Here is a 56,621-nt window from a genome sequence, read left to right on the forward strand (position 1 = left end):
CCCCGGACCTGTCCAGCGTGGAGGCCGTCACCGACTTCCTGCGCACCGTGGGCGGCGCGCTGCTAGGAGCCGCGGGCGCGCTGCGCCGGGCGAGCCCCGAGGACCCGCTCTCCTACCGCCTCAACCGCATGGGCCTGTGGCTGCACCTGACCCAGCCGCCCGCCGCGGATGGCAATGGCCGCACCCAGATTCACCCCCTGCCGGACCTGCTGCGCACCAAGCTGGAGACCCTGGAGCAGAACCAGCGCTGGGGTGAGTTGCTCGACGAGTCCGAGTCCGCCCTGGCCCGCCACCGCTTCGCCCTGACGCTCCACCGGTACAGCGCCACCGCCCTGGAGGGACTGGGCGCCGCGTACGCCGGGGCTCGCGCCGCGCTGGCGCAGGAGCTGGCCATCCAGCTGCGCCGGCTGACCGGCGTGGAGACGCTCCGCTCCACCCTGGACACCCCGCTCACGGACGACGCCACCCAGGCCTGGCTGCGCGACCACGTCCTGCGCGTGAGCGCGCCCACATCCGCCCCTTCCGCCGCGGTGTCGGTGTCCACGACCCTGGCCCTGGGCCCCCTGGCGCTGGGCGCGTCTGTCCATGCCGACAGCGCGGCGTTGGAAGCCGAAGCCCGCACGTTGCTGGAGGAAGGCCGCGTTCACGAAGCCGTCACCCGGTTGCAGGCCGCCGTCACCGCCGCCAGCACCGGCCGCGCCCGCTTCATCTCCCGGCTGGAGCTGGCGCGGTTGTGTGCCAATGCGGGCCAGTTGCCGCTCGCGCGCGCCGTCTATGACGCCCTGGACGAAGAGGTCTCCGCCCACGCGCTCGACACCTGGGAGCCGGCGCTCGCCGCCGCGTGCCTGGAGGGGTGGCTGCAAACCCGAACCGACGTGGAAAAGGCGTCTGGACCGGTGGCAGTGAAATTTCGAAACCGGTATCGTCGTCTAGCGTTGCTGGACTCTTCCGCCACGCTGCGCGTCGGCGCGTGAAGGACACCCGTCGTACCGCGGCGAAGCGCTCCCTCATGCGACGCCCGCGTCTTCTACGCAGTTCTCAAGGAGAAAGCCGCAGATGAGCAAAGAGAGTTCCGTCGCCCCTACCGAGCGCGTCAACATCGTCTACAAGCCCGCCACCGGCAACGCGCAGGAGCAGGTGGAGCTGCCGCTGAAGGTGCTGATGCTGGGGGACTTCACGGGCCAGGAAGACGCCCGTCCGCTGGAGCAGCGCGCGCCCATCAACGTGGACAAGGCCAACTTCAACGAGGTCATGGCCCAGCAGAACCTCAAGGTCACCCTGACCGCCGCCGACAAGCTTTCGGCCGACCCGAACGCCACGATGAACGTGTCGCTCCAGTTCAAGAACCTGAATGACTTTTCGCCCGAGAGCGTCGTCAACCAGGTGCCGGAGCTGAAGAAGCTGCTCGAGCTGCGCAGCGCGCTCAACGCCCTCAAGGGCCCCCTGGGCAACCTGCCGGCGTTCCGCAAGAAGCTCCAGGCCCTGCTCGCCGACGAGGACGGACGCAAGGCACTCATCAAGGAACTGGGTCTGACCGAAGAGAGCAAGTAGCCCTTCCAGGGGGAACCGAATCACCATGGCCAACGAGACCCAGACCCAGAAGTCCACGGGCGTCGCCGATGACGCCTCGCTGTCCCTGCTCGACGAAATCCTGTCCGAGGCCAAGCTGAAGCCGAAGGACGAGGGTTACGACGTCGCCAAGCGCGGCGTGCAGGCCTTCATCACCGAGATGCTGGCGCCCAACCGCTCCGAGGAGCGCGTGGACAAGGCGCTCGTCGACGCGATGATCGCCGAAATCGACAAGCGCCTGTCCTCCCAGGTCAACGAAATCCTCCACGCGACGGAGTTCCAGAAGCTGGAGTCCTCGTGGCGCTCGCTGAAGTTCATGGTGGACCGCACCGACTTCCGCGAGAACACCCGCGTGGAGATGCTCAACGCCTCCAAGGAAGACCTGCAGAAGGACTTCGAGGACGCGCCCGAGGTCACCAAGAGCGGCCTGTACAAGCTGGTGTACTCCAACGAGTACGGCGTCTTCGGTGGCAAGCCCTACGGCATCATCTCCGCCAACTACGACTTCAACGTCGGCCCGCAGGACATGGAGCTGCTTCGCAAGTGCGCCTCCGTGGCCGCCATGGCCCACGCGCCCTTCATCGGCAACGCCGCGCCGGAGGTGTTCGGCGAGGAGAGCTTCCTCAAGCTGCCTGACCTGAAGGACCTCAAGTCCCTCTTCGAGGGCCCGCAGTACGCCCGGTGGCATTCGTTCCGTGAGAGCGAGGACGCCCGCTACGTGGGCCTGGCGCTGCCGCGCTTCCTGCTGCGCCTGCCCTACGGTGAGAAGACGGTGCCGGTGAAGGCCTTCAACTTCACCGAGGACGTCGTGGGCCACCACGAGCGCTACCTGTGGGGTCACGCCTCCGTGGCGCTCACCAGCCGCGTGGCGGACTCGTTCGCCAAGTTCCGCTGGAGCCCGAACATCATCGGTCCCCAGTCCGGCGGCGCGGTGGAGAACCTGCCGCTGCACCAGTACGAGGCCATGGGGGAAATCCAGACCAAGATTCCCACCGAGGTCATGCTCACCGAGCGGCGCGAGTTCGAGCTCTCCGAGGAGGGCTTCATCGGGCTCGTCTTCCGCAAGGACTCCGACAACGCGGCCTTCTTCAGCGCCAACTCCACGCAGAAGCCCAAGTTCTTCGGCAACACCCCGGAGGGAAAGGCGGCGGAGACCAACTACCGCCTGGGCACGCAGCTTCCCTACATGTTCATCATGACCCGCCTGGCGCACTACATCAAAGTGCTCCAGCGCGAGCAGATTGGGAGCTGGAAGGAGAAGTCGGACCTGGAGCGCGAGCTCAACCACTGGCTCAGCCAGTACATCTCCGACATGGATGACCCGGCGCCCGCCGTGCGCTCGCGCCGCCCCCTGCGCGCCGCGCGCGTGGTGGTGGAGGACGTGGACGGTCAGCCGGGCTGGTACCGCTGCGGCCTGCAGGTGCGCCCCCACTTCAAGTACATGGGTGCGTCGTTCACCTTGTCCCTCGTGGGCAAGTTGGACAAGGAGTAGAGCCCGTTTCACCCAGCGTCGGTCATTTCAGCTAGTTTAGGGGCTCCAACAAGCCCAGGCTCAAGGTGAGCCTGGGTCCACCAGCGCGCGGACGCGCGCAAAGCGACGAGGTTGAAGTCATGGCTGAATCAGTACACCTGTACCTGAAGGCGAACGGCAGCGACATCAAGGGCGACAGCACGCAGACCAGCCTGGGCCGCGCGGACTCCATCGAGTGCGTCGCGTACAGCCAGAAGGTCTTCACCGCTCGCGAGGCCGGCTCTGGTCTGGCGACGGGCCGCCGCCAGTACGAGGGCATCGAAATCACCAAGCGCATCGACAAGGCGTCGCCGCTGCTGATGAAGGCCCTCTGCGAGAACCAGGTCATTGACGCGACCTTCAAGTTCTTCCGTCCGAACCCGACGGGCGACGGCACCACCGAGCAGTTCTACACGGTGTCCGTCAAGAAGGCCCGCATCAACGCCATCCAGCAGACGGTGCCGAACTCCTTCGTGCCGGCGAGCACCAACCTGCCCCCGATGGAGACCCTCCAGCTGGTGTTCCACACCATCAACTGGACCATCACCCAGGGCGGCGTCACGCACGAGGACACCTGGGACACCCAGCGTTGATGTTCCGTCCCTCCACCGGCCGTCCGTGCAGCGGGCTACGCGGGCGGTCGGGGGTTGGGGTACTCGCGCTGTTGAAGGAAATCCATGGGCTCCCGAGGCTTGTTGTCGCGCATCGCTGAAGGCAACGGCACGCTCGCCCCGCCTGGCGACGTCGTTGAGTCCATCGCCGAGCACCTGCGCAACCTCCTCAACACGCGCAAGGGGGAGTCCGTAGCCTCACCGGGCTACGGCATCCTGGACCTGAACGACATCGTCCATTCCTACCCGTCGGCGATACCGCGGATGACGCAGTCCATCCGGCAGGCCATCCAGGACTTCGAGCCGCGCCTGAAGAGCGTGGTGGTGCACTACACCGCGGATCCGGTGGACCCGACGGCGCTGCGCTTCGACATCACCGCCCAGTTGGCCACGCAGAATCGGCGAGGCATGGTGCGTTTCCACACCCAGGTGCACCCGGGCGGACGCGTGGACCTGTGGTGAGCCGGGTGAATCCAGGGGTGCGTGGCGGAGGGCGAGGATGTTCAGCAAGTATTACCTGAGCGAGCTGTCGTACCTGCGGGAGATGGGACGGGCCTTCGGGCTGGCCAACCCCTCTGTCGCGGGCCTGCTGGTGGAGCGCGGCGCGGACCCGGACGTGGAGCGGCTGCTGGAAGGCTTCGCGTTCCTCGCGGCCCGCATCCGCGAGCGCGTGGACGACGACGTGCCGGAGCTGGTGCACGGGCTCACCGAGCTGCTGCTGCCGCACTACCTGCGCCCGCTGCCGGCCTCCACCATCGTCGAGTTCACCCCGCACCTGCGCGCGCTGCGCGGCCGCTCGCGGCTGGCCGCCGGGGCGGAGGTGGCGTCCCAGCCGATTGACGGCACCAGTTGCGTCTTCCGCACCACCACGGACGTGGACCTGCTGCCGGTGCAGCTCACCGACGCGCTCCTGGACCGCTCGTCCATCACCGCGCCGGTGCTGCGGCTCTATTTCCAGACGACGGAACAGGGCCGCGCGGAGGTGTTCCGCGAGCAGGGCCTGCGCCTGTTCATCCACGCCGACCTGTCCGCCGCGTCGGTGGTGCTGCTGTGGCTCTTGCGCTACTGCCGCCAGGTGCGCGTGCGCGGCGCGGCGGGACAGGGCGACGGCCTCAAGCTGCCGGTGAACGCCATCCAACCGGTGGGCTTCCACCGGGACTTCAAGCTGCTGCCCTGGCCTCGCGCCAGCGAGGGCTACCGGCACCTCCAGGAGTACCTGACGCTGCCGGAGAAGTTCCTGTTCTTCGAGGTGCGCGGGCTGGACGCCGCCGCCGGGATGAAGGAGGACCGCTTCGAGCTCGCCTTCCACCTGGAGCGGCCGCCGCCCCTGGATGCGCGCATCCACCGGGAGATGTTCCGGCTGCACTGCGCCCCCGCGGTGAACCTCTTCAGCGTGCCGGCGGACCCCATCCTCCACCGCACGCTGGACCGAGAGCACCTGCTGCGCGCGTCCGACCTGCCCCCCAACCACGCCGAGGTGTACTCGGTGGACTCGGTGACGGGCCTGAAGGCCGGGCGCAACGAGCGGCGCGTCTACCGGCCCTTCCACGAGTTCACCCACACCGCGGGCGGGGACGCCGAGCAGTCCTTCTACCGGCTGCGCCGGCTGCCTTCGCCGCTGGACGAAGGCATCGACACGTACATCACCCTGGAGACGCCGCGGAACATCGCGCCGGAGGTCACCGCGGAGGAAGCGCTGTCCATGGACCTGACGTGCACCAACCGCTCGCTGCCCTCGCGGCTGCAGGTGGGTGACTTGACGGCCTCCACGTCCGCCAGTCCCACGCAGGCGAAGTTCCGGAACATCTCCCCGGTGAGCCGGCCCGCGCGCGCGCCGCTGGGCAGCGAGCTGCACTGGCGGCTGCTGTCGCACCTGGCCGTCAACCAGCACTCGCTGGCGGACGCGGCCGCGCTGCGGCGGCTGATGGACCTGTACAACTTCCATTCGCTCACCGACAACCTGGCGGCGCGCGCCAGCCGCCTGCGCATCAACGCCATCCGCGCGGTGGAGACGAAGCCGGTGACGCGCTTCCTGGAGGGCGCGCCGCTGCGGGGCCACCGCACCCGGGTGGACCTGGACGAAGAGAACTTCATGGGCGTGGGAGATTCGTTTCTCTTCGGCTCCGTGCTGGAGGAGCTGCTCGCCTCCCACGTCACCATCAACTCCTTCAACGAGCTGAGCATCCGGCTTCACCCCTCGCAGACGGAGTTCGCGTGGCTTCCGAGGAACGGCTCCCAGACGCTTTTGTAGAGACGGCCCAGAAGCTGGCCGAGCTGGCGCCTCGGGTGGGCTTCTTCCCCCTGGTGGCGTTCCTGGAGCGGCTGACGTCGCAGGCCACCCGCGTGGGCGGCGCGGGGCCCGTCAACGAGGAGATGATTCGCTTCCGGCACGACCCGTCCCTGGGGTTCCCCTCGGGCGACGTGTCGTCCGTGACGCTGCACCAGGTGCCGGTGCGGGCGGAGGACCCGTATTCGAAGCGGCCGCTCTTCGAGGTGGTGACACGCTTCCTGGGCCTGACGGGCGCGGTGAGCCCCCTGCCCCACTACCTGGCCGAGGAGGTCGCGCAGGAGGACCCGGACCACCCGGTGCGGCGCGAGTTCCTGGACCTCTTCCACCACCGGCTGCTGTCGCTGCTGTACCGCATCGAGTCGAAGTACCGCGTCACCAGCGAGACGGACACGTCCTTCTCGGACCAGTGGTCCCGGCGCCTGCTGGCGCTGGGCGGGTTCGACACCTACGAGAAGCCCCTGGAGGGCACGCTGCCGACGTGGCGCCTGCTGCGCATCGCCCCGCTGCTGGCCAGCCGGGCCAGGACGTCCGAGCAGTTGGAGGTCGCGCTCGAGGACGTGCTGGGCGACGACCTGGAGGGCGCGCGGGTGGCGGTGCGCCAGTTCGTGGGCCGCTGGGTGGACATCGACGCCCGGGCGAGGCTGGGCCACTCCAACCACCAGCTGGGACGCAACATGCTGCTGGGCGGCAAGGCCTTCGACCGGACGGGGAAGATTCAAATCCACATCCGGCCGCTGCCCCCGCGCGCCTACAAGCGGCTGATGCAGGAAGGGGACCTGCTACCGCTGGTGCGCGAGGTGGTGGCCCTCTTCGTGAGGGACCCCCTGGAGTACGATTTGGAGCTGGGGCTCACCGAAGGGGTGCAGCACCAGTTCCGGCTCTCCAGCCGGGAGCCGAGTCAGCTCGGGCGGGACACCTGGCTGGGTCTGAGCCAGCAGACGCAGATGAGTGTCCCCGTGGTGAAATGAGTCGTTAGAGCAGGCGGGCGCGCGGCGCGGGGATTTACGCCGCCAGGGGGCGCCCGATATACCGTCCACCACCGCTGTCATTTTTGGGGGCTCCCATTCGCGTCGATCCGAAAGCGCTCGTCCGTCGCCTGACGCCCACGTCTACCCGTCTGCTCGAGGCCGCCGTGGCCCGGGCCAGCGCGGGACGGTTCTATGAAATCGTCCCGGAGCACATGCTGGTGCAGATGCTGGAGCCGGAGGACTCCGACGTCGCGCGCATCCTCCAGCAGTTCGGCGTGGACCGCCGGCACGTGCTGGCCAGCATGGAGCGCGCCCTCCAGGGCCTGCGCGCGGGCAGCTCCGGCCGGCCCGTCTTCTCCGAGACGCTGTTCCAGTGGTTCGAGGAAGCGTGGCTCCTGGCCTCCGTGGAGCAGGGCGCCACGCGGCTGCGCTCGGGCCTGCTGTTCGCCCAGTTCGTCAGCCGGCGCGCGCGCTACACTGCGGAGCTGTTCCCCGAGCTGGACGCCATCAGCCGCGATGAGCTGATGAGCTCGCTGGACGTGGTGCTGCGGCCCTCGCCCGAGAATGTCGAGGTCGCCTCCGCGGATGCCGCGGCCAGTGGCGCCGCGGGGGGCGCGGCCGGCGGCTCGGGCGGCCGTGGAGATGAAGCCCTCAAGCGCTTCGCCACGTCCTTCACGGGCCGGGTGCGCGAGGGGAAGATTGACCCCATCTTCGGCCGGCACCGCGAAATCCGGCAGATGGTGGACATCCTCTCCCGCCGCCGGAAGAACAACCCCATCCTGGTGGGCGAGCCCGGCGTGGGCAAGACGGCGCTGGTGGAGGGCCTGGCCTGGGCCATTGTCCGGGGCGAGGTGCCCGACGCGCTGAAGAACGTGGAGCTGCTGGGGTTGGATTTGGGCCTGCTCCAGGCGGGCGCGGGCGTGCGCGGCGAGTTCGAGAACCGCCTCAAGGCCGTCATCTCCGAGGTGAAGGCCTCCCCCACCCCCATCATCCTGTTCATCGACGAGGCGCACACCATCATCGGCGCGGGCGGCTCGCAGGGCGGCACGGACGCGTCCAACCTGCTCAAGCCGGCGCTGGCGCGCGGTGAGCTGCGCACGCTCGCGGCCACCACCTGGGCCGAGTACAAGAAGTACTTCGAGAAGGACGCCGCGCTGGAGCGGCGCTTCCAGCCAGTGAAGGTGGAGGAGCCCAGCGAGGAGGACGCGGAGCTGATGCTGCGCGGCCTGCGCCCCACGTATGAAGCGGCCCACGGCGTCATCATCCGCGACGAGGCCGTCACCGCCGCGGTGCGCCTGTCCAGCCGGTACATCTCCGGCCGGCAGCTCCCGGACAAGGCGGTGGACCTGCTGGACACGTCCGCGGCCCGCGTGAAGATTGAGCTGTCCACCCGGCCCGAGGAGCTGGTGCAGCTGGACCAGGAGATCGCGGCGCTGGAGCGCGAGCGCGACACGCGCAAGCGCGACCTCGCCGAGGGCACGGGCGGCCCGGACGAGCAGACGTCCCTGGAGGCCGCCGAGGCGAAGCTGAGCGCCACGGTGGATGCCCGCGCCACGCTGCACGCGCGCTGGGAGACCGAGCGCACGGCCGTCGCGGCGCTGATGGAGGCCCGCAAGGCCCTGCGCGAGGCCGCGCCGGACACGGATTCGGCGCCCCTGAAGGCGGCGGTGGACGAAGCGGCGGCGAAGCTGGCGGCCACGCGCGGCGAGGTGCCGCTGGTGCACGCGGACGTGGACGCGGACATCGTCGCGCGGGTGGTGGCGGGCTGGACGGGCGTGCCCGTGGGGAAGATGCGCAGCGACCTGCTGGAGTCGGTGCTCAACCTGGAGGACAAGCTCCGGGGCCGGGTGCGGGGCCAGGAGGCGGCGCTGACGAAGGTGGCGGAGATCATCCGCATCTCCCAGGCCGGCATCCGCAACCCGGACACGCCCATTGGCGTCATGCTCTTCGTGGGCCCCAGCGGCGTGGGCAAGACGGAGACGGCGCTGGCGCTGGCGGAAGCGCTCTACGGCGGCGAGCGCTTCATGACGACGCTCAACATGAGCGAGTTCCAGGAGAAGCACACGGTGAGCCGGCTCATCGGCTCGCCGCCGGGCTACGTGGGCTACGGCGAGGGCGGCCTGCTGACGGAGGCGGTGCGCCAGCGCCCCTACTCCGTCGTGCTGCTGGACGAGTGCGAGAAGGCCGACCTGGAGGTGATGAACCTCTTCTACCAGGTGTTCGACAAGGGCTCGCTGACGGACGGCGAGGGCCGCGCGGTGGACTTCAAGAACACCGTGCTCATCCTCACCAGCAACCTGGCCTCGGACCTGGTGATGCGGATGTTCGAGGACGGCGCGCAGCCCACCTCCGAGGAAGTCCTGTCGGTGATTCGCCCCGCGCTCAGCCAGCACTTCAAGCCGGCGCTGCTGGCGCGCATGACGGTCGTCCCCTTCGGCCCGGTGCAGCGCGACGTGATGCGCCAGATTGCGGAGATGAAGCTGGCCAAGCTGGTGAGCCGGCTGCGCACGGCGCACAACGTGGAGACGACGCTGGCGCCGGAGCTGCTGGACGAGCTGGCGCGGCGCTGCACGGAGTCGGAGATGGGGGCGCGCAACATGGAGCAGATTCTCCAGGGCTCGCTGATGCCGGCGCTGTCCCGCGAGTTGCTGCAGCACCTGGTGAGCGGCGCGGTGCCTCCCAAGCTGCATGTGGCCCTGACCGAGGGAGGCGACTGGGACCTCCGGTTCGCCGAGGCCTGAGAGAACCCATGAAACGAACGCTTCAGGCCTCCGCCGTCGCGCTGTCCCTGCTGGCCGGCTGCGCCACCGTCCCCAAGCCGTCGATGTGCTTCGCCGAGGCGGGCCCCAACGCGCGCTCCTTCCCCACGCCGGACACCTGGTTCGCGCTGCTGCTCCACGGCTACGACAAGGACACGGGCGCCAACCCGCGCCCCAGCGTGGACTGCGCCGGTGCCCCGGTGTGGTGGCAGGACCCGGCCGCGGACGAGTGCGTGGAGGCCGGCCCGGACTCGCAGGCCCTGCCGCCGGCGGAGAAGCTCTCCGAGGAGGACCTCGTCCTGGAGACGCTCCAGGCGGGCCAGCGGCTGGTCTGGGTGCAGACGCGGCGCTTCACCAACGGCGAGGCCCTGGGCCCGGTGGCGCTGGTGGAGACCACCGAGCAGGGCTTCCGGGTGGAGGCACTGGGCGCGCTGCGCGCCATGGCGAAGAACACCCGGCTGCGCCTGGAGCAGGTGAAGGGCACGCAAATCCTCGTCGCGGAAGGTGACGCGTGCACCTCCGGCGACGAGGAGGTCTGCCGCCGGCACGCGCGCATCATGCCGCTGCGCACCAACCGATTTTTCAGCGAGTCCGTCTCCAGCGCGAGTCGCGCCTGCCTGGGCGCCGCGTGGTTCCCCCTGTCCCGGGAGATGACCTTCGAGCTGCCCAACGGGCTGCGCCGCAAGTTCGAGCTGACGTCCACCCTCACCTTCGCGGAGGACGGCATCAGCGTGCAGGAGCAGGTGCAGGTGAGCGACTCCGACCCGGCCCAGCCGGACGTGGCCCCGCGCCTCTACCGCCGCGCGCAGGACACGCGGGCCCTGGAGCTGGCGAACAACGCGCTGGTAGGCAACAAGGCGTCACTGTGGTCGCGCATGGTGGAGCAGCAGGTGCGCATTGGTGCTCGCGCGGTGCCAGAGCCCCCCATCTGGGCCATGCCCGCGAAGAAGGCCCCCACGGACGCCGCGGCTCCGGAGGCGGCCAGCCCACCCGCCAAGGCGGCTGCCAGGAAGCCCGCGGGCGACACCGCCAAGTCCAGCGGCCCGTGATTCCAGGGCCGCATGGCCCCGCCACCGGCCCCCGTGAGTCTTCGGTTTTCCGAAGCACTCATGGGGGCTTTTCCTATTTGCGCCAAAAGCGTCACGACGACAGAGATAGAGGCGTGGGCCCATGGTGGGCCCCGGAAGGAGCGTCCTGGATGCGAGTCGAAATCCGAGCCCGGAACATCCCCCTCACGGAGACCCTTCGAACCTACGCCGAGCGTCGCGTGCGCTTCGCCCTGGACCGGCTGTCCGACAGGGTGAAGGAAGTCGTCGTGCGGCTGGAGGATGCCAACGGCCCCAAGGGCGGCGTGGACCAGGTGTGCCGCGTGGCGCTCCGGCTGGAGCACGGGCGGGAGCTGGCCATCGAGTCCTCGGATACGAACCTGCTGGCGGCCATCGACAGGACGCTGGAGCGCGCCAGCAACGCCGTCACGCGGGCGGTGGGCCGCGCGCAGCGCCAGGACGGCGCCCGGCTGCGTGACGCGGCCTGGCAGCCCGACGAGGCCGCCGCGCTGACCTGATGTGACGCGGGCCCGGCCGCCCTTCCCGGGCGGCCGGGGCCTGTCCCGAAGTGAAAGGATGCACATGCAGGGCGGCACGGGCGTACTGGAGCGGCTGAAGTCCACCTGGGCCCGTGCCCGGGAGCGGTGGTGGGTGCGCTGGGGCGTGGACCTGGCCGTGTTCGCCCTCCTCTTCGCGGCGGTGGCCGCGTGGCAGGCGAGGAACCTCCCCGGAGCGGGGACGCAAGCGCCCGCCTTCACCCTCCAGACGCTGACGGGAGACACCGTGCGGCTGGACGCGCTGCGCGGCAAGCCGGTGGTGCTGGCCTTCTGGGCCCCCTGGTGCGGCGTCTGCGGAATGGAGTCCTCCAACCTCTCGCAGCTGCGCAAGCTCGCGGGGGACTCCGCGCACGTGGTGTCCGTCGCCGTGGCCTACGAAGACGAGGAGGCCGTGCGGCGCTTCGCCCGGGAGCACGCGGTGGACTACCCGGTGCTCCTCGGGGACGACGGCATTCAAGCCGCCTTCCGCGTGAACACCTTCCCCACCGTGTTCTTCCTCTCCTCGGAGGGGCGCGTGGAGCGCACGGCGGTGGGCTACACCACCCTGGCCGGACTGTCCTGGCGGCTGGTGCTGTAGCCCTGGCTCACGCCGCGCCTAGAGGCGGATGAGCTCCACGTCATCCATGTGGATGAAGTTGGCGGAGTTGCCCGCCGTGGCGCGGGTGTGGAAGCCCAGCTCCAGGTAGCCTCCGGTGACGGAGATGGGCGGCGTCTCCACCATCGTCCAGCCGCCATACGTCCCCAGGTTGGTATAGACGGGCGCGCACCCGCCACACGTCTTCGCCTGGAGGCGCGACAGCTCGAACGCGCCGCTCTTTCGCACCCACGCGCGGACCTTGTACGTGCCCGACGCGAGCCCCGACACCGGCTGGTACGTCCAGACCTCGAAGGGCGTGCCGCTCGTCCAGTGCGTCAGGTGGTAGGCGCCGGTGCGGCCCCCGTTGTACGTCTCGCTGAAGTCCGCGGCCTCGGTGCCGTTGGGGCTCCAGGTGGCCCAGCCCGTCATGCCGTTCTCGAAGCTGGCGTTGGTGACGGACGCGGGCGGCGGCGTGCTCCCCGCCTGGTACCAGCGCACCCACTCCACCTCCATCGTCTTCGTCTGGCCCCAGGGAAGGCCAATCGCGTCCGGGTGCGGGTGGCCGTACCAGTTTCCGCCCAGGGCGAGGTTGAGGAGGATGTAGTGGTTCTGCTGGAAGGCGGGCTCGTTGTGGTTGAAGACGTTCCCCTGAAGCTGGCCGTCCAGGCGGAAAATCATCTGGTTCGCCGTCCACTCCACTTCATACGTGTGGAAGCCGTCCGCGATGCTGTAGCCGCGGTTGGCGCCCGTGCCCCAGCTCTGCTGCCCGCCATTGGCGAACCAGTGCGCGGCGGACTTCATCCACGAGGCCTCGTTGGAGTGCCATTCGAGGATGTCGATTTCGCCGCTCCGGGGCCACCCGACGTTGGAGATGTTCGCGCCCAGCGTCCAGAACGCGGGCCACATGCCATAGCCGGACGGCACCTTGATGCTCGCCACCAGCTTGCCGTAGCGGCGCTCCACCTTGCCCTTCGAGTGGATGCGGCCCGAGTAGTACGAACGCGGCCCGTAACCCGCGCAGCGCGAGTCAAAGGGCGCGTCCGCCGTCCGCTGCGCGGTGAGGATGAGCTTGCCGCCCGCGACGGTGACGTTCTGCGCGCGGGGATACTCCAGCTCCCCCGTGCCGAAGTTGCAGTTGTTGGTGACGGGGTCGAAGTTGCTCGTCAGCACCGTCCAGTGTGCGGCGTTGAGGCTGCTCCCCGTGAAGTCGTCCTGCCACGCCAGGTTCCAGCCCGCCCCTGGGTCATAGGCCCGCTCGCCCTGCTCCTGCGTCACCAGGGGAACGGCTTCCACGTCGGACAGCTCCGACTCCGGGGAACAGCCGCCAACCAACGCCAGGCTGCTCGCGGCCCACAACATCGAACGCAATGCGTGTCGTTTGTGCATGTCTCACTCCAGGGGGTTCCCCCTGGGACATAGCCCTCCTCCTCCGCGACGCAAACGGCTTTAGCTGAAATATTAGATTTTCCAGACTTTCCAACTAAATGGAGTAGTCCCCCACGAAGACGGTGGCGGACCGGACGTCGGCGCGCACGGAGTCCCCCTCCACCACGCCCAGCGCGTCGAACTCCGAGCGCGGCACCTCCACCGTGACTTCGTCGCCGCTGGGCAGGCGGAGAAACACCTTCACGTAGCCGCCCACCGGCTTGAGCCGCTCGACGCGGCCGGTGGCGGTGGACGCGCTCGCCGCGCCCGCGAGCGCCTTCGCCAGCTTGATGTCATGGGGGCGGACAAAGGCCTGCACCGCTTCGCCCTCGCGCGCCGCGGCGGGCGCGGCCACGGACAGCGCCCCCATGGCCGCCCTGCCCGCCTGGACATGGCCATGCAGCACGCTGGCGCCTCCAATGAACGAGGCGACGAAGGGAGACGCGGGCCTGTCATAGATGTCCGCGGGCGAGCCCGCCTGGGCCACGCGTCCCTCGCTCAGCACCACCACGTGCTGGGAAATCTCCAGGGCCTCCTGCTGGTCGTGCGTCACCAGCAGCGTCGTCAGCCGCGTGCGCTCGTGGAGGGCATGGAGCCACTCCCGGAGCTCCTCGCGCACCCGCGTGTCCAGCGCGCCGAAGGGCTCGTCCAGCAGCAGCACGCGGGGGCGGATGGCCAGGGCGCGCGCGAAGGCCACGCGCTGCCGCTGCCCGCCGGAGAGCTGGCCAGGATAGCGGCCGCCCAGGTGCTCCAGTTGCACCATGCGGAGCATCTCCTCCACACGGGCGTCGCGCTCCGCCTTGGGGACGCGCCGGACCTCCAGGCCAAAGGCCACGTTCTGCCGGACGGTGAGGTGCTTGAAGAGCGCGTAGCTCTGGAAGACCACCCCCACGCCGCGCTGCTGCACGGGCATCCGCGTGCAGTCCACGCCGTCGATGAGGACACGGCCCTCGTCGGGAATCTCCAGCCCGGCGATGAGCCGCAGCAACGTGGACTTGCCCGCGCCGGACGGGCCCAGCAGCGAGGTGATGGCCCCCTCGGGGGCCTGGAAGGACACCCTGGACACGGCGGGACTGCCCCCCTGCGTGAACCGGCGGGCGAGTTGCTCGACGACGATGCTCATGACGGATGACTCCTCCACTCCACGAACTTCTTCACCACCAACGTCACGATCGCGAGCAGCGTCAGCAGCGACGCCACGGCGAACGCGCCGGCCAGGTCGTACTCGTTGTAGAGAATCTCCGCGTGCAGCGGCAGCGTCGTCGTCACGCCGCGCACGTGGCCGGACACCACGGACACGGCGCCGAACTCACCCATTGCGCGCGCGTTGCAGAGGATGACGCCGTACAACACGCCCCACTTCACCTTCGGCAGCGTGACGCACAGGAAGGTGCGCCAGCCGCTCGCGCCCAGCGTCAGCGCCGCCTCCTCCTCGTCGCTGCCCTGGGCCTCCATCACTGGCAGCAGCTCACGCGCGACGTAGGGGAAGGTGACGAACACCGTGGCCAGGACGATGCCGGGCACGGCGAAGATGACGCGCACGTCATGATCCAGCAGCCACGGCCCCAGCCAGCCCTGCCGGCCGAAGAGCAGCACGAAGATGAGCCCCGCGATGACGGGTGACACGCTGAAGGGCAGGTCGATGAGCGTCATCAACAACGAGCGCCCCCGGAACTGGAACCGCGCGATGAGCCACGACGCGGCCAGTCCGAAGGCGAGGTTGAAGGGCACGGCGATGGCCGCGGACAGCAGCGTCAGCCGCATGGCCGCCAGCGCCGTCGGGTGCGTCAGGGCGGAGACGTAGGCCTCCCAGCCCTTCTGGAAGGCGAAGGTGAAGACGGCCACCAGCGGGACGATGAGGAAGACGCCCAGCAGCAGCACCGCCGCGCCAATGAGCCCCCAACGGACGAACGCCGGGCCGCTCAGGCTGCGCGCGTTTCGGCGCAGGACAAGGGTGGACGGAGGCATGGCGCTCACGCTCCCGGCCGGGCTTCCAGCCGGCGCTGGCTCCAGCGATGGAGCAGGTTGACGGCCAGCAGCAGTGAGAACGACGCCCCCAGCATGACGATGGCGATGGCCGTCGCCCCCGCGTAGTCGTACTGCTCCAGCCGGGTGATGATGAGCAGCGGGACAATCTCCGTGCGCATCGGCATGTTGCCGGAGATGAAGACGACGGAGCCGTACTCCCCCAGCGCGCGGGCGAAGGCCAGCGTGAAGCCGCTGAGCAGCGCGGGGAAGAGCGCGGGCAAGAGGACGCGCCGGAAGACCGCCCACGGAGAGGCGCCCAGCGTGGCCGCGGCCTCCTCCACATCCACGTCGATGTCCTCCAGCACGGGCTGCACGGTGCGCACCACGAAGGGCAACCCGATGAACGTCAGCGCGACGGCCACGCCCACGGACGTGTAGGCCACCTTGAGGCCCAGCGCTTCCAGGTACTGGCCGTACCAGCCCTGCGCGGAGAACAGCGTCGTGAGCGTGAGCCCGGCCACGGCGGTGGGCAGCGCGAAGGGCAGGTCCACCAGGGACTCCAGCACGTCGCGGCCGGGGAAGCGGTAGCGCACCAGCACCCAGGCCACCAGCAGGCCGAAGACGACGTTGGCGAGCGCGGCGGCCAGCGAGGCCCCGAAGCTGAGCCGGTACGCGGCGAGCGCGCGCGGCGTCGTCACGATGCCCCAGAACTCCTCCCAGCTCAGGGAGAAGGTCCGCAGGAAGAGGCTGGAGAGCGGGATGAGGACGATGAGGCCCAGGTAGAACCAGCTGAAGCCCAGTGACAGACGGAACCCCGGGAGCACCCGGTGGCGAGCAGGACGGGACATGGCGAGGAGTCCTCAGTCCGCGCGGGGCGCGTAGATACGGTCGAAGAGGCCGTCGTCGGCGAAGTGCGTCGCGTGCGCCCGCCGCCAGTCCCCCGTGACCTCCGCCAGCGTGAGGCGCTTCAGGCCGGGGAAGTCAGACGCATGCTTCGCGGCCACGGCCTCCGAGCGCGGCCGGAAGTGGTGCCGCGCGGCGATCTCCTGGCCCTCGTCCGAAGAGAGGAACGCCAGGTACGCCTCCGCCACGGCCCGGGTGCCCCTGCGGTCCACGTTGTGGTCCACCACGGCGACGGGCGGCTCGGCGAGGATGCTCACCGAGGGCATGACGACCTCGAACCGCGCCTGCCCCAGCTCATGCGTGAGGAGGAAGGCCTCGTTCTCCCACGCGAGGAGCACGTCCCCCAGGCCCCGCTCGGCGAAGGTGGTGGTGGCGCCCCTCGCGCCCGAGTCGAGCACCGGCACGTTGCGGAACAGCTTCTCCATGTACGCCTGGGCCCGGGCCTCGCTGCCGCCCTCGCGCATCAGCGCCTGTCCCCACGCGGCCAGGTAGTTCCACCGCGCGCCGCCCGACGTCTTCGGGTTCGGCGTGATGACGGTGACGTCCTCGCGCACCAGGTCGTCCCAGTCGCGGATGGCCTTGGGATTGCCCTGGCGCACCACGAAGACGATGGTGGACGTGTACGGCGCGCTGTTGTGCGGCAGCCGCGCCTGCCAGTCCGCCGGAAGCAGCCGCGCCTTCTCGTGCAGCATGTCCACGTCGTGCGCGAGCGCCAGCGTCACCACGTCCGCCCGCAGCCCTTCGATGACGGACCGGGCCTGCTTGCCGGAGCCCCCATGTGACTGCTGGATGGACACCTGCTGGCCACGCGTGGCCGCCCAGTGCTTCGCGAAGGCGGCGTTGAGGTCCTCGTAGAGCTCCCGCGTGGGGTCATAGGAGACGTTGAGCAACGTCACCGTCCCGTCGGATGGCGCGTCACCAGCGGAGCGCGAACAGCCCGCCACCGACAGCAGCAGGGCCAACGGCATCCAGTTCCTGGCACGCAACAGCGCGTGACGTTCCATGCGGGACCTCGGGGTGAAGCAAGGGGCCACGCGAGAAAGTCAAAAGCCCACTCCCTCGCGGGCAGTGGGCTTTCCGAAACAACTCAGCCAGGGCACTCAGGCCACTGGCGGACGGACGCCCACCGCGGATGCCGGACAGCAGCAACACGTCTGGTGGGTCGAGCGCGTCATCAGTCTCCACACGATGCCGTGGTGCCCGCGGCGCTGTCAACGCGACCGGCCGAAATCTCCAGGGACTCCAATAAATACTAGAATACCAGGAACTCCCCTCTCCTTTCCCCCAGGAGCCCCATGCCCCCTCGAACTCGCCCCGCGCTCGCGCTGCTCGCGGCGCCGCTGCTGACACTCCCCCTGCTGTCCGCCACCGAGGCCACGGCGGCGGCGCGGCCGTCGCTGGTGAACACGCGCATCACCCACGTCTACGGCGCCAATGGCCATGCCTCCACCGTGGACGGGCGCATCTTCATTGGCAACGTGCGGGAGGACCATGCCAATGAACAGACGACCTGGCAGGCGCGGGTGTTCCGCCCCGAAGCGCTCACCTATGACAGCGAGGGCAAGCCCCAGTTCGCGAACACCTTCTCCCCGGGACGCAGCACCTTCGTCCGCAATGGAGAGAATGCCCTGACCTTCTGTTTCCCCAACCCGGCGGCGCCGTACACGCTGTCCGGCGGCGTGGCCGTGTACACGCCGTTCGTCTTCGATTCGCGGATGTACAACGGGGCCAACGTCTTCCGGCGGCGGCCCATCGACGTGCGCGTCTCGCAGCCCTTCACGGCGCAGGCGGACATCGCGTCGTTCACCACCGGCAACCTGGAGCCGCTCACCACCGTCAGCGGCGCGAGCATCCGAGGCATCGAGCCGTCGATGACGTCCGACGGCCGGCTCTTCATCTACCAGGGCGGCCCGCAGAACAACGGCACCATCGACTACCTCATGTATTCGTACAACCCGACGCCGTGCGCGGCCTCGGGTTGGAGCGACCCGCGCCCGCTGTCGATGCTGTTCAATGACCCGAACCCGGGCCTCAAGCGCTACCCCCTGGCGTGGCAGCCGCTGAAGGCCGCCACCGGTGAGGCCTTCGGCACCACCACCACCGCGAGCACGCTCATCCGCGGCGCCTACGCGTGGGTGGACCACGAGGGCCGCAACGTCCTCTTCACGGCGGTGCGCTACACGGACGGCGCGCGACGCGAAGCCGTCAGCCTGATTGGCGCGGACACGCACTTCACCGCGTACCACATCGACGGCGCCATCAACACGGACCGCAGTGACCTGGCGCACCTCTTCTACTCCAGCCCCATGTGGAACCTGGAGCAGGAGCGCCACCCGGCGCAGAACTTCCCCGTGGGCTCCAGCAACGAGGACCACTACCTGCCCGCAACCAAGACGCACGACGTCTTTCCCCTCTTCGGCAGCAACACCCAGGACTACAACGAGGTCGACGTCGGCGACTTGAGCAGTCCCTTCCAGGTGCTGTTCCTGCCCATGAATGAGCTGATCACCCGGGGAGGCGAATACGACCTGACGAGGACGCCGGACCTGTCGGGCCGCTTCTTCACGGGCACCCTCACCGACACCGCGCGCATCTCCCCCGACAACGCGACGACCCAGCCGCCCTCCGGTTCACTCTGGGAGCCCCACGGCAAGGGCAAAGCGCTGGTGCTCCCGGGGGGCGGCGCGCTCACGGTGAACCTCACGGACACGAGCGGCGCCCTTCCCGGCGTGGGCGGCTTCGTGCGCGGCTTCTCGGTGCAGCTCGCCGTGCGCCCCGACGCGGCCATCAACCAGGGCTGCACCGGCAATCCCTACCGCTACCTCCTGCAGAAGCCCGGCGGGCTGGACCTCATCTACGAGTCCGACCACACCGTCCAGGCCTCGTTCGTCATCAACGGCCAGCGCGTGCGCCTGGGCCGCAGCCCCGCGCTCCCTCGCGGCGTCTGGACGCACCTGGCCTATACGTGGGACGGCGTCACGGGCGCCTTCCACGAATACATCAACGGCGTGTCCACCGAGCGCGCGCTCCCCGTCGCCGCGGGCACCTTGCGACTGGGCACCGGCACGCTGTCCGTGGGCGCGGGCGTCGCGCTGGACACGCAGACCTGCCCCGCCAACGGCGAGGGCTCCTTCCGAGGCGCCATCGACGAGGTCCGGCTGTTCAGCAACGCGCGCTCGAACCGGACCGTCTGCATGTCCTCGCACGGCGCCGATTGCAAGGAGGCCGCCATCCAGGGAGACCCCACGGAGGGACAGTTCGGCATGAGCCAGCAGCACCCGGACTGCGACAGCCAGAGCGCCCTGGGCTCCACGGCGTGCACCGTGTCCATGCACCGCGTCTGCGCCCAGCGTGGGGCCAGCCACGCGCTCGACAACAGCCGGAACATCCTGGAGACGATTCAGCAGCTCGTCGGCAACCGTCCGCCCATCTCCCTCATGGGCGTGCCCGCCAGCGCGGATGCCACCACGGTGAACGTGGCGTGCGGCCCCATCCAGCACCAGGGCCTGGCCGTCACCTTCGAGGAGCTCGCGCGCAAGCACGACGGCTGCGCGGATGACCGGGCCGCGCAGTCCACGGCGTGCAGCGCGGCCTCCAGGCGTTGGTGCAGCGACCGGGGCTGGACGTCGGGCCAGTTCTTCGAGCTCACCACGCGGCCCTGGGTGGCCTGCTTCAACTCGGGCCTCATCCAGAACGTCCCCCGGGAGCAGCTGGGGCCCGCCGCCACGGCGGGCAACCTGACCTCCGCCGCGGCCCGGCTGGAGTTCAGCGCCTGGTGCCAGCAGCGCGGCTATGGCGCGGGCATCGTCCAGGAGCTGCCTTCGAGCACGACGGCGGAGGTGCACTGCTTCCACCCCGCCGCGACGGTGCCCTGGCGCTTCAACCCCTGACAACTCCGACGGACTGTCAGCCCGGACCCGCGTCGTGAGCGGGTCCGGTCAGCTCCCGAGGGCTCATGCCGTCACGCACGGCACTGTTTCCACCCGAGCCCTCACCCATGAACTTCCGTTTTCAATGCTGGTTGCAGCGGCACGTCAGCGGCCGGGTGACGCTCACGCCGCTGGCGCTGCGCCGGCTCGCGGTGCACGCGGACTCGCTGGAAGCCGCCACCGAGGAGCTGACGCTCGCGCTGGACGACCAGCTCTCCCGCGTCCACCCGCGCCGCGTGCCGGAGTTCATCACCCCCACCGGGGGGACGCTTCAAACGGTGGAGCTGCCCGCGATTCCCGTCTGGGGCGCCGAGGAGAATCACTTCGCGCCGCTGACGCTGTCCGCCGTGGTGGCCCCCACGCTCAATGCCTTCCTGGGCCTCCACGCGCCACGCCTCGACAGCCACCACTGGTTCCAGGGAGAGGCCCTTCCCCCTGAAGCCCAGGAGCTGTTGGGGGACCGCTTGGAGGGAATGTCCGACGCGGAGCGCCTCGCCCTGCGCCCGGATGGCGCGGAGTCCCTGCTGGAAATCGAAGTGCGGGCCAGCCCCGTGGCCCTGTCGGACCTCACGCCTCGCGAGCTGCACCGGGACCTCCGTCCACCGCCGCGCCCCCCGGACGCGCCCGCCGACCCGGAGGGCGACGCGCGAGAGGACGACGAGGACGAAGACGCGGAGGCGCTGGACCTGGACAGCTGGGAGCCACGTCGCCACACCGCGCATCGGGCCCCGGGTGAGCCATCCGCGAAGCCGCCGCCCACGCCCACCCTGGACAGCGTCGGCGTGGCCTGGCACCGGCTGGCGCAGGAAGGGCAGCTCGACGCGGCCTACGAGCAGGATGCGCTGGTCGCCCTGCTCCGGACCCGGCTCGCGGCCAAGGACGCCGAACCCGTGGTCCTGGTGGGGCCTTCGGGCGTGGGCAAGACGTCGGTGCTCCACGCGCTCGCCCAGTCGCTGCGCGCGCCCACCGCCACCGACGCCGAGCGCGCCCGCCCGTTCTACTTCCTCGACGGGAGCCGGCTCATCGCGGGCGAGGGCTTCTTCGGAGACTGGCAGCAGCAGGTGCTGCGCGCCTTCCGTGAGGCCACCGAGGCCCGGGCCCTGCTGTCCCTGGGCCATGCCGCGGAGCTCCTCGACGCGGGCAAGAGCGCCCACAGCGACCAGAACGTGGCCCAGCTGCTGCTCCCGCTCCTGGCGGCGCGTGATGTCGCCGTCGTGGCGGAGGCCACGGAGGAGACCTGGGCCCAGGTGGAGCAGCGCAACACCAGCTTCGCCCGGCTCTTCTCGGTGGTGCGAGTCGCGGAGCCCACGGCCGACGCGCTTGGCCGCATCATCGCCAGGGTGGCGGAGGACGACGCGGCGGCCACCACGATGCAGGTGCACCCCGACGCGCTCGACGAGGCGCGCTTCCTGTGCCGCCGCTTCCTGCCCTACGGCGCCCAGGTGGGCAACACCGTGGCCTTCGTCCGCCGGCTGCTGGCGTCGTGTGCCCAGGCGTCGCGCATCGCCGTCACCCGGCTGGAGGCCATTCGCCAGTTCGCCTCGGAGTCCGGCATCCCCGAGCACCTGCTCCGGGACGACCAGCCGCTGGAGTCCGCCCACGTGCGCGACTTCCTGGCCTCGCGGGTGATGGGCCAGGACGCCGCCGTGGAGCGCGCGGCCTCGGTGGTCTCCGTCCTCAAGGCCGGCATGTCCGACACGCGGCGCCCGCTGGGGGTGCTGCTCTTCGTGGGCCCCACGGGCGTGGGCAAGACGGAGCTGTCCAAGGCGCTGGCGGAGCTGCTCTTCGGTGCGAAGGAGCGCATGGTCCGCCTGGACATGGGTGAGTACGCCGGTCCGGACGCCCTGCTGCGGTTGATGGGGGACGGAGAGACGCCGGGCTACCTCACCTCGGAGGTGCGCCGGCAGCCCTTCTGCGTGGTGCTGCTGGACGAGGTGGAGAAGGCCCACCCCGCCGTTCACGATGCGCTGCTGGGCGTCCTGGGCGAAGGCCGCCTCACCGATGCCTCCGGGCGCTTCACGGACTTCCGCAACGCCCTCATCATCCTCACCAGCAACCTGGGCGCGGACACCCTGCGCGCCCGCGTGGGCTTCGATGCGGCGGGCGGCGCTCCTGACCTGACCTCCCTGCGCGCGCACTACGTCTCCGAGGCGCAGCGCTTCTTCCGGCCGGAGATGTTCAACCGCCTGGACGACGTGGTCGTCTTCTCGCCGCTGTCCGCTCCGCTGCTGCGCCGGCTGGTGGTCCGCGAGCTCGAGGCCGTGTGCCGCCGTCCAGGCCTGTCGCTCCACGATGCCCTGCTGGAGGTCACCCCCGCCGCCCAGGACTGGCTGGCCCTGCGCGGCTTCGACGCGCGGTATGGCGCCCGCCCCTTGAAGCGCGCGCTGGAGCGCGAGCTGGTGGTCCCCGTGGCGGACTGGCTCGCGGCGCATCCCCGCATGGGGCCGGCGAGCCTCACGGTGGACGCGGGAGCCACGGGGCTCGAATTGCGCGCCGAGCCCCTGGACGCCGCCGCCGAGGGCGGGGGACGGGAGGCCATCGAGCGGATCCTCGAGGAAGCCGCCACCGTGCGCGCGGAGGTCCAGCGCTGGAGCCGCTGCGCGCCCATGAACTCCCTGCGCCGAGTCCTGGCCGTCTTCGACAAGGTCTCCCGGCACACCGCGTACTGGGAGGAGCGGGCCCTGGCCGAAGAGAACTCACGCAAGTCGTCGGAGGCGCGAGCGCTGGAACAGGCGCTTCGGGCGTGCGCCCAGCAGGCGGAGACCATCGAGGACCTGCTCTTCGAGGCCCACCTGTCCCGGGCCGTGGAGCAGGTGGAGTCCCTGGGCCGCGAGGTGCACCAGGTGAAGGCGGCCTTCGCGCGCCTCCGGCAGCGCATCTACGCCTCGCTCTTTCCCCCGTCCCATGGCGCGACCCTCCTCCTGGTGCCAGGACGCGGCGCGTGGAGACAGGCGCGCATGCTCGCCGCGGCCTATGAGGGGTGGGCCCAGAAGGCCTCCCTGGCGAAGTGGCGAGGCCTGCTCACCGTCCCCGAACGCAAGCCCGGCGAGAAGGCGACTCGCGCCCCTCCGCCGCCCCAATGGCGGAAGGTCGACGATGATGACTTCGACAAGCGCGTCGTGCAGCCGGTCGCCTATGCGCTGCAAGTCAAGGGCGGCCCCCACGCCCTGCTGCTCGCGGGCGAGCACGGTCTGCATCGCTTCATCGAAGGCAGTCAGATTTCGATGGTGCATGCGTTCTTCGAGCCGCGGGCCCTCTCGCTGTTCGACCTCTCCTCCCAGGAGGCGCTGCAGAAGCGACTGCCGAAGAACGCGGTCCGTCAGGTGCGCCTGTCGGGCAGCGGCTCCGGCCAGGGGGCGCTGACCGACCTGCGCACCGGGGTGCAGCAGCGCTTCGGTCCGGAGGGAGTTGATTTGGAGCCCCTGCTGAACCCCTGGATGCAGTGGCACGTCTTCAATAGCCGGGACGAGGACTGACGACATGGACCTGAAGCTTCCCTTCGTGGTGGCCCCGCTCAGCGGCCGGCTCGTCGAGGCCTGGGTGCCCGCCTTCTTCCCGGCGCTGCACAAGGTGGGGCCCAGCCTCTCCATGCTGCGAGACGAGCTCGCGCTCGGCGTCATGGAGCGCTTCGAGCGCGAGTCGCCCTCCCAGGTGGCGCAGTACCAGCTCCCGCCCCACTTCGCCCTGAAGCACGTCACCGTCGATGCGGAAGGCAGGGACCGGGAGAAGAACCGGCGCGTCGTCCTCCAGGGCACCATGTCCGTGCTGCTGGAGAAGTGGCCCCGTGACACCTTCTGGGTCGTCACCCCCACCCGGCTCCCCGCCGCGCGCTTCGCGCTGAACCAGCCCGCGGACCTGCCCCAAGCGCTCGCGCGGCGGCTGGTGGCGTGGTGCCTGGAGCACAACCTGGACGCCCTGGACGCGCACTGGGCCCAGGGCCGGGAGCAGCTGGAGCTCCTGGAGGTGGATGCCTATGCGCCCTCCGTGCTCCCCCGCACGCCGCCGCGACCGGCCCAGCCCGCGCGACGACGCCGGACGAAGCACCCGGCGAAGGATGACACCGCGCCCGAGACGCCCGAGCAGCGGGAGCAACGCCGCAACCGACGCCGCCTCACCTTGGTGGAGCTCCGGGCCGTGGCGCGCAACCTGAGCCACGGTGCCCGGGACGGCACGCTGGAGCGCTGCTTCGGCCGGGAGGCCCTGGTGCGCGAGCTCGTGGAGGCGCTCGAAGGGCGCGAGGGCTCCGCGCTGGTGCTGGTGGGGCCACCTGGCGCGGGCAAGACGGCCCTGATTCACGAAGTGGTGAGCCGGCTCACCGCCCGGCAGGACGCCGCGGGCGTGCGCCGCGACGTGTGGCGCGTGGACGGCAACCAGTTCATCGCCGGCATGATGTACGTTGGCCAGTGGGAGGCCCGCGCGCGAGGAGTGGTGAAGGAGCTGACGGAGGTCGGCGACCTGCTCTACGTGGACGACCTGGCCTCGCTCGTCTACGCGGGCCGCACGCGCAATGAGCGCACCAACGTCGCGCAGTTCCTGGAGCCCCACATGGCCCGGGGCGAGCTCACGGTGCTCGCCGAGTCCACACCCGAGCGCTTCGAGCGCGTGCGGGAAGAAGCTCCGACGCTCGCCTCGCTCTTCCGCGTCATCCACGTCCCCGCGCTGGATGCGCGCGCCACGCTGCCCGCGCTTCTTGGCACCGTGCGCGAACTGGAGGCGGACAGCACGGACAGCGCGGTCCGGCTCTCGCCGCTGGCGCTGGAGACCCTGCTCTCCTTGCAGGAGCGCTTCGTGTCGCACGAGGCGTTCCCGGGCAAGGCCGTCCGCCTGCTCCGCCGGGTCATGGCCCGACAAGGCGTCAGCGCCTCGGGCACCCGGCGCTTCTCGTCGGGGGATGTCATCGACGCGATGCGGGAGCAGACGGGACTTCCGGACTTCATCCTGGGCAGCGCCCAGCCGAAGAAGCGCGAGGCGCTGACGTGGGAGCTGCAGCGGCAGGTGGCGGGCCAGCCCGAGGCCGTGGACGCCGTGGTGGACGCCATCCTCACGTTGCAGTCCGCGCTCCAGCCGTCCGACAAGCCGCTGGCCACCTACCTCTTCGTGGGCCCCACGGGCGTGGGCAAGACGGAGACGGCGAAGGCGCTCGCGCGGACGCTCTTCGGCGGGGAGCAGCGACTCATCCGTTTCGACATGTCGGAGTTCGTCACGTCCTCCAGCATCACCCGGCTGCTCGGGCGGCCCGGCGCGCCCGACGGCGAGCTGACCACCGCGCTGCGCACCCAGCCCTTCTGCGTGGTGCTGTTCGACGAGGTGGAGAAGGCCCATCCCCGCGTGTTCGACGCCCTCCTCCAGTTCCTCGGTGAGGGCCGGCTGACGGACGGCGCGGGACGCACGGTGGATGCCCGGCAGTCCGTCGTCGTGCTCACGAGCAACCTCGGCGTGCGCGAGGCCGCCACCCACACCGGCTTCCACCGCACCGCGGACAGCGCGGAGGCGCACTATCTCTCCGCCGTGCGCGCCTGGTTCCGCCCGGAGTTCTTCAACCGGCTGGACCGGGTGGTGCCCTTCCGTCCACTCACGCCCGCCGCGCTGCGCGTGGTGGTGGACCACGCGCTCGAAGCCCTGCTGTCGCGTCATGGCATCCGGCAGGGCAACGTGCTGGTGGAGGTCGAGCCGCGCCTGCTGGACCTGCTGGTGGAGGAGGCCTACGACCCGCGCTACGGCGCCCGCCCCCTCAAGCGCGCCCTGGAGAAGCGCCTCACGTTGCCCCTGGCCCACCACCTGGTGCGGCGGAGCGCGGACGACCTGGCGCGCGTGGAGCTGCTGCGGGATGGCGACGACCTGCGTGTGTCGGTGGAGCTGCTGGTCAACGCGCCCGCGTGGACACCCGAGCGACCAGACTCTGCCTGGGCACTGGCGGAGGTCTCCCGCCTGCTCGAGGAGACCGGCTCGCGGCTGGAGGCGTTGATGACGGAGGAGGTGCCCGAGGCGGGGGAGCTGGCGGAGCGGCTGCACCGGCTGGCACTTGAGGCCACGGACATCCGCGACTACGAGCTGGTCCCGCGCGAGTTCCAGGACGCGCAGTCGCCTGAGTCCACCGTGAAGCAGCGTCTGACTTCGCACTCGAATCACGTGGGCCACCTGGGCCTGCGGCAGCGCCCTGCCTACGAGGAGCGCCCGCTGCACGTCTCGAACGAAGAACAGCTCCGCCGCGCACAGCCCCGGGTGCTGGCCCTTCGCGACGAGACCGCCTGGGTCGAACACCAGCTCACGCACCTGGCGCGGGGGACGGACGTCGTGACGGTGTTGGTGGAGGGGCTCGGCGACGCACCACCCTCCGCGGTGTGGACCGTGGCGCACTCCCTCCCTTGTGCCCTTGGGGAGACGGCGATGTACCTGGAAGCCGTCCACGCCGATGGGCGCTCCGAGTGGTTCCGCCATGGAGACGAGCGGTCCGAGGACCTGGCGCTGCGGCGTGTCGCCGTGCGGATGTCGGCCATCGGCCTGCGCGAGGTGCTGGCGCCCCTTCGAGGTTATGCGCTGGTGGACCTCGTCCACGGAGATGGGCCGCGCCAGGTCCTGGTCCGTATGGAGCACCTGTCCGAAGACGTGGGGCGTCTGGAGGACGTGCCGCGCGTGATGGCGGCATGGGATGAGGCCGTCATCCGCGAACGCGAAGCCCGCGGGAGCGGCGCCGCGTCAGTGGCCGTGGCCAGCCACGTCATCCTGCGTGGCCGCGAGGGTGTCACGACCGGACGGCCCCACGACTCGACCGAGCTTACGCACGTCGCGAGCGGACGCCGCCCCGGCGAGGCGCTCGCCTGGGCCGCGAGGGTGCTCCGGGAACCTGGCCAGGGACACGACTGACATGGAAAAGAACGTCCACCTCTTCGTGCGCACCTATCCCGGGCTGGGCGTGGCGGCCCACGTCCTCACCCACCCGCACCTGGCGGCCTTCGCGCCGACGCTGCACGCCGCGAGGCTCGACATCGCGGCGGTGGTGGGGCGGCTCCTCAAGCGAGGCGAGCTCTGGGACGAGGAGACGCACTGGAGCGACTTGCGCCAGCGGAAGACGACGCTGACGGTGCGCGCGCTCGAACACGGGAAGATGCTGTCCGTCCCGCTGCGCCTCACCGTGCTCACGCACGGGGTGAAGGCCCGCACCGCACGCAAGGGGGCATCGGCGCGCCAGTCCCTGCGGGTGTGGGTGCCCCGCGTGGACGTCAAGGGCACGCTGTATGACGCGGCGGACCTGGAGCCCTTCGTCGAGGAGCTGGTCCGCCACGAGCTCTACCTCGCGCCGCTCGACCGGCTGCACGCGCTGGCCTACGTGGGCGAGGAACAGGTGGAGACGCTGTCGGTGCCGGTCCGCTTCCGGGACACGCCGCGTGCCCGCGCCGTCGATGCCGCGAAGCCGCAGCGGCGCCAGGCGCCACCACCCGGGCTCGCGGAAGCCAGCCGGTGCCTCAATGAAGAAGCGCGCGCGGGCTTGCTGGAGCGCGCCTGGGAGCGGGATCTGGAGGTGTCCCGGCTCGCGGAGGCCGTCACCTCGCGCACCCGCGCCAGCGTGCTCCTGGTGGGCCCGTCGTCCGTGGGCAAGACGGCCCTGGTCCATGAGCTGGTGCAACGCGCGGAGGCGGCCACCCCGGGTTCGCCGCTCCACGGGCTGGAGGTCTTCAGCTCCTCCGGGGGCCGCATCATGGCGGGCATGCGCTACCTGGGGCAGTGGCAGGAGCGCGTGAAGCACATGGTGGAGGCCCTGCGTGTCCGCCGGGCCGTGCTGCACCTCGACAGCCTGTCGGAGCTGCTCTCCCTGGGTGGCGGGGACACGGGGCTGGATGTGGCGCGTCAGCTCCTGCCCGCGTTGGAGAGTGGCGAAGTTTCACTCGTCCTGGAGGCGACCCCAGAGGACGTGGCCCGCGCGGAGCGGACCCACGCCGCGTTCCTGCAATCGCTCCGGCACATCGCCGTGGCGCCCCTTTCGGCCCAGGCCGCGCGCGCCGCGCTTCTGCAGGCCTCGCATCGGGTGGGCCGCGCGCGCAAGGTGCGCTTCACGCCCGATGCGCTGGACCGCGCTGGCGAGCTCACGGAGCGCTTCGGCTCGGGCCCTTTGCCCGGAGGCGCGGTGTCCCTGCTGCGCGCCGCCAGCACGGAGCCCGGCGCGGCCGGAGACGTGAATGCCGCCTCGGTGACGCGCGCCTTCTGCACTCGGACCGGCTACCCGCTCGAGCTGGTGGACTCCGCCATCCGGTTGGACCCGGACGCCCTGCTCCGCCGCCTCCGCGAGCGCGTGGTGGGCCAGGACGAGGCCACCCTCCTCCTGCGCAACCTGGTCGTCACGCTGAAGACGGGCCTGGCGGACCCCTCGCGTCCGCTGGGCGCCTTCCTGCTGCTGGGCCCCACGGGCGTGGGCAAGACGGAGTCGGCGCTGGCGCTGGCGGAGTACCTGTTTGGCGACGTGGCCCGGCTGGCGCGCTTCGACATGGCGGAGTACGCCGCGCCCGGCAGCGCCACCCGGCTGGCGGGAGAAGCGGGAGGCCAACAAGGCAGCCTGGCGCGGCGCGTCCGCGAGCAGCCCTTCGGCGTGGTGCTGCTGGACGAAGTCGAAAAGGCGGACGCGGGCGTCCATGACCTGCTGTTGCAGGTGCTGGGCGAAGGCCGGCTCACGGACGCCACCGGCCGCACCGTCAGCTTCCGCAACACCGTGGTGCTGCTCACCAGCAACCTGGGTGCGGACAGCGCGGGGCGCTCGCTGGGCTTCGGGGAGCGCGGCGTCCAGGAGCGGGCGGCGCATTACCTGGGGGCCGCGGCGGCCTTCTTCCGGCCCGAGCTGCTGAACCGGTTGGACCGGGTGGTGCCCTACCGCGCGCTCACGGAGGACGTCATCGAAGCACTCGCCCGGCGCGCGCTGGAGGCGGCCCTCTCTCGCGAGGGGCTCAGCCGCCGGGGCGTGAAGGTGGCCTTCGACGAGGACGTGGTGAAGCACCTGGCGCGCGCCGGCTTCGACGCACGCTATGGGGCCAGGCCGCTCAAGCGCGTCGTGGAGCAACAGGTGGTCGCGCCCCTGGCGCGGTGGCTGGCGGCCCAGGCCACCAGCGCTCCGCCCCAGGTGGTGCTCCGCGTGGGAGCGGAGGGGCGGATTGCGTTGAGCGGCCTCGAATGACCTCCGAGGCCGCCCAGGCCAGCGATGGACGCCGTGCGTGGGCGTGCGGTGCGGCCTAGCCCTTGAGGTTCTGGGCCACGAAGTCCCAGTTCACCAGGTGCGTCAGGAACGTCTCGATGAACTTGGGACGCGCGTTCCGGAAGTCGATGTAATAGGCGTGCTCCCACACGTCGATGGTCAGCAGGGCCTTCTGGCCGTGCTTCATCGGCAGGTCGGCGTTGCCCGTCTTGGTGACCTTGAGCTTGCCGCCCTCCAGCACCAGCCACGCCCAGCCCGAGCCGAACTGCGTGGCCGCGGCGGTGGAGAACTCCTCCTTGAACTTCTCGAAGGAGCCGAAGTCACGGTCGATGGCCGCCGCGAGCTCACCCGTCGGCTTGCCGCCGCCAGCGGGCTTCATGCACTGCCAGAAGAAGGTGTGGTTCCACACCTGCGCGGCGTTGTTGAACACACCGCCCTCGCTGTTGAGGATGACCTCCTCCAGCGACTTGTTCGCCTCCGGCTTGCCGTCCAGGAGCTTGTTCAGGTTCGTCACGTAGGCGGCGTGGTGCTTGTCGTGGTGGAACTCGAGCGTCTCCGCGCTCATGTGCGGCTGGAGCGCGTCCTTCTTGTAAGGCAGTTCAGGCAGCGTGAACGGCATGGTCGTTTCCTTTCGGTGAGAGAAGTCAGGCGCCACCGCTATCAGACGGCGGCAGAGAGGTCACGGTTCGATAGCCCCGCTCCCAATAAAGAAGGGGCTCCTGCGGACGTCCCGCATGGAGACGTGTGACGCGGCCGACAATCAGCGTGTGGTCACCGTGACGGTGCAGGCCATGGACCTGGCATGACAGCCCCACCAGGCTGTCCCGCACGAAGGCGTCGGCGTCGAATAGCTGCGCGTCGAGCTCACCCTTCGCGCACCGCACGGAGATGGAACGTTGTGCGGCGGACAGGATGCTGAGCGTGAAGACGCCGGAGGCCTCCACCCGCTTCAACGTGCGGGACGCCTCTGTCAGCGCCACCACCACCAGCGGCGGCTCCAGCGACAGCGAACTGAAGGAGCTCACCGTCGTCGCCCGCAGGCCTTCGGCGTCTCGTATCGCGACCACGGCCACGCCGGTGGCCCACTGGGCCATGGCATCCCGGAAGCCGCGCGCGTCCACACCTTCTGGCGTGCTCTGCGTCATGCCCCCTGGATACAGGCGCTCCGCCCACCTGTCATCACACCTGCCAATGGATTGGCGGGTTGTTGTTCCAATGACAGGGGTCTGGATGACCCACCCGCGCGAAGGCGCGCCGTCCCGGTGCCTGGAGCTCCCCAGGCACCGGACGTGACACTCAGACGGCCAGCGTGCGGGACACCGGCAGCTCACGGATGCGCGTGCCCGTGAGCGCGAAGATGGCGTTGATGATGGCGGGCGCCACCGGAGGCACGCCGGGCTCGCCAATGCCGCCGGACGGCAGCTCGCTGGGGACGATGTCGACGTGAATCTTCCGCGGCGCCTCTCCGATGCGCACCAGCTTGAGGTCGTGGAAGTTCGACTGCTCCGGCACCCCGCCCTTCATGGTGACGGCGCCGTGCAGCGCGATGCTCATGCCGAAGATGACGGAGCCCTCCATCTGTGAGCGCACGCGCTCCGGGTTGAGAATCGTCCCGGCATCCACCGACACCCACGCCTCGTCGACGCGGAGGCGCCCCTGGTCATCCTTGACCACCGAGGCCACCACGGCCACGTAGCTGAGGAAGCTGCGGTGCGCGGCGAGCCCCAGCGCCCGGCCCTTCGCCTTGCGCGCGTCCCAGCCAGACATCGCCGTCACGCGCTCGATGACACCGCGCAAGCGCCCCGCGTCCACGGGGTGGTCCTCCACGGAGGCGCCGTAGTTCCGCAGCGCGGTGATGCCCAGCTCCTGGAGCGACGCCTGCCGCGGCGGCCCCAGCACCTCCAGGAGCATGTCGCGCGAGTCCGCGCCACGAAGGTGCGCCAGCTCGTCCACGAACGCGTTCACGGAGAAGGCGTGGAAGATGTTGTAGACGGAGCGGAGCCAGCCGATGCGCACGTGAGGGGGCGCCTCGCAGGTCTCCGCCCGGACGTTGGGCACGGAGAGCGCCAGGTCGAGCACGCCCTGCTGGAGGTCCGACGGGCTGGGCCGCGTGGCCTGCCCGAAGGTGGACGCGATGGGCGGGAACGCCGTGCGGTGCCGCCACGCGATGACCTTGCCGGACGCATCCAATCCCGCGGTGAGCTGCTGCGCGCTGACGGAGTGATAGTAGTCGTGCCGGACGTCGTCCTCGCGCGTCCACTGCACGCGCACCGGCACGCCCGCTTCCTTCGCCAGCCACACCACCTCGGCGATGAAGTCCGCCTTGGACTTGCGGCCGAAGCCTCCGCCCAGGAACGTGACGTGGACCTGGACCTTCTCCTCCGGGAGCTCCGCCGTCGCCGCCGCCACGCCGCGCGCGGCCTGTGGATGCTGCGTGGGCGCCCAGACCTCACACGTCCCGTTCTCCACCCGCGCCAGGGCCACGGGAGGCTCCATGGGGACGTGGGACAGGTGGGGGACGTGGTACTCGGCCTGGACGACGCGGGCGGCGGAGGCGAGCGCCGCGTCGATGTCACCGACGTTGCGCGCCACCGCTCCGGGTTCGCGAATCGACGCCGTCAGCTGCTCCCGGTACGTCGTCGAGTCATAGGAGGCGTTCGGCCCGTCCTCCCAGGTGATGTCCAGGGCCTCGCGCCCGCGCATCGCCGCCCAGGTGTTCTCCGCGAGCACCGCGACACCGCCCCAGAGCTGGAACGTGTAGGGCGGCTTCGGCGCGGGCAGCTCGAAGACCTTCTTCACCCCGGGCACCGCGAGCGCGCGGGTGGCGTCGAAGCGAACGACCTTGCCGCCCACGACAGGCGGGCGCGCCACCACCGCGATGAGCATCCCTGGCAGACGGATGTCGGCGCCAAACACCGCGGTGCCCGTCACATAGGCAGGGCCATCCAGCAACGGCATGGGCCGGCCCGCCCTCCGCAGCTCACTCTTCGGCCGCAGCTTGACGTCCTGCTCCTTCGGGATGGGCAGCTTCGACGCGGCGGCCACCAGCTCGCCGAAGCCCAGCGAGCGCGTGCCGTCGCGGAGGAACACCGCGTGGTCCCGGGCCTCGCACGCCTCCGGCTTCACCTTCCAGCGGCGAGCGGCGGCGGCCACCAGCATCACCCGAGCGGTGGCGCCCATGCGGCGGATGTCGTCGTACACGCCCCGCACGCTGCTGGAGCCGTCCGTGTTCTGGTCGCCGTAGACCTTGTCGCCGTCGGCCTGGGCCACCGTCACCCGCGCCATGTCCGCGCCCAGCTCATCCGCGACGAGCACCGGCAGCGAGCTGCGAATGCCCTGCCCCATCTCCGAGCGGGCACAGACGATGGTGACCGCTCCGTCCGGCGCCACATGGACGAACACGTTCGGGTTCAACCCCGGAGCGCCCTTCGCCGTGGAGGCCTCATTGGCCGCCACGGCCAGGCCGCCAGAGAAGACGCCCAGGGCGAGCCCTCCCACGGACAGGTTCAGGCCTTCCAGGAACGAGCGCCGGCTAATCAACGTGAGCAGCTTCGTCATGGCGGCCTCGTCACTCCTCGGACATGCCCGCGGCCTTCTTCACGGCCGAGCGGATTCGCGTGTACGTCCCACACCGGCAGAGGTTGCCGGCGAGCGACTGGTCAATCTCCTTGTCGGACGGCTGTGGCTTCTTCGCCAGCAGCGCCGCCGCGCACATGATCTGCCCCGTCTGGCAGAAGCCACACTGCGGCACGCCCAGCTCCACCCAGGCCTTCTGCAGCGGGTGGTTGCCGTCGGGCGACAGCCCTTCGATGGTCGTCACCGAGTGCCCCTCCGCGCGGCCGATGGGCGTCACGCACGCGCGGACTGGCTGGCCGTCGAGGTGGACGGTGCATGCGCCACACAGCGCCTGACCGCAGCCGTACTTCGTGCCAGTGAGCCCGAGCACGTCCCGCACCGCCCACAGCAGCGGCATCTCCGGGTCGACGTCCAGCTCCTTCTCCTCACCGTTGATGCGAACGCGAACCGTCACGGCCGTGCCTCCTCGCTCGGGCACTCCGAGCCCGTCTCCACCCAGGCCGCGACGATGGCGCCGAACTGCGCCTGCGTTCCCGGAGCGGGCTCACGCCCCGAGCCCGGGTTCCATCCCCAGGCCACCAGCGTGTCGTGGGCGTTGTGTTCAATCATCTGCTCGGGCGTCTTGCCGCCGTTGCGCTTCATGTCCTTGAGCTGCTCGCACACCTCGCGAGGGCTCCTCCCCACCCACGCCATTTCAATGGGGGCGACATGCCACTTCGGCGCACCAGGCACGCGGGCCAGGTCCTGGTTCTTGTCCTGGTGGCAGCTGGTGCACTCCATGCCCACCACGCCCTGGTCCTCGGGGCCGCGCACCACGGGCGGGTCATGAAGCTGGCCGTCGTCGCCTTGCAGCGGGCTGTCCCCCGCCGGGTGACAGTTCGCGCACCGCGGGTGGAAGAAGACGCGACTGGCCTCCAGGAAGAGCGCGCGAGAGCGCTCCTTCCGGTCCGGGATGGCCGCGAAGGCCTCCACGGGGCGCAGCGCGTTGGGGGCAACCTCGGGCAGCGCGGGAACCTGCGCCGCCGCGGCATCGGGCTCTCGCTTACATCCTCCCGCCAGCAGGAGGAGGCAGAGCGAGGCCATGACCGGAAGAGATGGCTGCATCACGCCAAGGCTCCGGTATGTCCGTACCAACTACAAGGCGAATGTTCGGGGGCCAGGATGACCCCACACGTGACGGTTCAGTGAACGGCGCTCTCTTCGGCCTGCTCGCCTTCCGTCTCAGTGGCCTCCACCTCGTCGAAACGGAATTTTCCATCCTTGAAATCCGCGCTCACGCGGCTGTTCTCATGGATGTCGCCCGAGATGAGCTTCTCCGCGAGCGGCGCCTCGATGGCGCGCTGGATTTCACGCCGCAGCGGACGCGCGCCGAAGGTCGGATCCCACCCCTTGTCCACCAGCGCCTCCAGCGCCGCGGGCGTCACCTCCAGCGCGATGCCCTGGCCGTGCAGCAGGCGGCGCGTCTTCTCCAGCATCAGGTCCACGATGGCGCGCAGCTGCGCGCGGTTGAGCGGTTCGAAGACCACCGTCTCGTCGATGCGGTTGAGGAACTCGGGTGGGAAGTGCCCCTTGAGCACGCCCATGACGCGCTCCCGCATGCGCTCCTGCGGCTCCTTGCGCCCGGTGGACTCCTGGATGAGGTGCGAGCCCAGATTGCTGGTGCCGATGATGACGGTGTTCTTGAAGTTCACCACCGTGCCCTGCGCGTCCGTGAGCCGCCCGTCATCCAGCACCTGGAGCAGCATGTGGAACACGTCGGGGTGGGCCTTCTCCACCTCGTCGAAGAGGAGCACGCTGTAGGGCCGCCGCCGCACGGCCTCCGTGAGCTGACCGCCCTCCTCGTAGCCAACGTAGCCCGGCGGCGCGCCCACCAGCCGGCTCACGGCGTGCTTCTCCATGTACTCACTCATGTCGAAGCGGATGAGCGCCTTCTCGTCATCGAAGAGCAGCTCCGCCAGCGTCTTCGCCAGCTCCGTCTTGCCCACGCCCGTGGGGCCCAGGAAGAGGAAGGAGCCGATGGGACGCGACTCGTCCTTCAGCCCCGCCCTCGCCCGCCGGATGGCCTGCGACAGCACGCGGATGGCCTCCTCCTGACCGATGACGCGCTCGTGCAGCCGCGACTCCAACTCCAGCAGCTTCTTGCGCTCGTCTTCCGTCATCTGCGTCACGGGGATGCCCGTCATGCGCGACAGCACCTCCGCCACGTCCTCGGCGCGGACCTCCGGCGTCTCACCGGACTTCTGCGTGCGGCGCTCCTTCTGCGCGCTCTGGACCTCGCGCTCGGCGGCGTTCAGCTTCGACTCCAGCTCCTGGATGCGCGGCCCCGCCTTCCGGCCGCGTGCCTCGTCGAGCGAGCGCTTCACCTTCACCACCTCATGCTCGGCGTTCACCAGGCGCTCCGGTGGCAGCGTGAGCCGCAAGCGCACCCGGGCCGCCGCCTGGTCCACCAGGTCAATGGCCTTGTCCGGCAGGAAGCGCCCGGTGACGTAGCGGTCCGACAGCTCCACCGCCGCCACCAGCGCCTCGTCCGCGATGCGCACGCGGTGGTGGGATTCGTAGCGGTCCTTGAGGCCTCGCAGAATCTCGATGGCCTGCTCGGCCGTCGGCTCCGGGACGACCACGGGCTGGAAGCGGCGTTCGAGCGCGGCGTCCTTCTCGATGCGCTTGCGGTACTCGTCCAGCGTCGTCGCGCCGATGACGTGCAGCTCGCCGCGCGCCAGGGACGGCTTGAGCATGTTGCCCGCGTCCATGGCGCCCTCCGCCGCGCCCGCGCCGACGATGGTGTGAATCTCGTCGATGAAGAGGACGATGTCCTCGCTGTGCGCCTTCACCTCGTCCATGACCTTCTTCAACCGCTCCTCGAACTCGCCGCGGTACTTGCTGCCCGCGAGCAGGCCGGACAAATCCAATTGCAGCACGCGCTTGTCGCGCAGCGTGTCGGGGACGGCCGCGGAGATGATGCGCTGGGCGATGCCCTCCACGATGGCCGTCTTGCCCACGCCCGGCTCACCGATGAGCACCGGGTTGTTCTTCGTGCGGCGCGAGAGGATTTCGAGCGTGGTCTCGATTTCGTTGGCCCGCCCCACCACCGGGTCCAGCTTCCCTTCCGAGGCCAGGCTCGTCAGGTCGCGGCAGTACTCATCCAACGTGGGCGTGGGCGACCGGCGCGCCTCGTCGGAGGAAGGCGCCAGCGACTCCGCGACGGATGCGCGTGCCTTGCCATGCTGGGCGCCTTGCTCGCGCAGAAGCTCCGACGCCAGGCCTTCCCCTTCCTGGAGCAACCCCAGCAGCACGTGCTCGGGGCCCACGTAGGAATGCCCCAGCTCGAAGGCCTCCTGGTACGCGAGCTCCAGGGCGCGCTTGGCGTGCGGCGACAGCTCGGGGCGCTCCATGGGGCGCTTCCCACGGCGCAGCTCGGACTCGGCGCGCTCGGCGACGCGGGCCGGGTCCAGCTTCATGCGGCTAAGCGCCGCTCGTCCCAGCGGGTCCTTCGCGAGCGCCACCAGCAAGTGCTCCGTGTCGATGGAGGCCGCACCCGCGCTCCGCGCCGCCTCGAAGGCCGCCTCCAGCACGCGCCGCGTCTCATCGGAGAAGGCCTCGGTGATGTCGTAGCGCTCCACCGGCTGCTGGAGTGAGCGCGACAGCCCCCCGAAGTCCTCGTCTCCGAAGTCACTGAAGAACTGGTCGAAGAGCGACGTGCCCAGGCCCATGCGCCCGAAGCGCGAGCGCTGGCTGCTGCAGAGGTCACACAGGGACTCGGTGGTTCGCCGGTTCCCCATGACGCGAGTGACTCGGGTGGTCGCCGGGCGCTGGTGGCAGAGGTCGCAGACGTTGGCCATGGTTTGGGGTCCCCCGAACGACGGTTCACCGCCAACGCTGGGGACGGCCGGTGCGAATCACCTCGGCCCCAGGCCCGGGCCGGGCGTCCAAGGTGGCCCCCCGTTGCAGGGGACGCTAACCTGCTGGAAGCGTCGTTTTTTCTACGTCCTCCGGGAGTCCCCGAGATGTCCGAACAGAAACCCCGCCTGAAGCGCCCCGTGGAGAATGTCCGCGCCGAGCTGCTCGCGGACCCAGACACCCAGCGCATCGCGAAGTCCCTGGACATGGAGCTGGAGGCCTACGTCGAGCTGGTCCTCGACTACGCCCAGAACCCGGACAAGGAGCCGACGCTCATCGTCGCCCCGGACGAGGAGCTGCGCGCCGCCGGCTACAACCCGCCGTCCACCCAGGACGTCGCCAACTTCTTCATCGCCGCCGCCAATGGCGAGCTGGGCATTGGACCGCCCAAGTCCTATTACAGTGGCTTTGAAGGGAAGCAGGATGACGCGAACAAGCCGTCCCTGCGTGGGGATGAGGGCCAGGAGCCCGTGAAGGTGGACGAGGAGACCAGCCAGAAGCTCCGCCAGCACGTGCCCAAGGGCGGGCCTGATCGCGTCTAGGCGGATTTGAAGCAACTTTCTCCCACGCTCCCCGACAATCCGTACATTCACCCCCTTTCATAGAGGTTTCCCCATGTCCGTTGGCGGCGCAGGTGGTTCGAACGGTGGCCGTGGCTCGAATGGCGCGAGCAGTGCTGGTCGGAGCGCCGCCGCGGGTGCGGCCAGCGCGGCGAGCAAGGCCGCGGGCGGTATCGCGGGCGCGCTGGGCGGCATTGGCAAGGCGCTGGGCGGCATCGGCAAGGCGGTAGGCGGCCTGGCGGCGGGCATCGGCAACATCGCCGGCAAGATTGGCAGCGCGCTGGGTCAGGTGTCCGGCCTCGTCGACAAGGCGATGAGCGCCATCACCGGCCCGCTCAAGGGCATGATTGGCGGCCTGCTGGACAAGCTGCCCTTCGGCATCGGCCAGCTCGCCAAGCCCTTCGTCGACAAGTTCATCGACAACGGCCTGGCCATGGTCGCTGGCGGCCCGCTGGGCGGCGTGGCCTCCATGTTCGGCAAGGCCGGCACCGTGGGCAAGCTGGCGGACATGGTGGAGACGGTCCGCACCGGCGCGAAGACGGTGGGCGACATCGCCGAGGGCCGCTTCAACGCCCAGCAGATGGCGGCCTTCGCCCAGGCCCAGCTGATGCGCGGCCTGTAATCCCGAATCGGATGGAAGCGCCCCAGGGCCAGTTCCCACGCAGGTGGGGGCTGGCCCTTCGTTCGTTTCCGAGTCCGTGTGCGTCCGCACGCGGAGTGGCCACCCGAGGCGCGAGGCCGCTTGTTGCTGGCGACCCCCGCCCGCAGCCGTTAAGGAGGGCCTCTCCCGCGCCGGCGCCTTCATGCGAACCACTCATCGTCCCCTCACCACCTTGGCCCTGGCCTTGAGCCTCTTCATGGCCGCCTTGGAAGCCACTGTCGTTTCCACGGCCATGCCCACGGTGGTGGGCGAGCTGGGTGGCATCCAGCACTACGCGTGGGTCTTCACCGCGTACATGCTGTCGTCCACCATCACCGTGCCCATCTACGGGAAGCTGGCGGACCTCTACGGCCGCAAGCCCGTGCTCCTGTTCGGCATCGTGCTGTTCCTCGTGGGCTCCATCGCCAGTGGAATGTCCACGTCCATGGCCATGCTGATTGGCTTCCGGACGCTCCAGGGCCTGGGCGCGGGCGCCATGCAGCCGGTGGCGCTCACCGTCATCGGGGACCTCTACACGCTGGAGGAGCGCGCGAAGGTGCAGGGCGCGTTCAGCGCGGTGTGGGGCATCGCCGGGCTGATTGGCCCCATCACCGGCGGCTTCATCGTGAAGTACCTCACCTGGCACTGGGTCTTCTTCATCAACGTCCCGGTGGGCCTGGGCTGCGTCGGCCTGCTGCTGAGCTATTTCCACGAGCGCGTGGAGCGCAAGCCCCAGAAGCTGGACTACGCGGGCGCCGCGCTGCTCACCGGCTGGGTGGTGGCGCTGCTCGTCGGCGTGCAGGGCGTGGGCGTGAATCTGTGGGGGCTGCCCGTGGCGGCGGTGCTGCTCGCGGCCTTCGTCGCCGTGGAGCGCAGGGCGGCCGAGCCCATCATCCCCATGTCCATCTTCAAGGTGCCGGCCATCGTCATCTCCTCCATCGCAGGGGCGCTCTTCTCCGCGGCGATGTTCGGGGCCACCACCTACGTTCCGCTCTTCGTCCAGGGCGTCCTGGGTGGCACGCCCACCGAGGCCGGCGGGATGATTACGCCGATGATTGTCGGCTGGCCGCTGGCGGCGCTCGTTGCGGGGAGGCTGCTGCTCAAGACGGGCTTCCGCCCGCTCATCGTGGGCGGGCTGGGGCTGACGGTGGTGGGCACATCGCTGATGGCGCTGCTCCTGGGGCCCCAGGCCCCCAAGCTGGTGCCGGAGGTGGCCATGGGTCTGTTCGGCATCGGCATGGGCTTCGCGTCCACCGCGCTGCTCATCGCCGTGCAGACCAGCGTGGGCTGGGAGCTGCGCGGCGTGGCCACTGCCAGCAACATGTTCTTCCGCACCATCGGCGGCGCCATCGGCGTGGGGCTGATGGGCGGCGTCATGGTGTCGCAGCTCCTCAAGGACCCGACGGTGCCGATTTCGGCCGCCAACGCCTTGATGAGCCCCGACCATGGCAAGGACCTGCCCGCGGAGCTGCTGGCGACGCTGAGCGGCGCGCTGGGCGCGGGGCTGAGCATCAACTTCTGGCTCATCTGCGCCTTCACCGTGGCCGCCTTCACCGCGGGGCTGTTCTTCCCCAAGGTGTCGCGCACCACGACGGTGTCCTCCACCGAGGTGGCGGCGCCGCACTGACGTCCGTGCGGCGCCCCCGCGCGCTGCTTCAGAGGCCGTCAATCATCCGGAGGGCCACGTCCGGCATGAAGGTGCCGGCGGGCGTGTTGGGCGCGACGCCGCACTGGCCGTCGGAGTCGCCGGGGACCTTGATCCACAGGACCAGCTCCGCGCCGCCCACGCCCACCTGGTTCGTCGGGCCAATCCTCCGGCCGGCGGGGTTGCACCACTCCCCGTTGGAGCCATTGCCGTTGCGGCTGGTGTCCACCACGAAGGGTTTGGTGTAGCCGTACCGGCTGCTCAGCGAGCTGTTGACGGAGCCCGCGTACGAGGCCGACTGCGCGGTGGTGTAGAAGTTCGACACGTTGAGCGCGAAGCCCCGCACGTTGCGCACGCCCATGTTCTCCAGCCGCTGGGCCATGGTGTCCGCGTTGATCCACAGGGCGTTGCCCGCGTCCAGGTAGGCCCACGTGTTCGGCGCGCGGTCCCTGAACTGCTCGGTGGCGTAGCGAATCAGGCTGATGCGCGTCTGCCGCTCGGCGTCGTTCGCCAGGCAGTCGAGCTGGGCGACGGCGTCCGGCTCGATGATGACGACGGCGGGACGGTTGCCGATGGCGGCGGCGAAGGACGAAATCCACGTCCGGTACGCCTCCGGCGACCCCGCGCCTCCGCCCGAGTGGCTGCCGCAGTCCCGGCCCGGGATGTTGTAGGCCACCAGCACCGGCAGCTTGTCCGCCGCGTCCGCTGCCGCGACGAAGCTGGACACCGCCGGGGTGATGTCTCCGCTCCACGCGGCGAACCAGCGCGCGGCCAGGTTGTTCGCGATGGAGGACTGGATGCGCGCCGCGCGCGAGTCCCCGCTGTTGGCCCGGACCCAGTTGGCCGGGTTGGAGTTCGGGTCGATGTAGAAGCCGCTCGTCATCCCCAACGGTCCGCCGCCACCGCCGCCGTCCTCCGTGGTGAGCGAGATGTCATCAATGAACGCGCTGAACCCTGTCGCGCGGCCTCCCATCTGGAAGGTGACCTGTCCCGCCTGCGTGGCCAGCGTCGACGTGAAGGGGAACGTGAAGCGCCGTGACGTGCCGTCCAACGTTATCTGCCGGTCCAGCGGCGCGGTGTACGGCGGGCTCTCCAACTGCACCGTCACGCGGACCGTCGTGCTCACCGAAGCGGAAGCGGTGAAGGACAGCGTGTACGCCCGGCCATTCACGAGCGGAATGTCGTCCTGGCCAATCAGCGCGTCCCAGGGGTTGGCCGTCCCGCCCCCCACGTCCACGCGCAGCCGGGCGTTCTCCACGCGGGACTGCGTGTTGGGGCCACTCCACCAGGGCGATACGGTGCCGCCGCTGAAGGTGCCATTGGAGACGAGCTCGGTCAGCGCATCGGCGCGAATGCCGAGCGCCTCGGGCTCCGCCGGGGCGGGCGGCTCCGAGGGACCACAGGCAGTCGCAATGGCCGCCGCGAGCATCAGCGCGGCCGGAGCGGTGAAGCGACGAGACAGCGAACCAGCGGAGTCACGTGGTTGCACGAAGCCCTTCCTCCCGCCCGCGCGAGGACGCCAGGGAGCGGCGCCCGGAGTGACGCGGGCTGTGTCGAGTGCGTGGCCCGTGGGTGGCCCCGCGAGCACGCGGCGCCACACTTACACGTTTTTCCTGTTTTTCAGCCCTTCAATCCGCGGGGGGTCAGCGAAGTGCGCGCAGATGAACAGGCGGCACGCGGAACTCCGAGGCCTGCTCCACCACGCGGCCCAGCCGCAGCAGCAGGTGCTCCTCGTAGGGGCGGCCTGTGAGCTGGAGCCCCACCGGGAGCCCCTCTTCGTCGAAGCCGGCTGGCACCGACAGCGAAGGGAAGCCCGTCAGGTTGGCCAGGCGCACGAAGCGCATCAGGGCATCGACGACAGGCAGGTTCGACTCGCCATCCGGAAGCGCCGCTTCGGGGATGAGGGGCGCCGTGGTGGCCGTCGTGGGCGTGACGAGGACGTCCACGCCGGCCATCTGCGCCAGCAGCTCGCGCGTCAGGCGATGCCGGTGCCGCAGGGCATGCACCAGGTCCGTGGCCCGGAAGTGCCGGCCAATGGCCAGGTTGGTGCGCGTGTCGAGCCCGAACTCCGACGGATGCGCCTTCACGTGGGGAAGCATCGCCTCCGACATCTCGCTCAGGATGATGCAGCTGTGCGTCCACAGGACGGTGTTGAGGTCGGGGGGCGGAAGCTCCACCACGCGCGCGCCCGCGGCCGACAGCGCGGCCACGGCTTCCTTGCAGCGGGCGACGACGTCCGCGTCGGCGTCCTCGAAGTAGTCCCAGCAGATGCCCAGCCGCACGCCGCTCAGGCCTTCATCCTCGTAGCCAGACAGGTGATGCGGCGACTGCCCCTGTGAGACGAGGTCATGTCCATCCGGCCCCGCGAGCAGCGAGTACGCGGCGGCGACGTCGTCCACGGTGAGCCCCATGGGCCCCACGTGGCCCACGTTCCAGCACAGCGGCGGCACGCCCGTCTCCGGGATGCGGCCCCACGTCGCCTTGAGGCCCACGATGCCGCACAGGGCCGCGGGGATGCGGATGGAGCCACCGCCGTCGGCGCCGATGCTCAAGGGGCACAGGCCGGCGGCCACGGCGGCGGCGGAGGCGCTGGAGCTGCCACCGGTGATGCGGCCCGTGTCCCAGGGATTGCGAGCGGCGCCATGGTGGGGATTCAACCCGATGGGGTTGATGCCAATCTCATTCATGTTGGCCTTGCCCAGGATGATGGCGCCCGCGGCCTTGAGCCGGGCCGCCACCGTCGAGTCCGCGGCGGCCACCTGCGTGCGGAACCGCGTGCCCAGCGTGGTGGGGAACCCGGCCAGGTCGACCTCATCCTTCAGCACGACGGGAACCCCGTCGAGCACGCTCAGCGGGCGGCCCGCGCGCAGCCGCTCCGTGGACGCCTCCGCGGCCCGGTGGACCTCGTCCGGCTTGCGGGCGATGAACAAGCCCAGGCGCTGCTTCCCACTGTCCATGCGGGCGATGGACTCATGAATCCGCTGCACCACTGCCACCGGGTCCGTGGCGCCCTCGCGGTAGGCGCGGACATAGGACGCGACGCTCTCCCGCTCCGGTGGACTGGCGGACGCGGCGATGGCGCGCGCGGCCTGCTCCGTGGATGTCTGCGACTCCGTGGCGGCGGTGCCCTGGGGCAAGGGGAACTGGAGCGGCGTCGCATCCCCCGCAGGGAGCTCACGCCAGCGCTCGATGCCGCTGTCCCGCGTCAGCTTGTCCAGCATCACCGACCCGACGCCGCTCTCGAGCGCGTTCACGAAAGCCTTGAGCGCCAGGCCCGACACACGGGGCGCCTTCACGGGATTGCGTTGGTAGGTCATTGCGCGGCAGCCTACCCCCGAGCCGGCGATACCGCATGAGCGATGGTGGCCCACTCAGCGGCACACGTCGTCATGAGCCACATACCGCGCGTCCGGAACAGCGGCGGCGATGCGTCGCAGGAATGACTCCGAGTCGACGAACTGCTCCAAGTGAAGAACGCCGCGGCCAGGAGCGTGGCCAGTGAGCAACTCCCGAGCCACCTCCGCCGCGACTCGCCCCGTCAACATCGCCTCTCGCCGACCTTGGAGTGTCGCGACCCGCGTCGCGGGCATGCCCGCGGAGTGTCCCCTCGCCTTCGCCAGAACCGAACACACATCCGAGCCCGCGTGGACCCGCAGGGCCAGCCAGGTCGCGGCACGTCGGAGCGGTGGCCATCGCAACAGCCGGCCCATCCCCAGCCGGACGGCGAGCGCGGCCAGACAGCCCAACCCAGGTGGGTCGAAGCACAGCCATGTCGAAACGGTGGGAACAGACAATGTGCGTGCAACGGTTCGCTGGTCCGGGAAGTTGAACCGCCACGCACGGCGCGGCCTCGCTTCTCCAGGGAAGTGGACCCAGGTGGCCTCGTGGAACCCGTGGACACGGTGGAGTTGTCCCTGTCGGTAGACGTCAAACGGCGCGGAGAGGTTCTCCAGCGTCCATTCGATGGCCGCCGCACCGTGAATGTCGCCGCCGCCCAGCAATACGAAGAGGTCCAGTTGATCCACGGTGTCGAGCCGAGACGTTGCCCGCGCCGCCAGGACCTGCGTGAGCCCCGGAGCCACGCCCACGCTGAGCACTGCGGTGCTTCCCGCCTGGGCCGCGACGGGCGCCAGTCGCTCGAAGGCGGACAGGGACGCCTCCGACGCTGTCACGTCCACGTAGTCGAGGCCTGAACGCAGGCAGTGCTCGACGAACGACGAGGCCTGTTGGTCCAGGCACATCACCACGAGCGAGACACCGTCCAGGTGCGCCACGGCCTCGGGCGCGGTGACGTCGAGCGCCCGCGCCCGTGTCCCCTCCCCCGTGCGCCGCGCGAGCGACTCCGCCTTGGCCCTGCTGCGACCTGCCACTACCACGCGGCCGGGAAAGGCGGGAGCCAGGATGCGAACGACCTCCTGCCCCACCTGCCCGTAGCCGCCCACCACGAGGATGTCCCTGGTGCGTCCCACAGCGTCCATCATCGAACCTCTCCGTCACGCGTCCGGAAGGGTTCTGCCGCCAGTTCCCGTGGAATGCGACCGAGGTCCGTGAACATCATCTGTGCGGACCACGCATCAATGCCCTCGCTCTCGAACATCGAAGCCTTCGTTCGCGCCGCCGAGCACGGTGACTTCACCCGTGCGGCACGGAAACTCCAGCTCACCGCATCCGCCGTGAGCCGGCGCATTGCCCGCCTGGAGGAGGAACTGGGCGTCGTGCTCTTCCAGCGGACGACCCGCGCCATGCAGCTCACCGAGGACGGCCGTGCATTCCATGCCCGCTGCAAGCGCATCCTCGGGGAACTGGAGGACGCGAAGGAGTCGCTCTCCCGTTCCCGGCAAAGGCCCGTGGGCGTGCTCCGGGTGAACGCGCCACAAGTCATCGGCCAGTTGGTGCTCCTGCCGGCGCTGCCTCGCTTCCTCACGGCGTACCCTGACGTCGAGCTGCGCCTGACACTTCGGGACGAGGTAGTGGACCCCATCACCGAAGGCGCCGACGTGCTCCTGAGACTTGGAGCCCTGGAGGACTCGCGGCTGGTGGCTCGGAAGCTGGGCACCACGCGGTTGCTCGCCTGCGCCGCCCCCGCGTACCTGCGACGCCACGGCCGGCCAGAGACGGTGGCGGACCTGCGCCGGCACAACTGCCTTGGCTTTCTCCGAGAGAGCGCGCCTGCCTCCTGGCTGCTGCATGACGGGAGCACCCCGGTGAGCGCCGAGCCCCGAGGCACGTTCCACACGAACCATGGTGCTACCTTGCGTGATGCGACCGTGCTGGGCCTGGGCATCGCCCAGCTCTTCGACTTCATGGTGGCCCGCGAATTGGACTCCGGAGCGCTCGTGCCCGTTCTGGAAGGACAGGCGGGTGCGCCCCGCCCCATCCACGCTTTGTACCCGCGCGGCAAGCATCTTCCCTCGCGGGTTCGCGTCTTCCTGGACTTCGTGGCTACGCTCTTCCCCCGGTGAGCTTGGGACGAAGTCGTTGAGCAGGAGGAGCTTCATGCAAAGGGCAGATGGCGCACGGCGCGGCTCGCTCGACACCGTGCTGCGGGAGCGGTTCGGCTTGACGGACTTCCGTCCCGGCCAGCGAGAGGTCCTCGATGCCCTGCTCGGTCCGAACGCCGCGGCGCTCGCGGTGTTCCCCACGGGTGGCGGCAAATCGCTCTGCTATCAGCTTCCGGCGCTGCTGCTGAAGGGCATCACGGTGGTGGTGTCACCGCTGATCGCGCTGATGAAGGACCAGATTGACGCCCTGGCCCGGCAGGGCATCCGCGCCGCACGGCTGGACGCCTCGCTGTCGGTGGACGACTCACGCGAAGTCACGCAGGCGCTGCGTGAGGGTTCGCTCAAGTTGCTGTACGTGGCGCCCGAGCGCTTCAACAACGAGCGCTTCACCGCCCTGCTCCGTGAGCTGCGCATCTCCCTGTTCGCGGTGGATGAGGCGCACTGTGTTTCGGAGTGGGGCCACAACTTCCGGCCGGACTACCTGAAGCTGGCGAAGGCCGCGCGGGAGCTGTCGGCCGAGCGAGTCCTCGCGCTCACCGCCACGGCGACACCGTCCGTCGTGCGGGATATCTGTCAGGGCTTCGGCATCCCCGAGGAGAACGCGGTCGTCACGGGCTTCTATCGGCAGAACCTCACGCTGGAGACCACCCCGGTGCACGCCGAGGTCCGCGACGCACTGCTCCTCGAACGGCTCGGCTCCCGAGCGCCCGGCCCCACCATCGTCTACGTCACGCTACAGAAGACCGCCGAGCGCGTGGCCGCGTTCCTCTCCGGCGAAGGTCTCCCCGCCAGCGCCTACCACGCCGGCCTGGAGTCGGAGGTCCGTGAGCGGGTGCAGGAAGCCTGGATGGACTCCTCGAATGGAATCGTCGTGGCCACCATCGCGTTCGGGATGGGCATCGACAAGGCGGACGTGCGGGCCGTGTATCACTACAACCTGCCCAAGGGTCTGGAGAGCTACAGCCAGGAGATTGGCCGCGCCGGGCGCGATGGAGCGCCGTCGGTGGTGGAGCTGTTCGCGTGTCCGGATGACGTCCCCAGCCTGGAGAACTTCGCGCTCGGGGACACACCCACGCGGGAAGCGATTCAAGGCCTGGTGACGGAGTTGCTCGGCCTGGGGCCCGAGCTGAGCGTCGACATGTTCGCCCTGTCCAGCCGGCATGATGTGCGGCCGCTCGTGCTCCGCACGGCGCTGACGTACCTGGAGCTTGAAGGCGTGTTGCGGCAGGGCACGCCGTACTACGCGGGCTACAAGGTGCAGCCGCTCGTGTCTCTCGACGCGCTCGTGGGGCGCTTCCAGGGAGAGCGGGTGCAGTTCCTGCGCGACGTGTTTGCCCGGGCGAAGAAAGGACGCACCTGGTACTCGCTCGACCCGTCCGAGGTGGCGAGCTCGCTACGACAGCCCCGCGAGCGGGTGGTCCGGGCGATTGAATACCTCGAGGAGCAAGGACTCGTGTTGCTCCAGGTGTCTGAGCTGCGTCAGCGCTTCACGCGGCTGCGGCCCCAGGAGGACGCCGCGGCGCTCACCGCGCTCCTCCATGAGCGCTTCCAGCAGCGCGAAGCTCAGGAGGTCACGCGTGTCCGGGACGTGCTGAAGCTCGTCACCCATGCGGGGTGCCAGAGCAATGCGTTGGTCGCCCACTTCGGTCAGCGGCGGGAGCAGCCGTGTGGGCACTGCACCTTCTGCCGGACCAGGGAGGCTCAGGTGCTTCCCTCCGTGCGCCGGAGGCCGGCACTGCCGGCGGGCCTCGACGTGGCGGCCTTCCGGGCCCTGGCGACGAAGCATCCCGAGGCGCTCGGGCATCCGAGACAGGCCGCGAGGTTCCTCTGTGGCTTGAGCAGCCCCGCCCTCACGCGGGCGAAGCTCGGGGGGCACAAGCTGTTTGGCGCGCTGGAGGGCTGGCCCTTCGCCGAGGTGCTGGACTTCTGTGGCCGTCCGTCCGTGACTTGACGGGACCTACCCCTGGTCGAGCACGCCCGCGCGATAGTCCTCGAAGGCCTGGCGGATCTCCTCGCGGGTGTTCATGACGAACGGGCCGTACTGAACGATGGGCTCACGCAGAGGCCGTGCGGTGGCGATGAGCAGTTCGCTCCGGCGATTCCGCGCGCGAACGCGAAGCCGGCTCCCCGGACCGAGCACTGCCAGCGAGCCCTCGCGCACCGGCTTCGACGTGTCTTCGGGTCCCACGTCCACCTCCCCCGCGGACACGAAGGCGAACGCGGTGTGCTCCGACGGTGTGTCGAGCTCGAAGGGACGGTCGTCCTCGAGCGCGAGGGTCAGCAAGAGCGGCTGCGTGGGGCGCTCACGCACGGGGCCCTGGAGCCCGTTCATGTGGCCCGCGATGACACGCGCGCGGCTCCCCGAGGGAGACAGGCGCTCCTCCGCGAGCTGCTCGGGCGTGTGGTCCTGGTAGGCGGGCGGGCACAGCTTCTCCTTCGCGGGGAGGTTGAGCCAGAGCTGGAAGCCAGACATCAACCCCTGCACCTGCTCCGGCATCTCCGAGTGGATGAGGCCACGGCCCGCGGTCATCCACTGCGAGCCCCCTCCGGCGATGAGCCCGCTGTTGCCACGACTGTCCCGGTGGCGCATCCGCCCGTCGAGCATGACGGTGACTGTCTCGAAGCCCCGGTGGGGGTGATTCGGAAAGCCGTTGATGTAGGCCCCCGGATCATCGGAGTGGAACCGGTCCAGCATGAGGAACGGGTCGAGGTTCCGCAGCGCGGGCTGCCCGATGACCCGCGTCAACTGGACCCCTGCCCCATCCGTCGCGGGGATGCCTTCGAACGTCTGCACCACGTTGCGCTGCGACTTCAGGACGACCGCGGGGGCACCGTCCGGGCGTCGGCATCCCACGGCCGAGGCGGCTGCGAGAAGACCTGCATGGAGGAGGAAGCGGCGACGGGAGGTGGCGTTCATGAGGACCTTGCCGGGAACCGGAAGTGCGCCCCCCGAGCCTCCTCCGGGAGCCCGCCCGGAGTCCATGCACGAGCCGGGGATCGAACCCGGACGGCCCTTACGGGCCAGCGGATTTTAAGTCCGCTGCGTCTGCCAGTTCCGCCACTCGTGCCCTGCTGCGGGCAGCACCCTACAGGGCCTGTCCTCCCTCCGGCAAAGGCCTCGTGCAGCCCCCGGCTCTCTTCCTTTCCCGCCGGGCCACCAGGCAGGCCCGGACGCCAGGCTCGCGTCCTACGGCGCCCCTGGCCCCGCGCCAGGGCGCCCGGGGATGCGCCAACCCCTCAAGAGCGTTGAAGAATCCAGGGCCCTGGGTCGGATTCGCCGCCTGGGAGGCCGGTTCCGGGCCCCGACTCTTCACAGTTCGACGGCCGGGATGTGCTCCACCGTCGCATCCCGCCTGACCCTGTTATAAAGCGCCCCCCATGCTCGAGACCGTAACCAAGGGCTTCCGCGCCGCCAAGAACCGCCTCGCCGGCAAGAGCGAGCTCACCCCGGAGCTGGTCGACGAGTCGCTGCGCGACATCCGCGTCTCCCTGCTCGAGGCCGACGTCGCCTTCGACGTCGTGAAGAAGTTTGTCGCCCGCGTCCGCGAGAAGTCCGTGGGCGAGCTGGTGCAGACGACCCTCACCGACACGGCTGGCCAGAAGCGCAAGGTCAGCCCGATGGACCACTTCATCAAGATCTGCCACGACGAGCTGGAGGCCCTCATGGGGCCCGTCGACACCAGCTTGAAGCTGAAGCCCAAGGGCCAGCTGTCCGGCATCATGATGGTGGGCCTCCAGGGCTCCGGAAAGACGACCACGACGGGAAAGCTCGCCAGCCGGCTCCTCCAGGAAGGGCGCAAGCCCCTGCTCGTCGCCGCCGACATCTACCGCCCCGCCGCCGTGGACCAGCTCAAGGTCCTGGGCGAGCGGCTCAAGGTCCCCGTCTACCACGAGCCCGGCGTCCAGCCGCCCGAGCTCGCCAGGCGGGGCTACGCCGCCGCGCGCGAACAGAAGTGCGACGTGGTGCTCATCGACACCGCCGGCCGGCTCGCCATCGACGAAGCGCTGATGGCCGAACTGGAGTCCATCAAGGGCAACGTCCAGCCGGACAACATCCTGCTGGTGTGCGACGCGATGATTGGTCAGGACGCCGTGCGCACGGCAGCCGAGTTCGACCGGCGGCTGACGCTGGACGGCTTCATCCTCACCAAGCTGGACGGTGACGCCCGCGGCGGCGCCGCGCTGTCCATCAAGGAAGTCACGGGCAAGCCCATCAAGTTCCTCGGCATGGGCGAGTCCATGGACAAGCTGGAGGAGTTCCGCCCGGCCGGCCTCGCGGGCCGCATCCTCGGGTTCGGCGACATCGTCGGCCTGATGAAGGACTTCGAGAAGGTCGTCGACGAGAAGAAGGCCGAGGAGGATGCCAAGAAGCTCCTGTCCGGCCAGTTCACGATGAAGGACTTCGTCGAGCAGATCCGCATGGTCCGGAAGATGGGACCGCTCAAGGACCTGCTGGAGAAGTTCCCCCTCTTCGGCGACCTCACCGAGCACCTCAACCCCGACGAGAAGGAGCTCACGAAGATTGAGTCGATGTACGACTCGATGACGGCGAAGGAGCGCCTGCGGCCGGACACCATCAACACCAGCCGCGTCAACCGCATCGCCAAGGGCAGCGGCCGCAAGGTCGAAGAGGTCAAGGAGCTGCTCCAGAAGTTCGGGATGATGCAGCAGGTCATGGGCACCATCGGGCAGAACCCGGGCCTGCTGGGCCGCATCCCCGGCTTCAAGCAGTTGGGGCAGCTGTCGCAGATGAAGAACATGGACCTCTCCAGCATGTTCGGCGGCGACCCGAAGATGATGGAGAAGATGATGAGCGGTGGGATGCCCGGCATGGGCATGCCCATGCAGCTGCCGCAGATTGCCCCCGGCTACACGCCGCCCATGGGCCAGGCCGCCATGGCCAAGGCCCGGTTGATGGGCTACGCGCCACCCTCCGCCGCCGGCAAGAGCGAGGACCGCGACGCCATCAAGGAGCGCCGCAAGAGGGAGAAGGAGAACAAGAAGAAGAACCGGAAGAAGAAGTAGGCCGCCGCGCGGCCCCGGTGCCCACGCCCGCCTCCCCGCATCCGTGCTGGGAGGGCGGGCGTTCGTGTTTCTGGGGGTGCATCCGCGCGTCCGGACTGGAATCCGCCGGTGGGGACAGGCCTGCTACAGGGCGTGCTATGGGGCTGACATCCGCACGCGACCGGCCGACGCGCGTATCGCGGGGTCCGCGCGGATATGAACCGTGCCTCACTGGGCCTCGATTACATCAACGCTCATCGCGGCACCTGGAACGCTCTTTGCGAAGCCTCCAACTCATGTCCAGACTTCCCTGTGCCCTGCTGTTAGCCGCAATCTCCTTGTCCACGGCGTGCATCAACGTCCCAGAGGTCGAGCCTGACCCAACCCCGGACGGAGGAGCGCAGCCCACGACGAAGTTCACACTGAACGTGAGCCCCAGCGAGGACTCCGTACTCCAAGGCGGCAACCGCGACATCCAGGTCTCCATCGTCCGAGCCCCTGACTTCACGGACAGCGTCACGGCGACACTGGAGCAGCCGCCCTCCGGAATCTCCGCTCAGCCCGCGATGATTCCCGCCGGAGAGTCCACCGCGATTTTGACCATCCAGGTCTCCGCCAACGCGGCGGCAGGAGAAGCGGCGCTCACGGTCCGCGCGGCCTCCGGGAACGAATTTCGGACGGCATCATTGCAGCTCGCCATTGCGCAGGCCGGAGACCTGATCGTCCGATGGGCGACGCCCGCGCCAGAGGAATCCGTCAGCTACACCAACGGAGCGTTGTTCCTCGAAGCAACGATTGAGGGAGGCACCACCGAAGCCGTTGAGTTCCATCGGGATACACAGCTGCTGGCTCGGGTCTCTGCACCACCGTACATCTACACCTGGGATACCCGGGGGATGGCCGAAGGTGAGTTCCAGCTCACCGCACGGGCCATTCGAGGAGGCACGTCCTTCACGAGTGTGGCGCGGACGGTGGCTGTGGATCGCACACCCCCTGCTGTTGCGAGCCGAGTTCCAGCGTCGAGCAATGCCCAGGTCAGCGCGCGCACCTCGCTGGAAGCGACATTTACCGAGTCCATGCGCTCCGCGAGCATTTCACAGGACAACGTCGAAGTGCTTGTTCACGGCAACTCACGGGTTGAGGCCGCCATCAGTCTTTCTGCGGATGGAATAACTCTGACAATTACTCCCTCCATGCCCATTCCTGCCCCCAGCACTGTTCTGGTGAAGCTCGGAACCAGCGAGCAGCCCATCCTGGACTTAGCGGGCAATGTTCTGCACTCCACCAGCGAATGGCTATTCACGGTCCCTGTCTGGCTTCCTGTCGGAGGAACCCTCAGTGCGTTTCCCGGAGCAACTCCCGCCGAGAATGCCGTGCTCAAGCTGGATGCGGATGACCGGCCCGTTGTCGCATGGTCGGAGTTCGACGGCTCATCCAAGAACATTCATGTGGCCCGCTGGAACGGTTCAAACTGGGTCCACCTGGGCGGAGGACTGAGCGGCCTCGCCGGGGCAGCGACTCATGCAGAAAGCCCGGCTCTCCATATTGATGCTTCGGGGAGAATCTTGGTGGTCTGGGATGAGGCAACAGGAGTTGGAATCGGAAAGAACCTTTACGCGAGGCGCTGGAACAGCACGTCCTGGGAAGACCTACCTGCGTTTCCCATAACGGGCAGTGTGGAGACGTTCATTGGCGAGCCGTGCCTCACAACAACAAATACCGGAACCGTTTACGTCTACGCGACGCACGTATCGGGTGTTGGGCGGCTCGTTGCCTTTGAACTTCAAACGGGCGCGACGAACTGGACCCCCATCAACGTACACCGCCCACCAGACTACGACACGACCGGAAGCGCGACCATCAGCGCGCAGGGCACCAATGTATTCGTCGCATATGATGCCTACCATGGCCCAGATGAAACACGTGTCATTGGCGCACTTCTGAACCATTCAACTGCATTGGGAAGCAGCCTCATCACGCTACCACAGTCCGCAGTAGCGACCAGCCCTGGCATTGCAGTCTCAACAGGCGGGATACCGTTTGTGACCTGGGAAGAAGTGCGGCAGAGTTCGGAAGAACGAACGATTCACTTTTCAAACTGGACAGGCAGCGCATGGGCCGAACCAGCACGCATCAGCCACCTTTCCACAGACAACATTGATGCATCGCTCGCAATCGGCGAAAACGACATTCCCATGGTGGCATGGAGCGGTGTCACAAACTCCCAACGCTCCATTCATGTCTCCCGCCGCCCGACCTCCACCTGGGAGCCCATTGGACCACCTTTGATTTCTTCGTCAAGCGGTGACATGGAGGCATTCCATCCCGCGCTGGAGATTGATCGCGAAAACCGGGCCTGGCTGGCATGGCACGAAGCAGGTCCATCCGGCTCTGACATTCACGTCTATCGCCACAATCAATAGTCATTGACCCATGGAGCAATCAGGGCTCGGGTTCAAGCATCCATTCCCCACTGGCCGAGCTTGAAGGCGTCTACGAGTATCCCTGAGGCGTCACCAGGGAGTGCAGTGAACAAGCTGCGCTCCCGTGACGTCACTCCTGCCGTTTGGGAACCACGAGGCCTTGGCTCAGGCGCTTGAGCACCCGCTGCTTCTGCCGCCGCTTGTAGGCCTCGTGGGCATTCTCTCCACGCTCGTTGAGACGCGCGGTTTCCTCATCAACAATCTGGAACTCGACAAGAGAAATGAGAATCCGTCCCTTCCGCGGCCGGGTGTCTTCCTCGGGTGGCGGGAGATAGGCATCCATCCGCACCGGGATATCCACCACGAAGTTCAGTGCCCGGTAGGTATTGCCGGAGAAGGCGTTTCCGCCAGAGTTCTCACGATCTTCGAAGTCACGATCCAAGTGGAGACGGGGGATGTGCTGTTCAAAGTGAGGGTTCTCAGCGAGGACTGACTTGAAAGGCAGAAGCGTGTTTTCAGTCTGCCCAGGAACAACGAGATGGAACGGGAAGAGCCGCTGCGTGAGGTAGTAGAGCGCCGGCAGCAAGTCCTCCCGCTTCTGCGTCACGACACGGAACCGGGTCCTGTCGTAGACCTGCGCGGCCACCGTATCTTTCTTCGCCAACAACTTGGTGATGAGCGAGTCCTGGGTCTTGATGGAGTGCGCGAACTCCACGATGGGCAGCCCTTTGGCCTGCATCTCAGCGGCGACGCCCAACACACGCTCCATGATGAGCTCCGCCAACTCCGCTTCCGAGACCGGCAATCGGAAGAGAAGGTCTCGCCCTTCAATGTGCTGGATGACGTGCATCACCTTCAGGACGACGCATGCGATGCGCCGATGCCTGGGCGACCCTTTGACTCCCGATGCATAGAGGAACAGGTCGTGGATTTCCTCGGGCCGCGCCACTGCGTCCGCGACGCGGTAATTGAACGTCTTCCGGAGGTACTCGACGGCTTCAGCCAAGACGCCCCGGGCCCACTCCTCGTCGTAGGGACGGGACACATCCAGTTGAAGGAGCCTGAGGAAGTTGTCGACCTCCCCGCGCGTCTGGAAGTGCATCCTCCGCCAGTCGATGACCGACCCCCCCCGGAGGATGAGCCGAATGCGCTCGAGTTCGCGCAATCCCATCCGCTCCACCGGACAGATGGGGATGTCGGGCAAGCTGGGGGCAAGCGAGGGGGGCTTCACGATGAATCTTCCTAGTCGAGCGAGGTTCGCGACGATAGCCCGACCAAAGCAAAAGGCCTTCCAAATGGAAGGCCTTCGCGTCCATCACACCCACTGAGAACAGCTACTTGCAGGCTGCAGGTGCATCGGCCGTCTTGACGACATGGCCAGCCCGGTACATCTGCTCACTCAGCTTCTGGCCGTTCTCGGCATAGGTCACAGCGTTCCCCTCACGCTTCCCCGCGACCCAATGCTCTGCCACCTTCGTCACGCCGCTCCCGAAGTACTGGAGTCGTCGCCCGTGGTAGTTGCCGCCCACGAACTCAATCTCCTCGGTTTTCACGCCACTCTCATCGAAGAACGTCCACACGCCAGATTGAGCACCGTCGACGTGCTGCCCCACCACTTTCTTCTGGCCGTTCAAGTGGTAGCTCACGTAGGGCCCATGTGCGACGGGCATTCCTTCGCTGGTACTTCGCTTCACACAGAACACACCGCGGTCAGTCATCGTCTCGCGCCCGCCGAACTGTTTCGTTCCGGCTGGACAGGAGAGCCTCACTTGTTCGACCTGCTCGGCCATCCCAACAACAGGGAGGCCCATTGCCAGAGCCAGGACAACGCCATGGACCGTTCGATTCTTGCTCATGCTCTTCCTTCCTGATGCGGACTGAGGACTGATTCGGGAGGTCATGCGGTGTGTTTGAACGCTCCCCCCAGGCGAATATTCAAGAGCGCCACAGGACACAGCACGGAGTTCGTTCGACAACAGGCCCCCAATAGAACTGAGGCCCCACTTCCGAAGTCGGAACATGGGGCCTCAGCAACCCCGGAGGGTTGGGTTTCGCCAAATCGGAGGCGCAGCCCCGTTACTTCGTCAGGGTCGCGCAGTACCCGTTGCCACCCGTGAAGTACACGCCAAGCACAATCTGGTTGTCTGCGGCGGACGTGCACAGGTTGAGCGAAATCGAGGCGCTCTTGCGGTCCGCAGAACGCTGGTAGCCGTTGCTCAGCGGAACGGCATTCAGCTCGGTGCCATTGGTGCGCACATAGAAGAACCCATTGAGCCCTTCCTTCGTGGACGGCAGGTCGTCCTCCTTGGAATAGAAGTGAACACGCGCCTTGACCGTCTGCGCGGACGTATCAGAGCCGCACGCGGAACCAAAATCTTCCTTGGTAACGTTGTAGATGATGTGGCCAGTGCCAGTTGCCGGGTCAAAACTGGCCGCGGGCTTGCCCTGCAGATTCGAGCACGTGGGGGCAGCCAGCTCCGTGCAGGTGCCAGAGCTGCAGGCGTCACCGTAGGCGCAGGTCGAGCGGCCCTCACCCGTGCAGCTCGTCGGCTCGGGCTCGGTGTCACCCTCTTCGCACTGGCCAGTGCTCACGTTGCAGGTCCGGTCGCCGGTGCACTCGGCGTTGGACGTGCAGGCCGTCACGCAGACGTTGTCCAGGTTGGAGCAGACCAGGGCCGTGGACTCGGAGTCCGTGCCACCGTTGCAGAGCACGTCCGTGGAGCACTGGCAGATGCTCGTGGTGGCGTTGGGACCCGTGCCGCCCAGCGGGGCGCAGGTCTTCGCCGTGGAGGGGCAGTCCACCGCGGCGGAACAGGTCTGCACGCAGATCTGGGCAGTCGGGTGACAGATTTCCGACTCTCCGCACTCGTCATTGCTGGAGCACGCGCCCGGGGACGTCATGTCCTCACCGCAACCAGCCATGAGACCGCTCATCGCGCCCAGCGCCGTGAGCACCAACATCATCTTGCGAAGCTGCATGTTGAGATTTCCTCGTGTGTGGAACGCCGCCCGGGGGGCCTCCGGCCACTGACAACAGGCCCCAACATCCATGCGAGCCAGGAAGGCTTAGTCCTGCCCGTCCGGACGTGTCAACGAGTGTCGACGCCACCTGGACGGCTGCCCGGCCGGGAAATTCACCCCTCGCACAAGCAGACAGCGAGAGCGGAGGCCATCGCGACTTGCATGTCGCGATGGCCTCGCTTGACGCCCCAATGTTCAGAACGTGAACGGAAAGTCGATGGGCTCGCCCTGCCGCTTGTGGCGCGGGAAGGACCAGCTCTTGATGAGCCCGGAGATGCAGCTCGCCATGTAGGTGGAGCGGAACTCATTCGTGCGGCATGACACCGCCGCCGTCTTCCCGCTCGTCTGGATGGTCCAGCGCATCACCAGCTTGCCGCTCAGCGACGGGTCCTTCTTCTTCTGCTCGTTGACGCACTTCACGATGGCCGGCTTGTTGGCCAGCACCACCGACATGATGTCCGACTGCTGCAACCGGTCCGGCACCCCGCCCCCGGGCGCGGGCGGGACGTACGCCGTCGGACGCGCCGCGGACGGCTTCGACCCCGCGTTCGACTTCTTCGTGCCGAAGAGTTCGTCGAAGTCATCATCCGAATCGCTCGACGAGGGTCGCTCCGCACGCGCCGGCGCGGAAGCGCGAGGCTCAGGGGCTTCCCGGCGCGGCGATGCGGTGCGGCGGCTGCTCGGGCGCTCGACCTTCGCCACCACCGCCTCCGCGGGCTTCGGCGTTTCAACCGGAGGCGGCGGGGGCGTCGCGACGGCCGTCGGCGGCGTCTCCGGCGGAGGCGTGTTCACCGGCGCCGCGGCGACCTCCGTGGGAGGTGTTGAAGGCGGCGTCGCGGGATTCACGGGCGGCGGTGCGGCCGCCACGGGGGCCGCGTTCGCCGGAGGGCTGCTGGGAGGCGGCGTCGGCGTGGCGACGGGCGTCGCCGCGGCAACCGGAGGATTCGCCGGCGCCGCGTCCGCGCTGCCCCCACCCTTCAGGAAGAACGCCGCTGCGCCACCGCCGACCAGGAGCAGCCCCGCGGCGATGCCAGCGAAGAGCCCCATCTTGCCCTTGCCCCCAC

The 56,621-nt window shown here is 69.1% G+C and carries 41 protein-coding genes and 1 tRNA gene; 22 read left to right on the forward strand and 20 right to left on the reverse strand.

The annotated features are described in order from the left end of the window. From tssA to G4D87_RS00615, 11 genes are all read left to right on the forward strand, one after another. Positions 1 to 974: type VI secretion system protein TssA (gene tssA / locus G4D87_RS00565; protein ID WP_163777198.1), on the forward strand; the 974-nt coding region annotated here is incomplete at its 5' end. Between the two features lie 82 nt (positions 975 to 1,056). Further along, a complete protein-coding gene (gene tssB / locus G4D87_RS00570) occupies positions 1,057 to 1,551 on the forward strand; it encodes a type VI secretion system contractile sheath small subunit (protein WP_163777200.1) in 495 nt (164 codons plus the stop codon). 25 nt (positions 1,552 to 1,576) lie between these two features. Further along, on the forward strand, positions 1,577 to 3,061 hold the full coding sequence (gene tssC / locus G4D87_RS00575; RefSeq protein ID WP_163777203.1) for a type VI secretion system contractile sheath large subunit: 1,485 nt from the start codon (positions 1,577 to 1,579) through the stop codon (positions 3,059 to 3,061). A 119-nt stretch (positions 3,062 to 3,180) separates the two neighbouring features. Beyond that, on the forward strand, positions 3,181 to 3,672 hold the full coding sequence (tssD, locus tag G4D87_RS00580) for a type VI secretion system tube protein TssD (protein WP_163777205.1): 492 nt from the start codon (positions 3,181 to 3,183) through the stop codon (positions 3,670 to 3,672). 84 nt (positions 3,673 to 3,756) lie between these two features. Beyond that, positions 3,757 to 4,152, forward strand: a complete 396-nt coding sequence (tssE, locus tag G4D87_RS00585) for a type VI secretion system baseplate subunit TssE (RefSeq protein WP_163777207.1) — start codon at positions 3,757 to 3,759, stop codon at positions 4,150 to 4,152. Positions 4,153 to 4,189: 37 nt separating this feature from the next. Beyond that, complete coding sequence (gene tssF / locus G4D87_RS00590) at positions 4,190 to 5,941, forward strand: type VI secretion system baseplate subunit TssF (RefSeq protein ID WP_163777210.1); 1,752 nt, start codon at positions 4,190 to 4,192, stop codon at positions 5,939 to 5,941. Further along, positions 5,905 to 6,948 (forward strand): type VI secretion system baseplate subunit TssG, encoded by a 1,044-nt coding sequence (tssG, locus tag G4D87_RS00595; RefSeq protein WP_176408929.1) that lies wholly within the window; start codon positions 5,905 to 5,907, stop codon positions 6,946 to 6,948. The genes tssF and tssG overlap by 37 nt, the downstream gene beginning before the upstream one ends. An 83-nt stretch (positions 6,949 to 7,031) precedes the next feature. Then, positions 7,032 to 9,689, forward strand: coding sequence for a type VI secretion system ATPase TssH (gene tssH / locus G4D87_RS00600; RefSeq protein WP_163777212.1), 2,658 nt, complete (start codon positions 7,032 to 7,034; stop codon positions 9,687 to 9,689). A gap of 8 nt (positions 9,690 to 9,697) precedes the next feature. Continuing rightward, positions 9,698 to 10,756, forward strand: coding sequence for a hypothetical protein (locus tag G4D87_RS39890; protein ID WP_163777214.1), 1,059 nt, complete (start codon positions 9,698 to 9,700; stop codon positions 10,754 to 10,756). Positions 10,757 to 10,905: 149 nt separating this feature from the next. After that, the gene (locus G4D87_RS00610) at positions 10,906 to 11,271 is read left to right on the forward strand and encodes an HPF/RaiA family ribosome-associated protein (RefSeq protein ID WP_090493031.1); all 366 of its coding nucleotides are present in this window, start codon (positions 10,906 to 10,908) and stop codon (positions 11,269 to 11,271) included. A gap of 58 nt (positions 11,272 to 11,329) precedes the next feature. Next, a complete protein-coding gene (locus G4D87_RS00615; protein WP_163777215.1) occupies positions 11,330 to 11,887 on the forward strand; it encodes a peroxiredoxin family protein in 558 nt (185 codons plus the stop codon). A gap of 18 nt (positions 11,888 to 11,905) precedes the next feature. Here the strand turns inward: G4D87_RS00615 and G4D87_RS00620 are convergent, their stop codons facing one another. From G4D87_RS00620 to G4D87_RS00640, 5 genes are all read right to left on the reverse strand, one after another. After that, positions 11,906 to 13,273, reverse strand: a complete 1,368-nt coding sequence (locus tag G4D87_RS00620) for a glycoside hydrolase family 16 protein (RefSeq protein ID WP_163777218.1) — start codon at positions 13,271 to 13,273, stop codon at positions 11,906 to 11,908. 94 nt (positions 13,274 to 13,367) lie between these two features. After that, positions 13,368 to 14,435: a sulfate/molybdate ABC transporter ATP-binding protein gene (locus G4D87_RS00625; RefSeq protein ID WP_163777220.1), complete on the reverse strand. Its 1,068-nt coding sequence runs from the start codon at positions 14,433 to 14,435 to the stop codon at positions 13,368 to 13,370. Continuing rightward, entirely contained in the window at positions 14,432 to 15,280 is an 849-nt protein-coding gene (cysW, locus tag G4D87_RS00630; RefSeq protein WP_163777222.1) for a sulfate ABC transporter permease subunit CysW, read from the reverse strand. Before cysW ends, G4D87_RS00625 begins: the two co-directional genes overlap by 4 nt. A gap of 5 nt (positions 15,281 to 15,285) precedes the next feature. Continuing rightward, entirely contained in the window at positions 15,286 to 16,128 is an 843-nt protein-coding gene (cysT, locus tag G4D87_RS00635) for a sulfate ABC transporter permease subunit CysT (protein WP_163777224.1), read from the reverse strand. A gap of 12 nt (positions 16,129 to 16,140) precedes the next feature. Further along, a complete protein-coding gene (locus G4D87_RS00640) occupies positions 16,141 to 17,151 on the reverse strand; it encodes a sulfate ABC transporter substrate-binding protein (RefSeq protein ID WP_163777272.1) in 1,011 nt (336 codons plus the stop codon). 327 nt (positions 17,152 to 17,478) lie between these two features. Here G4D87_RS00640 and G4D87_RS00645 point away from each other — a divergent pair, with 327 nt between their 5' ends. The 4 genes from G4D87_RS00645 to G4D87_RS00660 all read left to right on the forward strand — a co-directional run bounded on the left by G4D87_RS00645 (position 17,479) and on the right by G4D87_RS00660 (position 29,272). Further along, a complete protein-coding gene (locus tag G4D87_RS00645) occupies positions 17,479 to 20,073 on the forward strand; it encodes a LamG-like jellyroll fold domain-containing protein (RefSeq protein ID WP_163777226.1) in 2,595 nt (864 codons plus the stop codon). Positions 20,074 to 20,180: 107 nt separating this feature from the next. Next, entirely contained in the window at positions 20,181 to 23,588 is a 3,408-nt protein-coding gene (locus tag G4D87_RS00650; RefSeq protein ID WP_240357899.1) for an AAA family ATPase, read from the forward strand. A 4-nt stretch (positions 23,589 to 23,592) separates the two neighbouring features. After that, complete coding sequence (locus G4D87_RS00655) at positions 23,593 to 26,976, forward strand: AAA family ATPase (protein ID WP_163777230.1); 3,384 nt, start codon at positions 23,593 to 23,595, stop codon at positions 26,974 to 26,976. 1 nt (position 26,977) lies between these two features. Next, positions 26,978 to 29,272 carry an AAA family ATPase gene (locus G4D87_RS00660; protein ID WP_163777232.1) on the forward strand — a complete coding sequence of 765 codons (2,295 nt, stop codon included), beginning with the start codon at positions 26,978 to 26,980 and terminating at the stop codon, positions 29,270 to 29,272. Between the two features lie 55 nt (positions 29,273 to 29,327). On the opposite strand, the gene G4D87_RS00665 is transcribed toward G4D87_RS00660, so the two are convergent. The 6 genes from G4D87_RS00665 to G4D87_RS00690 form a co-directional block, all read right to left on the reverse strand. Next, on the reverse strand, positions 29,328 to 29,909 hold the full coding sequence (locus tag G4D87_RS00665; RefSeq protein WP_163777234.1) for a superoxide dismutase: 582 nt from the start codon (positions 29,907 to 29,909) through the stop codon (positions 29,328 to 29,330). 25 nt (positions 29,910 to 29,934) lie between these two features. Next, positions 29,935 to 30,435: a flavin reductase family protein gene (locus tag G4D87_RS00670; protein WP_163777236.1), complete on the reverse strand. Its 501-nt coding sequence runs from the start codon at positions 30,433 to 30,435 to the stop codon at positions 29,935 to 29,937. Positions 30,436 to 30,586: 151 nt separating this feature from the next. After that, entirely contained in the window at positions 30,587 to 32,848 is a 2,262-nt protein-coding gene (locus tag G4D87_RS00675; protein WP_163777238.1) for a xanthine dehydrogenase family protein molybdopterin-binding subunit, read from the reverse strand. Between the two features lie 10 nt (positions 32,849 to 32,858). Further along, entirely contained in the window at positions 32,859 to 33,320 is a 462-nt protein-coding gene (locus G4D87_RS00680) for a (2Fe-2S)-binding protein (RefSeq protein WP_163777240.1), read from the reverse strand. Next, positions 33,317 to 33,949, reverse strand: a complete 633-nt coding sequence (locus tag G4D87_RS00685; protein WP_240357900.1) for an Isoquinoline 1-oxidoreductase subunit — start codon at positions 33,947 to 33,949, stop codon at positions 33,317 to 33,319. The genes G4D87_RS00680 and G4D87_RS00685 overlap by 4 nt, the downstream gene beginning before the upstream one ends. 98 nt (positions 33,950 to 34,047) lie before the next feature. Further along, a complete protein-coding gene (locus tag G4D87_RS00690; RefSeq protein ID WP_163777244.1) occupies positions 34,048 to 36,705 on the reverse strand; it encodes an AAA family ATPase in 2,658 nt (885 codons plus the stop codon). A gap of 165 nt (positions 36,706 to 36,870) precedes the next feature. On the opposite strand from G4D87_RS00690, the gene G4D87_RS00695 reads away from it, so the two are divergent. The 3 genes from G4D87_RS00695 to G4D87_RS00705 all read left to right on the forward strand — a co-directional run bounded on the left by G4D87_RS00695 (position 36,871) and on the right by G4D87_RS00705 (position 39,590). Then, positions 36,871 to 37,305 (forward strand): hypothetical protein, encoded by a 435-nt coding sequence (locus G4D87_RS00695; protein ID WP_163777246.1) that lies wholly within the window; start codon positions 36,871 to 36,873, stop codon positions 37,303 to 37,305. 73 nt (positions 37,306 to 37,378) lie between these two features. Then, complete coding sequence (locus G4D87_RS00700; RefSeq protein WP_163777248.1) at positions 37,379 to 37,945, forward strand: hypothetical protein; 567 nt, start codon at positions 37,379 to 37,381, stop codon at positions 37,943 to 37,945. 181 nt (positions 37,946 to 38,126) lie between these two features. Beyond that, positions 38,127 to 39,590, forward strand: a complete 1,464-nt coding sequence (locus tag G4D87_RS00705; protein WP_163777250.1) for an MDR family MFS transporter — start codon at positions 38,127 to 38,129, stop codon at positions 39,588 to 39,590. Between the two features lie 28 nt (positions 39,591 to 39,618). Here the strand turns inward: G4D87_RS00705 and G4D87_RS00710 are convergent, their stop codons facing one another. The 3 genes from G4D87_RS00710 to G4D87_RS00720 all read right to left on the reverse strand — a co-directional run bounded on the left by G4D87_RS00710 (position 39,619) and on the right by G4D87_RS00720 (position 44,089). Beyond that, on the reverse strand, positions 39,619 to 41,097 hold the full coding sequence (locus G4D87_RS00710) for a glycoside hydrolase family 6 protein (RefSeq protein ID WP_163777251.1): 1,479 nt from the start codon (positions 41,095 to 41,097) through the stop codon (positions 39,619 to 39,621). A 154-nt stretch (positions 41,098 to 41,251) separates the two neighbouring features. Continuing rightward, entirely contained in the window at positions 41,252 to 42,925 is a 1,674-nt protein-coding gene (locus tag G4D87_RS00715; protein ID WP_163777253.1) for an amidase family protein, read from the reverse strand. A gap of 54 nt (positions 42,926 to 42,979) precedes the next feature. Beyond that, positions 42,980 to 44,089 carry a saccharopine dehydrogenase family protein gene (locus G4D87_RS00720; protein WP_240357902.1) on the reverse strand — a complete coding sequence of 370 codons (1,110 nt, stop codon included), beginning with the start codon at positions 44,087 to 44,089 and terminating at the stop codon, positions 42,980 to 42,982. A 96-nt stretch (positions 44,090 to 44,185) separates the two neighbouring features. Between G4D87_RS00720 and G4D87_RS00725 the strand changes: the two genes are divergently transcribed. Both G4D87_RS00725 and G4D87_RS00730 read left to right on the forward strand, forming a co-directional pair. After that, complete coding sequence (locus G4D87_RS00725; protein ID WP_163777255.1) at positions 44,186 to 45,070, forward strand: LysR family transcriptional regulator; 885 nt, start codon at positions 44,186 to 44,188, stop codon at positions 45,068 to 45,070. Positions 45,071 to 45,104: 34 nt separating this feature from the next. Beyond that, on the forward strand, positions 45,105 to 47,060 hold the full coding sequence (locus G4D87_RS00730; RefSeq protein WP_163777257.1) for a RecQ family ATP-dependent DNA helicase: 1,956 nt from the start codon (positions 45,105 to 45,107) through the stop codon (positions 47,058 to 47,060). A gap of 6 nt (positions 47,061 to 47,066) precedes the next feature. On the opposite strand, the gene G4D87_RS00735 is transcribed toward G4D87_RS00730, so the two are convergent. Together G4D87_RS00735 and G4D87_RS00740 are read right to left on the reverse strand one after the other, a co-directional pair. Continuing rightward, on the reverse strand, positions 47,067 to 48,026 hold the full coding sequence (locus G4D87_RS00735; RefSeq protein ID WP_163777259.1) for a pirin family protein: 960 nt from the start codon (positions 48,024 to 48,026) through the stop codon (positions 47,067 to 47,069). Between the two features lie 65 nt (positions 48,027 to 48,091). Continuing rightward, positions 48,092 to 48,177: transfer RNA gene (locus tag G4D87_RS00740), tRNA-Leu, on the reverse strand. Positions 48,178 to 48,487: 310 nt separating this feature from the next. Here G4D87_RS00740 and ffh point away from each other — a divergent pair. Both ffh and G4D87_RS00750 read left to right on the forward strand, forming a co-directional pair. Next, on the forward strand, positions 48,488 to 50,134 hold the full coding sequence (gene ffh, locus G4D87_RS00745) for a signal recognition particle protein (protein ID WP_163777261.1): 1,647 nt from the start codon (positions 48,488 to 48,490) through the stop codon (positions 50,132 to 50,134). Positions 50,135 to 50,409: 275 nt separating this feature from the next. After that, positions 50,410 to 52,536: an Ig-like domain-containing protein gene (locus G4D87_RS00750; protein ID WP_163777263.1), complete on the forward strand. Its 2,127-nt coding sequence runs from the start codon at positions 50,410 to 50,412 to the stop codon at positions 52,534 to 52,536. 130 nt (positions 52,537 to 52,666) lie between these two features. On the opposite strand, the gene G4D87_RS00755 is transcribed toward G4D87_RS00750, so the two are convergent. The 4 genes from G4D87_RS00755 to G4D87_RS00770 all read right to left on the reverse strand — a co-directional run. Then, positions 52,667 to 53,767 (reverse strand): TIGR04552 family protein, encoded by a 1,101-nt coding sequence (locus G4D87_RS00755; RefSeq protein WP_176408953.1) that lies wholly within the window; start codon positions 53,765 to 53,767, stop codon positions 52,667 to 52,669. Between the two features lie 103 nt (positions 53,768 to 53,870). Further along, positions 53,871 to 54,392, reverse strand: a complete 522-nt coding sequence (locus G4D87_RS00760) for a toxin-antitoxin system YwqK family antitoxin (protein ID WP_163777265.1) — start codon at positions 54,390 to 54,392, stop codon at positions 53,871 to 53,873. A 220-nt stretch (positions 54,393 to 54,612) separates the two neighbouring features. Continuing rightward, positions 54,613 to 55,515 carry a hypothetical protein gene (locus G4D87_RS00765; protein ID WP_240357903.1) on the reverse strand — a complete coding sequence of 301 codons (903 nt, stop codon included), beginning with the start codon at positions 55,513 to 55,515 and terminating at the stop codon, positions 54,613 to 54,615. A 237-nt stretch (positions 55,516 to 55,752) separates the two neighbouring features. Continuing rightward, positions 55,753 to 56,621, reverse strand: an 869-nt coding sequence (locus G4D87_RS00770; RefSeq protein ID WP_163777268.1) for an AgmX/PglI C-terminal domain-containing protein, incomplete at its 5' end; no start/stop codon positions are given.

Source organism: Myxococcus vastator, assembly GCF_010894475.1.
In the GTDB taxonomy this organism is placed as follows: Bacteria; Myxococcota; Myxococcia; order Myxococcales; family Myxococcaceae; genus Myxococcus; species Myxococcus vastator.

What these genes read in the sequence shown, in the direction of transcription:
- tssB (WP_163777200.1), top strand. Translation starts at nt 1,057, where the DNA reads ATGAGCAAAGAGAGTTCCGTCGCCCCTACCGAGCGCGTCAACATCGTC.
- tssC (WP_163777203.1), top strand. Translation starts at nt 1,577, where the DNA reads ATGGCCAACGAGACCCAGACCCAGAAGTCCACGGGCGTCGCCGATGAC.
- tssD (WP_163777205.1), top strand. Translation starts at nt 3,181, where the DNA reads ATGGCTGAATCAGTACACCTGTACCTGAAGGCGAACGGCAGCGACATC.
- tssE (WP_163777207.1), top strand. Translation starts at nt 3,757, where the DNA reads ATGGGCTCCCGAGGCTTGTTGTCGCGCATCGCTGAAGGCAACGGCACG.
- tssF (WP_163777210.1), top strand. Translation starts at nt 4,190, where the DNA reads ATGTTCAGCAAGTATTACCTGAGCGAGCTGTCGTACCTGCGGGAGATG.
- G4D87_RS39890 (WP_163777214.1), top strand. Translation starts at nt 9,698, where the DNA reads ATGAAACGAACGCTTCAGGCCTCCGCCGTCGCGCTGTCCCTGCTGGCC.
- G4D87_RS00610 (WP_090493031.1), top strand. Translation starts at nt 10,906, where the DNA reads ATGCGAGTCGAAATCCGAGCCCGGAACATCCCCCTCACGGAGACCCTT.
- G4D87_RS00615 (WP_163777215.1), top strand. Translation starts at nt 11,330, where the DNA reads ATGCACATGCAGGGCGGCACGGGCGTACTGGAGCGGCTGAAGTCCACC.
- G4D87_RS00620 (WP_163777218.1), bottom strand. Translation starts at nt 13,273, where the DNA reads ATGCACAAACGACACGCATTGCGTTCGATGTTGTGGGCCGCGAGCAGC.
- G4D87_RS00625 (WP_163777220.1), bottom strand. Translation starts at nt 14,435, where the DNA reads ATGAGCATCGTCGTCGAGCAACTCGCCCGCCGGTTCACGCAGGGGGGC.
- cysW (WP_163777222.1), bottom strand. Translation starts at nt 15,280, where the DNA reads ATGCCTCCGTCCACCCTTGTCCTGCGCCGAAACGCGCGCAGCCTGAGC.
- cysT (WP_163777224.1), bottom strand. Translation starts at nt 16,128, where the DNA reads ATGTCCCGTCCTGCTCGCCACCGGGTGCTCCCGGGGTTCCGTCTGTCA.
- G4D87_RS00640 (WP_163777272.1), bottom strand. Translation starts at nt 17,151, where the DNA reads ATGCCGTTGGCCCTGCTGCTGTCGGTGGCGGGCTGTTCGCGCTCCGCT.
- G4D87_RS00645 (WP_163777226.1), top strand. Translation starts at nt 17,479, where the DNA reads ATGCCCCCTCGAACTCGCCCCGCGCTCGCGCTGCTCGCGGCGCCGCTG.
- G4D87_RS00650 (WP_240357899.1), top strand. Translation starts at nt 20,181, where the DNA reads ATGAACTTCCGTTTTCAATGCTGGTTGCAGCGGCACGTCAGCGGCCGG.
- G4D87_RS00655 (WP_163777230.1), top strand. Translation starts at nt 23,593, where the DNA reads ATGGACCTGAAGCTTCCCTTCGTGGTGGCCCCGCTCAGCGGCCGGCTC.
- G4D87_RS00660 (WP_163777232.1), top strand. Translation starts at nt 26,978, where the DNA reads ATGGAAAAGAACGTCCACCTCTTCGTGCGCACCTATCCCGGGCTGGGC.
- G4D87_RS00665 (WP_163777234.1), bottom strand. Translation starts at nt 29,909, where the DNA reads ATGCCGTTCACGCTGCCTGAACTGCCTTACAAGAAGGACGCGCTCCAG.
- G4D87_RS00670 (WP_163777236.1), bottom strand. Translation starts at nt 30,435, where the DNA reads ATGACGCAGAGCACGCCAGAAGGTGTGGACGCGCGCGGCTTCCGGGAT.
- G4D87_RS00675 (WP_163777238.1), bottom strand. Translation starts at nt 32,848, where the DNA reads ATGACGAAGCTGCTCACGTTGATTAGCCGGCGCTCGTTCCTGGAAGGC.
- G4D87_RS00685 (WP_240357900.1), bottom strand. Translation starts at nt 33,949, where the DNA reads ATGGCCTCGCTCTGCCTCCTCCTGCTGGCGGGAGGATGTAAGCGAGAG.
- G4D87_RS00690 (WP_163777244.1), bottom strand. Translation starts at nt 36,705, where the DNA reads ATGGCCAACGTCTGCGACCTCTGCCACCAGCGCCCGGCGACCACCCGA.
- G4D87_RS00695 (WP_163777246.1), top strand. Translation starts at nt 36,871, where the DNA reads ATGTCCGAACAGAAACCCCGCCTGAAGCGCCCCGTGGAGAATGTCCGC.
- G4D87_RS00700 (WP_163777248.1), top strand. Translation starts at nt 37,379, where the DNA reads ATGTCCGTTGGCGGCGCAGGTGGTTCGAACGGTGGCCGTGGCTCGAAT.
- G4D87_RS00705 (WP_163777250.1), top strand. Translation starts at nt 38,127, where the DNA reads ATGCGAACCACTCATCGTCCCCTCACCACCTTGGCCCTGGCCTTGAGC.
- G4D87_RS00715 (WP_163777253.1), bottom strand. Translation starts at nt 42,925, where the DNA reads ATGACCTACCAACGCAATCCCGTGAAGGCGCCCCGTGTGTCGGGCCTG.
- G4D87_RS00720 (WP_240357902.1), bottom strand. Translation starts at nt 44,089, where the DNA reads ATGATGGACGCTGTGGGACGCACCAGGGACATCCTCGTGGTGGGCGGC.
- G4D87_RS00725 (WP_163777255.1), top strand. Translation starts at nt 44,186, where the DNA reads ATGCCCTCGCTCTCGAACATCGAAGCCTTCGTTCGCGCCGCCGAGCAC.
- G4D87_RS00730 (WP_163777257.1), top strand. Translation starts at nt 45,105, where the DNA reads ATGCAAAGGGCAGATGGCGCACGGCGCGGCTCGCTCGACACCGTGCTG.
- G4D87_RS00735 (WP_163777259.1), bottom strand. Translation starts at nt 48,026, where the DNA reads ATGAACGCCACCTCCCGTCGCCGCTTCCTCCTCCATGCAGGTCTTCTC.
- ffh (WP_163777261.1), top strand. Translation starts at nt 48,488, where the DNA reads ATGCTCGAGACCGTAACCAAGGGCTTCCGCGCCGCCAAGAACCGCCTC.
- G4D87_RS00750 (WP_163777263.1), top strand. Translation starts at nt 50,410, where the DNA reads ATGTCCAGACTTCCCTGTGCCCTGCTGTTAGCCGCAATCTCCTTGTCC.
- G4D87_RS00760 (WP_163777265.1), bottom strand. Translation starts at nt 54,392, where the DNA reads ATGAGCAAGAATCGAACGGTCCATGGCGTTGTCCTGGCTCTGGCAATG.
- G4D87_RS00765 (WP_240357903.1), bottom strand. Translation starts at nt 55,515, where the DNA reads ATGCAGCTTCGCAAGATGATGTTGGTGCTCACGGCGCTGGGCGCGATG.